Origin of the sequence: Caulobacter segnis ATCC 21756, assembly GCF_000092285.1 — a bacterium.
Taxonomy (GTDB): domain Bacteria; phylum Pseudomonadota; class Alphaproteobacteria; order Caulobacterales; family Caulobacteraceae; genus Caulobacter; species Caulobacter segnis.
Map to the genome: position 1 here is coordinate 500,873 of NC_014100.1, position 57,671 is coordinate 558,543.

Consider the following 57,671-nt stretch of genomic DNA (forward strand, 5'->3'; position numbering starts at 1 on the left):
GAAATTGACGTGCGGCGCGGTCAGGGTCGAAAGCCATTCGCGACGCGGCGCGAACGACTCCGGCTGCTGGTGGAAGTCGTTCACCGTCGTAACGCCGGCCGCGACATAGGCGTCGGCGATCTTCGGAGTGATGGCGGGCGCGCCGGCAGGGGTCCAATGGGTGTGGACGTCGAAGAAGCCTGGCAGCAGGGCCTCGCCCTTCGCGTCGATGACCTGTGCGCCCTTCGGCGGGCGGACGTTGGGGCCGATCTCGGCGATGCGTCCGTCCTGGATGACAAGCGCGCCTTTGTACGGCGCCGCGCTGACGCCGTCGAAGATCTGGGCGTTGACGATCGCCAGGGTCGACGGGGCGGCCTGGGCGCCGAGCGGCAGCAGCGCGCCGGCCGCGAGGCTCGCGACCAGGGCCCGTCGGGACAGAGCCTGGAACGGCCGGAAGTGAGCGGTCATGGGCGGGTTTCCTTCTGGGGTACGCATTACAAGTTCGAGCCCGGGGCGCAGAACCAGCAGTCCTCGCCGCCGATCGGCATGCCGGGCGGCAGGGTCTCGACGGCGCCCGAACGGGGCGCGGCCAAGGCTTGGCGCGCGGCGGGGTCGTCGCTGAGCAGGGCGCGCGACAGCATCGACGCCTGATCGGCCTCCGCGCCACGTCCCTGGTATTCGGCCAGGGTCTTGGCGAAAGCGCGCAGGCTCGCGTCGATCTGGGCGGCCGCCGTGGGCGACAGCGCCTTTTCGCCGAGGACATCCACGAGGTCGCCGACGATGCGCGCGCGGATCCGCCGGCGCAGGTCGCCCAAACGTCCGTCGGCCTGCGCGCCGCCGGGCGCGACGCTGGCCAGCAGGCGAGTGGTCAGCTCGGCGACGTCCAGCTGAGCGGGGTCTCGCCGATTCTGCTCGACCACCCGGTTCAGGCGGGCGGGGTTGAGCAGCAACGACACCGTCTGGTCCGCCGCCATTTCCGCCGCCGTGGGCAGGTCGAACACCGACGATCCGGCGGTCGGGAAGATCTCGATATCGTAGGCCTTGTCGCGCGCGCCGGACTGGCCCGAAGACAGCAGCGCCAGCAGCCCGTCGGGAAGATCGAGCGTCGCCGGGTCGGTGGTCTTGAGCAGCGCCTCCAGCGCCCGTCGCTGCTCCGCCGCCGGCGTGACCGTCGCCACCTCGTGGCCGTCGCCGCGCACGGCGTAGGCGTAATCCACCCCGCCCACCAGCTTGACGGCCGCTTCGACCTGATAGCGGTGGAACAGATAGATCGGGACGAGCACCCGCTTGAGATCCGCCGCCGGGGCGCCCTTGGGCAGGGCGCCGAGACCAAAGCGGCTGAGCGCTATCCTGCGCACGGCCAAGACGTGATCGAGTTCGGCGACGGCGTCTGGGCCATTGTCCCACAGGGCGCCATACGGCTGCCCCGTCGCTCCACCGCGCGCGTCGGCGTCGGTGACGAAACGCATGCCCTTGGCCTGGGCGTCACGCGCCAGCCGGTCTAGCCGCGCGGCCTCGTTGGCGCCCGGCGCGCCTTCGGAATAGAGCCAGTTGATCGCAAAGCGGTCCCAGGCCCCGACGCCCTTGGCGTAAGCGTCGGAGAGGTCCAGACGATCGCCCGCGATCTTCACCGCCGGCGCCGGGTAGTCCATCACCGAGGCGCGGCCATAGGTGCTGGCGGCGAAGTTGTGCGCCAGGCCCAGCGCGTGGCCGATCTCGTGGACCGACAGCTGACGGATGCGGGCGAGCGAGACGTTGATCGGGTCGTCCGGACCGCCCTTGCCGGTCTTGTCGGCCCCGACCAGTCCCTCGAAAATCATGCGGTCCTGGCGGACGCGCAGCGATCCCAGTTGCACCACGCCGCGGACGATCTCGCCCGTGCGGGGATCGACCACGGTCGTGCCGGTCGACCAGCCGCGCGTCTGGCGGTGGATCCAGTTGACGACGTTGTAGCGCGCGTCCATCGGATCGACGCCTTCGGGCAGGACCTCCACGCGGAAGGCGTCGATGAAGCCCGCCTCTTCGAAGGCCTTCGCCCACCAGCGACCGCCCTCGATCAGGGCGCTGCGCATCGGCTCGGGCGCGCCGCGATCGACGTAGAACACGATCGGCGTCTTGACCCGCGAGCGCGCCGCGCCGGGATCGGTTTTTTCCAGCCGGAAACGGCGGACCAGCCGCTGGACGGTCGGCTGGTCAAGCGACGCGGCGTAGTCGGCGAACAGCACCTGGGCCGATGTGCCGGTGCGCGGGTCGTGTTCCCGCGAAACAAACCCGGGGGCGGGCAGGCGAATGAAGCTGTGGTGGACCCCGAAGGTCACCGACCGACCGTCGGGGACGATGCCGTTGACCTCCGGCCCCGGCTCGTCCGCCGTGAACGTCTGGCGGGTCTCGAACTCGAGATTGTCGGGGAAGGTCCCGATGGCGGCCAGGTCGACATAGCTGAGGTTGGCAGCCGCCTTGAACGCCCCCTGCTTGCCGCGCTTGAGCGCGCTGGTGATGTCGAAGGCGTCGCGCAGCAGGAACGAGGCGATGTCGACGGTGAAGCCGCCGTCGGGCGTGTCCGCGACGACGTCGCCCGACCAGACCACCGAGGCGGGGAAACTGTCCTGGACGGTGCGCACCTCCTCGGCCCCGCCGCGCACGGCGCGGAAGCCGTAGTTCTCGAACGCGATGAACACCTTCTTGCCCACGCGCCGGAAGGTCAGCACCTGGGTGTCGCCCGAGGCGGCGCGGTCCAGACCGACCGGCGTCGAGCCGAGGCCGCCGCTGAGGCTGGGCTGATAGAGGAAACGCCCCGACACCCCGTCGGCGGCGGGCGCCGGCAGGGTGAGAAGCACGGCGCCCTTGGCCGCGTCGGTCTTGACCGGCAGCAGGACTGGGGAGGAGGCGGACGACGCCGCGGACGCGCTCGTCGCCGGAGCCGAGAAGGCCGCTGGCGCGGCGGCGAGGCCCAGAGCGACGATCGCGCCCGAAACCCACCAGCGCGCCTTGCCGGCGCTGAGCCTTGTCATCACGTCGTCCGCCCCTCTGACTAGAACTGCTTCTTGATGCTGAAGTACCAGTAGCGCGCGTACGGTGAGTAGACCGTACCGTCGTAGCCCGTCGAGGATAGCGGCGGGTCCTTGTCGGTGATGTTGCGCACGCCCAGACGCAGCTGAGTGGCCGCCTTGGCCAAGTCGTACTCGGCATAAAGGTTGGCGGTCAGCTGCGAGTCGACCGCCCACGGAACGCCCGCGGAGTCGATCAGGTCGGTGTCGTCATAACCGCCGACGTACTGAGTGAAGCCGCCCACGGTCAGCTGCTTGTAACGCCAGGTCAGCGACGCCGAGCCCTTCCATTCGGGCTTGCCGTTCTGGTTCAGCAGGCTGCCGCCACCGGTGATGGTGGTGCCGGCGTTGATCTTGCCGTCGGCGCGCGCCTTCAGAAGCTCGGCGATGCCCGGCGACGGCGACTGATAGTACTTCATCAGGTGCGCGGCGTTCAGGCTGAGGTCGAAATCGCCGAAGCGGTCGGTGTTGAGCCGCCACATCAGGCCAAGGTCCAGCCCTTCGACATCCTGCGGCTGGAGGTTGGTGTACTGGTCGTTGACGTACAGCACCTGGCCGGCGGCGGTGAGGCCGGTGCCGGCGAAGGCGGCGATGTCGTCAGCCGTCGGCGCGGCGCGGATGACGTTCGGGTTGCTCGAGCCCGACTGTCGCAGCAGGTAGTCCAGGATGAGGGCGTTGCCCTCGCCGAACACGCCGATCAGGCCCTTCTGCTTCACCTTCCAGTAGTCGACCGTGAAGGTGAACTTGCCGAAGTTCGACGGAATGAACCGCGGCTCGAACACCAGGCCGTAGGAGAGGGTGGTCGACTCTTCGGGATCAAGGTCCGGATTGCCGGCTCGACGCGCGGTGGTCAGCAGCGAGCGCGAGCACGAGGAGAAGGCCGTGATGCGCTTGGCCCGAAGATCGGCCTCGCAGAAGATGTAGTCGGTGCGGGTGTTGGAGCGCGACACGACCGTCGCGTTGATCTGCTCGAGGTTCGGCGCGCGGAAGCCCTGCGCCCACGAGCCCCGGACCCTAACGCCGTCCACCAGGTCCCAGGCGGCGGCGACCTTCGGTTTGGCGGTGCTGCCAAAGTCGCTGTAATGCTCGTAGCGGCCGGCCAGCTGGACTTCCAGGCGATGGACCAGCGGTATCGACATTTCCGGCGAGACCAATGGCGCGGCGAACTCGAGGTAGGTCGAGGCGACCGTGCGATGGCCCTTGGTGTCGGGGTTGATGCTGGAGTTGATCAGGTCGCTCAGCACCACGCCGCTGATCGGATCGGTGAAGGTGGTCGTGCCGTCGATGCGGCTGTCGCGGTCGTCCAGCTGGGTCTCGCGCCGCAGCTCCACGCCCGAGGCGACGCCGACGTCGCCGGCCGGCAGCGAGAACAGGTCCGGCCTGGAGACCTTGAAGTCCCACGAGGCCAGGGTGCTCTTGGTGCGGCGCTTGACCTTCACCTTGATGGCGTCGATCGCCGCCTGGCTGTTGACGGTGGTGTCCGCGCCGCTGGGGCTGTTGATGTTCGAGCCGTTGAAGACGTTGTAGGCGTCGGGCGTCGACAGGGCGAGCTGGGCGTAGAGCTTGGTGTTGGAAATGTTGTCGCTGATGTCGTCGGCCTTGGCCTCCGAATAGATGAACGCCGACTCCCAGTCGAAGCCGAACTTCTCGCCGCGAACGCCGCCCAGCACGCGGTACTGGTCGTTGGTGACGTCGACTTCCGTCGGGCCCAGGTCGGCGAAGGTGTAGCCGCGCAGGGTCAGCGACAGGCCGGCGGCCGGCGCGTTCAGATTGGGCAGGCGGTTGGGGTTGGCGGTCCCGTTCGCGAAGGTCACGGGGCCAAACGGATTCCAGTAGTTGCTGGCCGGAATGCTGATCACGCCCGACGAGAGGGTCGCGATCGGCGCCTGCTGTGCGTTGGTCTTGGCGTGGTAGAAGCCAAGTTCGCCAAAGACGGTGACGTTGTCGGTCACGTCGTAGTGACCCGTCAGGAAGACGTTCGAACGCTTCACCGATGGGATGACCGTGGTGTTCAGCGCGGCGGAGTCGAAGCGCAGGTCGCGGTCGACGCCCGCGGTCGCCAGCGCCCCGTCGTCGATGCAGAGGCCGCCGCTGATGTTGAGCTGGCAGCCGGGGAAGCTGGATGGCTGGATGTGGAAGTAGCCGGCGCTGCTGGTCAGGGCCGTCGTTCCCTGGCGCACCGTGCCGAAGCTCTGGGTGGTCTGGGCGTAGACCCACGGCGTGGTGGTGCTGCGGCCGTCCAGGCTGGTGGCGCCGTCGAAGCGCGTGCCGGCGAACAGCGGGCGGCGATCCAGCGAGGCCGTGTAGGTCTGGTCCTTGGACCGCAGGTGCGAGCGCGCGTCATACGACACGAAGGCGCTGATGTTGCCACGGCCCTCGGCGAAGTTCTTTCCGCCGAAGACATTGAAATTATAGTCCTGCAGGTTCGTGCCTTCAGCCGTCCCGTACTGGATCGAGGCGGTGACGCCATCGATGTCGTCGCGCAGCACCGTGTTGACGACGCCGGCCACCGCGTCCGCGCCATAGATGGCGGCCGCGCCATCGCGCAGCACTTCCATGCGCTTGAGGCCCGTCACCGGAATGGCGTTGCTGTTGTAGGTCAGGACCGGCACGAGGTTGTCGTTGGCCTGGCTGGTGGGGTGGGTGACGACACGGCGGCCGTTCAGCAGCACCAGCGTGTTGCCGATGCCGAGGTTGCGCAGATTCACCGAGCCGACATCGCCGCGCGCGCTGTTGCTGCTGCCCGGCAGATACTGCGAATTGAAGTTCACGTCGCCCATCTGCGGGATGGTGCGGAAGAGATCGTCGCCCGACACCGCGCCGGACGCGCGGATCTGGTCCTCGCCGACCAGCGTGACCGGCAGGGCGGCGTTGACCTTGGCGCCCTTGATCTGAGAGCCGACGACGACCACCGCCTCGACTTCGGTCGCGGCCGACGCTGGCGGCGTGGGTTCGGTTTGACGCGCCCACGCATGGGCCGCGAAGCTGGCGGCGCAGAGCGCCGTGGTCGCAAGCACAAGCCTGCGGTGATTGATGTTCATGAGAGCCCCTCCAAGAACTCGACGCGCGAGCCGCTCCCCGTTCCCCTTCACCGACGAAGCAGAACTCGGCTCCCGCCATACGCCCGCCTACTGAAGCGGACGAATGTTATTCCCATCAAACTGGTTGGATTTGGTAGGCGAGTTTTTCTAACAATCGCCATAGCAATGATCACAGAAAAAGGACGCGGGGCCCTAAAGCGCCCAAGACGGACGCACATGGATATCAATGTAATTGTGGATTGACAGTCGATAGTTATCCGGAATCCCGAGTTCTTTACCTGTAGACTATGAGTTTAAATTGCAACCTTGCATAGGCATCTGGAATCTATATCGCGGTAAATTCGAGATTATCCAAACCACCTGCATAACGCCTTAGAGCCGGAGGCGGGCCTTCACCCGCCTCCGCCCCTGGCGTCAGAAGCGCTTGCGGACCGAGAAACCGGCCGTACGCGGATTGATGCTGACGACCTGCTGCTTGTTGTTGAGCGCGGAGCTTACGCTCATCAGGCCCACCTCGTCGGTCACATTGTTCACGAAGAGGTACGCGCCCCAGTCGGCGCCTTCCACGCCGGCGCGGAGGTTGGCGTAGCCGTAGTCGCCTTGCTTCTCGTAGTAGACGTAGGTCGGACGGAACTGCGAGGCGGACTCGCCGACATAGGCGTAGTCGGCGCGGACCAAGCCGTTCAGGTCGCCGTTCAGCGGCCAGCTATACTCGGCCGAGGCCGAGCCGCTGAAGTCGGCGACGTTCGGGAACTCGTCGCCCCGCAGGCCCGTGGAGCCGGTGATCAGGATCGTGGAATTGGCCTGGTCCTCGGTCAGCTTGGCGTCGACCCAGGCGGCGGTGGCTTGAAGGGTCAGGCCGCGCATCGGACGGGCGACCGCCTCGACTTCGAAACCCTTGATCTTGGCTTTGCCGGCGTTGGTCAGATAGCTGAAGGCGCCGTTCGCGCTGGTGGCCGAGATCTGCATGTTCGACCAGTCGATCTGATAGGCCGCCGCGTTCAGGGTCAGGCGACGGTCGAACCACTGGCTCTTGATGCCGGTCTCGTAGTTCCACAGGCTGTCGGGCGCATAGGCCAGCAGCGCACTGGCCAAACCCGGCACGTTGTTCGCGCCGCCGGGGCGGAAGCCCTTGGCCGCCAGGCCGTAGACCATGATGTCCGACGTCACTTGATAGGAGACGTTGACCTTGCTGACCCAGCCGTCGGCGCTGGCGTCGACCGAGGCGGGGTCGCCCTTGTAGGACTGCGTGATGAAGTTGCTGATCAGCACCTGGCCGGAGACGGTCTTGTCGTACTTGAAGCGACGAACGCCCGCCGTCAGCGTCAGCTTGTCGATCGGCTTGTAGGCCACTTCGCCGAAGAAGGCGGTCTGCTTGGTGTCGGTGCCGACGTGGCGCCAGGCGGTCAGGTCGTTCGGGTTGATGACGCCCGTCGCGGCGTCGCCCTTGGCGACCTGGCTCTCGATGTAGTCGTCACGGTCTTCCAGATAGACGCCGGCCGTCCAGTCGACCTTGTCCTCGAACAGCGAGCCGTTCATGCGCAGCTCGTGGTTCCACGAGGTCAGGCCCATCGGCTGGTACAGCGCGCCGGGGATGCGGCTGTCGGCGTAGGCGGTGTATTGAGCCATCTGCGCCGTGGTGCAGGCCGGGTTCGTCGCCCCCGTCGGAGCCGGGCCGCCGGCGATGTAGTTGCGGCAGGAGGTGGCGTTGGCGCGGTTGGCCGACAGCGTCGGGCTGTAGTCCGAATTCCGCAGCAGGGTCCACTTGTAGTAGGACGAGGTCGCGGTGACCGTGGCGAAGTTCAGGTCCCACTTGGCGGTCACGTTATAGAGCCGCAAGTTGTCCTCGGTGGGCGCGATGACGCGGGCGTTGGTCGAATAGTCCTTCTTGCCCAGCGCCGGATACCAGCTGTTTTGGCCGTCCAGCGTGGTCTTCTGGAAAAGGCCGCTGGCCGTGATCGTCAGGTTCTCGGTGGGCGTGAAGCCCAGCATCAGCCGGCCGCCGCTGGAGTGCTGGTCGTTGATGTCCTTCTTCTTCAGCAGGACGTCGTCGATGTAGCCGCCCTGTTCGGCCTTGTAGAGCACCAGTCGCGCGGCCAGCTTGTCCTCGATCAGTGGGACATTGACCATGCCCTTGACCGAATAACCCTGGCCTCCGTCCTTCTGCGCCGTTCCGCCGACCTCGACGGCGCCGGCATATTGGCTGGCGTTGGGCTTGTTGAGGATCACCCGCAGCGTGCCGCCCATCGAGCCCGAGCCGTAGAGCGTGCCCTGCGGTCCGCGCAGCACCTCGATGCGCTCGGCGTCGAACAGGTTGACGTCGGCGCTGGTCGAGCTGGCGTCGGCGGTGGTGCCGGCCGGGCCGGTCAACGGCGTCTCGTCGTAGTAGAGGCCGACCGTGGCCTCGCCGGCGCTGCGCACGCCGCGCAGGGTCAGGCGGCGGCTGGTCGGGGAATTGCCTTCGACCTGCAGGTTCGGAACGGTGCGGAAATAGTCCTGGATACCCGAGGCGCCGAGCGCCTGCAGCGACTTCTCGGTGACCGCGCTGATGCTGATGGGGGTGGTCTGGATGGTCGTCGAGCGCTTCAGGGCGGTGACGACGATCTCCTCGATGGCCACGCCGTCACTCGCTTGGCTCGTGCCCTCCTGGGCGAACGCCTGGCCCGCGGCCAGGCTCGTCAGGGCGCTGGCTCCCAGCGCCAGGGCGCGCAGGCCTCGAAACTGCAGTTTCATTTTTTTGATCCCCTCTTTGCGGTCCGCTCGACGGCGGCCTGTAGGATCAGACGCAAGGCGCCGCGCGCCCCTCATCGCGAGGCGCGAAAAAGGCGGCGGAGAGGTTCAGAAGCGCCGCTCGACCTGCAAGCGCACCGTACGCGGACTAACCCCGAAATACTCGATCGGACCGGCCGTGTTGCGCGCGCTCGAGGCCCGACCCGCCCGGTCCAGAATATTGTCGACCGAGAGGTCCGCGCTCCAGGTCTTGGCGGTTACGCCGGCGGTGATCCCGAAGACGGCGTAGCCCCCCATCTTCAGATAGTCGGGATTGTCGGGATTGAAGGCCGAGCGCGCGGTTCCGGCGTAGGAGGCGTCCAGGCGCAGGCTCGTCTCGAGCGTTCCCACCGCCCAGCGCCGCTCGGCCGACCCCGAGGTCGCCAGCCGCGGCACCGTCGGCAGGCGATCGCCGGCGCGTCCCAGCCCGATGGCGGCGTTGGTGACCTGGTCGGCGGTGAGCCGTGCGTCGGTCAGGGTGAGGCTGGCGGCCAGATCCCAGCCCGCCAGGCGTCGCGCCGAGACTTCCGCCTCAAGCCCCCGAATCCGGCTGGCGCCGATGTTCGTCAGATAGGAAAAGGCTCGGTTCTGGGTCTGGGCGGCGTACTGCATGTCGCGCCAGTCGATCTGATAGAGCGCGATGTTGACCGTGAGCCTTCGAGCGGCGGCTTGAGCCTTCAGTCCCAACTCGTAGTTTGTCAGGCGGTCCGAGCGATAGCCGGCCAGAATGTCCGGCAATCCCGGCACCACATTGACGCCGCCCGGTCGGAAGCCCTGCGAGACCTGGGCGTAAGCGAACAGATCGGGCGAGAGTTGATGGCTGGCCAGCGCCTTGAGGCTCCAGCCGCGCTCGGCTGTCCGCTGGTCGATCGCATAGCCGGCCCAGGTCCCGGATACGACGTTGGGAACCTGCACCTGACCGCTGTCGCGTTTCACATAGTCGAACCGGCGACCGCCGAGCGTGAGCTGCGTGGCCGAGCCGACAGCGTATGACGCCTCGCCGAACAGCGCGCTCTGGCGCAGACGATTATCGATATCGCGGCGGCCGATCAGGACCGCCGGTTCGACAAGGGCGCCGGTGGTCGGATCGACATGGCGGACCTGGCTGTCGATGTGGTCTCGGCGCACCTCGCTATAGACGCCCACCGTCCAGCTGAGCGGGCCGTCTCCAGTCGAGGCGGCTCGCGCCTCATGGATACGAGCCGTCAAGGTCGCCGGCTGATTCAGGATCGCAGGATAGACGCTGTCGACATAAGCGGCGTAGCCCTGCGCTTGAGCCTCGCTGCAAGCCTTGGCGATGGAAAAGTAGCGCATGCAGCCGGCCGCGCTGGCGCGCTCGCCCAGCAGAACGCCGCTGTAGTCGGAGCGCCGCGTCAGGCGCCAGCGATACCACGACGACGCCGCGGTGACTTCGGCGCCGTCGCCGCGCCAGCGCAAGGTGGAGGACGCCAGATCGATGTGGCCATTAAACGGCGCCCGACCGGCGTGGATCGTGCGCCAAGGCCCCGCGACATCGTTCCAGGCCGGTATGTCGTCGCGGTGGTTCTTCTGGTGCGTGGCCGAAAGAAGGGCTGAAAACCTGTCGTTCGGCGCCCACAGGACAAGGGCCCGCGCGCCCCGGACCTTCGAGCTGTCGACGTCGGAAAGCCCCAGCCGGACGTTGTCGATCACGCCGGGTTGGCGCTGATCATAGGCCGTCAGCCGCACCCCCAAGACCTTAGGGACGACAACGGCGTTGAGCGTTCCCGTGACCCCGCCGGCCTGTCCGCCATGCGAGGCCGACGTCAAGCTCGCCCCTATGGTCGCGCCGTTCGCATCGAGATCGGGATGTTTGAACAGGATCCGCAACGCCCCGCCCATCGCGCCCGAACCGTAGAGCGTTCCCTGCGGACCGCGCAGCAGTTCGATCCGGTCGACGTCCGCCAGGGCCAGTTCCGGGATCATCACGCCGGGGTCCGCCGTGGTGCCGACCGGACCGGTCATCGAGGTCTCGTCGTAATAGAGGCCCGTCGTCGCTTCCCCCGCGCCGTAGACGCCGCGCAGCACAAGGCGGCGGCCGAACGCCGTCGAGACCAGCTTCAATCCCGGCAGGAGCGGCGAAGCCTTTTCCAGGTCCACCATGCCCAGATGCGACAGCTGCTCGCCGGAGACGACGACCATGCTGATCGGGGTCTGTTGCGCCAGACTGGATCGTCTCGTGGCGGTGACCACCACCGCGTCCAATGCGGTCGGCGACGTGGACATCGGCGCGGGCGCGCGGGCCTCCGCGGCGGGCGCGGGCGCAGGCGCCGGAACGACCAGAAAGCTGCGCCCCTCGATCCGCACCGTCAGCCCCGATCCGGCCAGCAGTCGCTGCAACGCCTCTTCAGGGGTGAAGACGCCGACCAGCGGCGGGCTCACGCGCGCGCGCGTCAAGGCCGGCGAGAACAGAATCTCTCGATCGCTGCGCACCGCCAGCTGGTTCAGCGCTTGGCTCAGGGGTTGGGCGGGAATATCGAAGCGGTACGTCGCCGGCGGCCTGCGCGCGCTGGCGGCGGCGACCGGAGCCGTCATCCCAAGGGCGGCCACGCACAATAACAGCAAGACGGAGCCGCGCCGCACCGGCGCCCCCGTCTCTCCACACCTGGCCACAACGACTCTCGACCTCCCCGACGGCCTCGTCCTCACGCCGCGAGGGCGCGAACCATGCCTCATTTCGCCAGGCGGTCCTTCTTCGGGGCGCGCTCCGACGCCACAAGATCGCCTGTTGCATAGCCACTAGGCAACTGGTCGCGCAGTTTCCGACAGGCTCCTCCGTCGGCGCGCGCGGCTTGACAGAACAGAAACGGCGATCTCAGCATCATGCTCGATGTCGGGGCGTACACAATGATCTGGGGCCGGAAGCCTCTGAAGGCTGCGGACCAGGATCGGCTCCTGGCCGAGAGCAGCGCGCGTTTCACGCCCGCGCTTCGCGCCTTTTTCTCCCGCCGCGCCCCCGCCAGCGATGTCGAGGATCTCGTTCAGGAGGTCCTGCTTCGAATCCACAAGCGCCAGCCCGGCGCCGTGGTCACCAATGTCGAAGGCTATCTCTTCGAGGTCGCCGCCAATGTGCTGATCGATCGCGGCCGTCGCGATCGCACGCGCCGACGCTCCGACCACTGCGAACTGCAAGATATTCATCATCCGGTTGATGAAATGTCGCCGGAGCGCGTCCTACAGGGACGAGAACAGATGGCGCGGGTCCTGGCGGCGCTGAACACGCTGCCAGAACGCACGCGACGGGTTTTCATCCTCGTGCGCTTCGAGGAGATGAGCTACAAGCTCGTCGCCCAGCGCCTGGGTGTCTCCGTCAGCGCTGTCGAGAAACATGTGATGAAGGCGCTGCGTCATTTGCACGAGCGTCTGCGGGACCAGGATGACGTCGACCACGTCGGGCAAAGAGATACACGACGACCCGGCTAGCGCGGCCGCGCGCTGGTTCGCACGCCTGCAAGGTGACGACGCGTCCCCGCAGGACCGCCGGGACTTCCAGCTTTGGCTTGACGCCGAACCTGCGAACGCCTCGGCGTGGCGGGAGATGGGGGCCACCTGGGAAGCGATGGCGCGGATCGAGCGCGATCCGGCGCTGGCGGCCTTGCGGGCCGACGCCCTGGGCGCCGTCGACCATCGGCCACGCAGCGTGAGCCGTCGGAGCCTGGGACTGGCGGCCGCGAGTCTCGTGGTCCTGGCTGGCGGCGCTGTCCTGGGGCGGCGCTGGCTGACGACCAGCAAGACGCCCCCGGCTGAAGCGGACGAGCCGGTGTTCGCGACCGGCGTGGGCGAGCGCTCGACCTTCCGCCTGGCCGACAATTCGGTGGTCACGCTCAGCACCGACTCCGCCGTCCGCGTTAATCGCTGGGAGGGCGAGCGCCGCCTGACCCTGGTTCGGGGCCAGGCCTTCTTCCAGGTGGCCAAGGATCCCCGGCGTCCGTTCGTCGTCGTCGCCGGCGACAAGCGGGTGACGGCGGTCGGCACGGCGTTCGACGTGAGGATGGAGCCTGGAAAGCTGTCGGTGACGCTGGTCGAAGGACGCGTGCGGATCGCCGGAACCTCTCCCACGGGCGAGCGTAGGGTGGAGATGTCGGCCGGCTCACGCTTCATCGCCGCCGATCCCGCCGATTGGGCGATCGGCCCCGTCGACACCGCCAAGGAGTCGGCCTGGCTGCAAGGCCGGTTGGTCTTCGATGGCGAACCGCTTTCGGCTGTAGTCGCCGAGATGAACCGCTTCTCGGAGCGCAAGCTTTCGGTGACCGACCCGGCCCTGGCCGCGACCCCGGTCAGCGGTGTGTTCAAGACCGGCCAGGTCGACGCCTTCGTGGCCGCGCTCAAGACTTATGGCCTGGTCGATATCGGCCACGCGGATGAAGGCCGCGTCGAGCTGATCCGCCCGCGCGCCTGACCCCACGCGCGCCGGCGCGCTCCGCGACGAATTTATTGTTTCGACAGGGTGAGGTTTCGCCTCGCTCTCGCGTCGTACAATCAGCGCCCCCTTACCGGGTCGGCGCCTTCGTCGCTTTCTTGGGGGAACACGTCCATGAAGATCTCCGCCCTGAAGCTTGCGCTTCTGTCCGCCACCATGGCGACGGGACTGCTGGCGCCCCAGGCCTTCGCCAAGCCGATCACCGACGCCGATCGCGCCCAGATTCTGAAGGCCGTCGAGGCCGACGCCCCCCAGATCCGGGACGCGGCGCTGAAGATCTGGAGCTTCGCCGAGGTCGGCTACCAGGAGACCAAGAGCACGGCTCTGCTGCAGGGGCAGCTCAAGGCGGCCGGCTTCGACATCAAGGCTGGCGTCGCGGGCGAGCCGACGGCCTTCATCGCCAGCTTCAAGAACGGCGTGGGCCCCGTGGTGGCCATCCTCGCCGAGTTCGACGCCCTGCCTGGCCTGGCTCAGACCGCCGATCCGGTGAAGACGCCGATCCCGGGACAGATCGCCGGCCATGGCTGCGGCCACAACCTGTTCGGCGCCGCCTCGGTCGGCGCGGCCGTGGCCCTCAAGGAATGGATGGTCAAGAACAACGTGAAGGGCGAGCTGCGGGTCTACGGCACGCCCGCCGAGGAAGGCGGCTCGGGCAAGGTCTATTTCGTCCGCGACGGCCTGTTCAACGACGTTGACGTCACGCTGCACTGGCACCCGGCCAACGCCAACAGCGCCGTCCAAGGCGTCTCCATGGCCAATATCAGCGGCAAGTTCCGCTTCCGGGGCGTCTCGGCCCACGCCGCCGGCGCGCCCGAGAAGGGCCGCTCGGCCCTCGATGGCGTCGAGGTCATGGACGTGGCCGCCAACTTCCTGCGCGAGCACACGCCCGACAAGACCCGGATCCACTATGTGATCACCTCGGGCGGTTCGGCGCCGAACGTCGTCCCGGACTTCGCCGAGGTCTACTACTACGTCCGCCACCCCGACCCCGCGGTCGTCAAGGACGTCTGGGCGCGTGTCGAGAAGGCCGCCGAGGGCGCGGCCCTGGCGACCGGCACCACTGTCGAGAAGGAGATCACCGGCGGCGTCTACGCCTTGCTGCCGAACGACACCCTCGGTCGCGTGATGGACGCCAACCTGCGCAAGGTCGGTGGCATTACCTGGACGCCCGAAGAAATCGCCTTCGCCAAGACGCTGCAGACCTCTCTGGTCAATCCGCCTTCGATCGACACGGTCAAGACGATCGAGCCCTACAAGGTCGAGCTGGAAGGCGGCGGCGGCTCGACCGACGTCTCCGACATCAGCTGGGTGACGCCCACCGTCGGTCTTGGGACCGCGCCACCTTCGTGCCGGGCTCGGCGGGCCATAGCTGGCAGAACGTCGCCGCCGCCGGCGCGTCGATCGGCGTCAAGGGCGCGGTCAACGCCGCCAAGACCCTGGCCCTGACCGGCGCGGACCTCTTCGCCAACCCCGATATCGTCAAGAAGGCCAAGGCCGAGCTCGATCAGCGTCGCGGCCCTAACTTCACCTACAAGGCCATGCTGGGTGATCGCCCGCCGGCCCTGGACTATCGCAAGCCGGCCAACGCCGGCGCCCGCGAATAACGATCGCGTCCCCTTAGCGATCGTCAGCGGCCGGCGCCGTCTCCCCCCACCGGGCGCCGGCCGCGCCTTTCTACATCGTCTCTGGAGTTTGGCGTGGTCGAGACCATCACCATCACCCGCGAGCGCTTCGAAAGCCTGAAAGGCGGCCTGCCGGCCGTCACCCGCGAGCACCTGTTCAGCGTCTACGGCATCAGCGAGACCACCTGGAACAAGCTGCGCAAAGGCGAGCCGATCAAGCTCGGCACCTGGGAGCGCATCCAGGCTCGCATCGCGCGGAGCCGCGCCCAACCGGTTGGTTGCGTCTAACAGACACCCTGGCGTTCCGGCCGCGTTGCTGAACACGAACGGGCGGACCTTGAGCTCGCCCGGAGGGCTGACCGCGCGCGATTGTCACAAAGTCGTGCTAGGCGCCGAGACATGTCGCGTCGGCCCTTGTTTCCCGCCGCCCCGCTTGGGCCAGGAGCGCTTCGATGAGCGACCTGGTCAGCTTGCGCGCGCAGCGGCGCGATCTCTATCAATTCATCGTTCGACGGACGCGCGATCCCGCGACCGCCGAGGACCTGGTGCAGGAGACGTTTGAGCGTCTCCTGGCCTATGAGCAGGCGCGCACCATCGTTGACCGCGCCGCGCTGGGCTATCGCATCGCGCTGAACCTGGTCCGCGACCACTTCCGACGCGCCAGCCGTCGGCCCGCCCAGGCGCTGGACGACGACATTCCCTGCCAAGCCCCCGCGCCGGAGCAGATCCTGATGCATCGCCAGAAGGTCGAGGTCTTCGGCAAGGCGCTGGACGCCATGCCGCCACTGCGTCGTGACGTCTTCATCCGCCGTCGGCTGCACGGCCACACGCCGCGCCAGATCGCCCAGGATCTGAGCCTCAGCGAGGCGGCGGTCGAAAAGCACGTGGCGCGGGCGCTGGAGCAACTGCATCGTGAGATCGCTCGGGCCGAGCGCCGCGCCGGAGGTCGCCCATGAGCCGCGCCCGTCAGCAGGCCGCCCTGTGGGCCGCCCGGCGGCTGGACGCCGAGGCGCGCGACGAAGCGGGTTTCGAGGCCTGGAAGTCAGCCGATCCCGCGCACGCCCAGGCCTTCGACGAGGTCTGGCGCGCCAGCCAGGATCCGGCCCTGGCCGAGGCGATGCGGCTGAGCCAGCAGAAGCGCGCCGTCCCGCGCCGCGCGGGTCCGCTGACCGCGCTGGCTGGCGGCCTCGTGGCGTGCGCGCTCGCGATCGTGGCCATCTGGCCGCAAGCGCAGCTGATGACCGTCGACCCCTTGGTGCTGCAAACCGCGCCGGGCCAGCATCGGGTCGCCACTCTCGCCGATGGCACACAGGTCACGCTGGACGGCGCCACCCGCCTGGAGGTGCGCCTGGGCGCCTGGCGACGGCAGGTCGAGCTGGTGCGCGGCGAGGCCTTCTTCGACGTCGCCCACGACGCCGGACGGCCGTTCACGGTCAAGGCGCCGGAGGGATCGGCCCGCGTGCTGGGCACAGCCTTCGACCTCGAGCGCGGCGACGGGCGTCTGGAGCTTTCGGTGCGTCGAGGACGCGTCCGGCTGGCGCCGGCGGGCCTGATCCATCGCACCGCCGAGCTGACCATGGGCCAGCGCGCCTTCGCCAAGGAGGGGCGGCTGTCGGCGGTCCGCGCCTTCGATCTCCATGCCGACGACTGGCGCTCGGGCTGGCTGGAGACGGACGGCATAACCCTGGCGCGACTGGTCGAGCGCCTGAACCGCGCCTCGGCCACGCCGATCACCATCGCCGATCCGGCGCTGGGGCGCCAACGGGTGGCGGGCCGCTTCCGGCTGGACGAGCCGCAGGCGCTGGTGCTGAACCTTGCGCTGATGCACGGCTTCACCGTTCGTCAGACGCCGGACGGTCTGGCCTTGTCTCGCTGAGCGTGTCGCGGAAACTTCATAAAAATCCCTGTCCGGGTTCCGCGACCCCCAGCGTCTTCCCCGGCGAACCGGCGTTGAGCGCCGCGCGAAATCGGGGATGACGACATGATTGCGAAGACCTGGATCTGGTTGGGCTCCGTCTCGACCGCCACGCTGCTGGCGGCGAGTTCGGCCGTGGCCGCGCCGCCCGAGAAGCCGACCCTGGTCATTCCGGCCGGCGATCTGGCCTCGGCTCTGCCGAGCTTCTCGCGAGCCACGGGGCTGCAGGTCCTGGCCGACCCGGTCCTGCTGAACGGTAAGCACACCGAGGGCGTGCGTGGCCAGTTCGACGCCGAGCGCGGTCTGGCCGAGCTGCTGCGGGGCACTGGGCTGACCTTCGTGCGCAACGGCGGGGCGGCGATCCTGCGCCCGGTCGCCCAGCGCGTCTCCACCGCGCCGTCGCCCGTCGCCGCGCCGCTCGCGCGCGCCGAGGCCGAGCCGGCCCAGGCCGAGGAACCGGCCACGGTGGAGGAACTGGTCGTCACCGGCGGCTTCGCCAACTCGCTGGCCCGCGCCCTTTCGGAGAAGCGCCGGGCCGCGAACGTCGTCGACGCCATCTCCGCCGAGGACATCGGCAAGTTCCCGTCCAACAACATCGCCGAGGCGCTGCAGCGCGTGCCGGGCGTGGCCATCACCCGCGACCGCGGCGAGGGGCTGTTCGTTCGCGTCCGGGGCCTGGGCCCCAACTTCCAGATCGTCACCCTGAACGGCCGTAGCGCCGCGGTGAACGAGAACATGCGCGATAGCGGTCAAAGCGGCCGCCAATTCCGCTTCGACACCTTGCCGTCCGAACTGGTGGCCGGGGTCGAGGTGGGCAAGACGCCGTTGGCCTCGCTGGACGAGGGGGCGATCGGCGGCATCGTCGACATCAAGACGTTCCGCCCATTGGACCTGGGCCGCACCACCCTGGCGCTGTCGGCCACCGCCAGCCGTCCGGAACTGGCGGGCAAGACCGATCCGCGGCTGTCGGGACTGGCCAGTTGGACCAACGCCGCCGGCACGTTCGGCGTCCTGGCGGCCGCGGTGTACGACCAGCGCACGCTGCGCCAGGATCGCATCACCGGCGTGGGCTGGAGCTATCCGAACGCCACCACGGCCCTGGGAAGGAGCCTGATCGCCCAGGGCGTGAACCTTTACGCGACCAACATCCGGCCCACGCTGGAGCGCGAGGACCGCGAACGCAAAGGCGTGGTCCTGTCGGCTCAGTACCGTCCCAGCGACGCCACGGAAATCACGCTGGACGCCAGCTACACCAAGCTGGACGACCACTATGACGAGTTGACCTATTCGGTCGACCCGGACCTCTCGACCCTGGTCGCTGGCTCGGCCGTGATCAAGAACGGCGTCATGACGGGCGGTACGGCGAACACCAACAGCCAGATCGGCCGCGAAGTCAGCGACCTGGCGCACGACAACATGATGATCGCCGGCAAGATCCGACAGACTCTGGAAGACTGGACGATCACGGCCGATCTGGCCTACGCGCGGGCCTATTCGGAGACCTCCAAGCCGATCACCCGCACCCGCCTGCAGGGCGCGATGGGCCGGACGACCTTCAACCTGCCCCAGGCCGGTGACGCGCTGCCCGACGTCACGCTGCTGACCGGCGATCTCAACAACCCGTCCTTGCTGCCGTTCCGCCGTATCGAGTGGCGGGTCAACAACGCCACGGACGACGAGACCGCCCTGCAGTTCGACGCCGAACGGCCGGTGAGCCTGGGTCCTGTCAGCCGCCTCCAGTTTGGCGTGAAGTTCCGCGAGCGCTCGCGGTCCTATAATCGCGCCGACATCAATTACACGACCAATCTGGCCGGCAAGTTCTTCGGCGCGGACTATTTCGACTCCTTCCCGGTGAGCGACTTCCTCGGTGGGACCGATGGCGGCGTGCCCTCGACCTGGGCCATGCCGGATCCGGCCGCCTTCTGGGCTCTGCGCGACCCGAACCAAAAGGGCACGGCGCGCGCCGACCAGCGCAACTCGTATCGCGTGTCCGAGAAGATCGCGGCGGGCTACGCCCTCGGCGATATCGATACGAGCCTGTTTGGCGCGCCGCTGCGCGGCCAGGTCGGCGCGCGGGTGGCCCAGACCAAGCAGGTCTCGTCCGGCCACGCCGACAATGGCTCGGCGGCGCTGCCCGTCCGCTTCGAGAAGACCTACACGGACATCCTGCCGACGGCCAATTTCGCGCTCGAGCTGACGGACACGCTGCAGGCCCGTGTGGCCGCCGCCAAGGTGATCACTCGGCCGTCGCTGGCCGACTTGGCGCCGCGCCTGACCCTGAATTCCGGGACCCTGCTGACGGCCGTGGGCGGCAATCCGCTGCTGAAGCCGTTCGAGGCCTGGCAGTACGACGCGACCCTGGAATGGTACTTCGCCCCGGGCAGCGCGCTCATCGGCGGGGCCTTCTACAAGGACATCACGACCTTCGTTTACAGCCAGAACACCAACATCGTCGTCGACGGTCAGACCTATGTGCTGACCTCGCCGACGAACGGCGGCAAGGCGACGATCAAGGGCGTCGAGCTGGCCTACCAGCACCTGTTCAAGCGCCTGCCGGCCCCGTTCGACGGGCTCGGCTTCCTGGCCAACTACACCTACACCGACACCGAAGCGACCTACTCGCCGACCTTGAAGGACGAGATGGTCAATGTCGCCAAGAACAGCTTCAACCTGACCGGCTTCTACGAAAAGGACCGCTTCGCCGCGCGCGCCAGCTACAGCTGGGTCGACGACGTCCTGCAGGATGTCGGCGGCGCGGGCCTGTCGGCTCTGAACGACAAGGCGTTCGGCTCGCTGGACGCCAGCGTCAGCTACAAGATCACCCCGCAGATCACGGCCGCGATCGAGGGGCAGAACCTGACGAAAGCCTCGCAGTGGCAGTTCATCAAGGGCGGGTGGTTCGGCGGCTACACCAACTACGGCCGCACGGTGAGCTTCGGTCTGCGGGCCAAGTTCTAACGCGGCCCGTCTTTGGAGACGGACGGCCCGCGTCGCGTGACGCGGGCCGTTTTGGCTTTCCGCCACCGCCTGTGGGAAACGTCACACCGCTCGGCTAGGAAGTCCCGATGCGCACGCTCTCGCCTCATCGCCGTCTTATGGGCTCCACCGCCGTCCTGGCGCTCGCCCTGTGTCTCGTCCCGGGAGGCTGGACCGCGGCGTCCGCTCACCCCGGGCACGCCGTTCAGCCGGTCGCGCCGGCCAAACGCGTCGTCCGGCCCGTCAAGCCTTCGGAGCGTCGCTGGCTGGCCGGCGACCACCACGTCCACAGCTGGTTCAGCGTCTCGGTGAAGCCCGCCGCCGACCCGTCGCAGCCGCCGATCCTGATCAAGGCGGGCGACGCCAGCAACCCGATCACCACCAACGCCCGCATGGCCGCCAAGCACGGCCTCTCGTGGATAGTCGCCACCGACCACGGCGGCCCCAACCATTCCAAGCTCAATCGCGACGAGGCCTATCCCGAGCTGCTGCGCGCGCGGCGCGAGACGCCCGGCGTGCTGCAATTCTGGGGCATGGAGCTGGATACGCCGGCGGCCGAGCATTCCAGCCTGATCCTGCCGCGCACGGACTCTGAGCGGGACGCGCTGTTCGCGGTCGAGAGCCGCTATAATCGACGCGAGCCATGGCCCGCGGATCCCGCGCGCGACCAGGAGGGCTTCATGCTGGACGCCCTGCGTCACATGAAGGCGCTGCCCCGGCCGCCGGTCGTGATCGCCAACCATCCGTCCCGGTCCGCCACCGGCGTGGGTCGCTATGGTCTGGTGTCGCCGTCAGAGCTGCGCAACTGGAACGACACCGCCCCCGACGTCGCCGTCGGCATGGAGGGCGCGCCCGGACACCAGGCCTCCAGCTTGAATCCGGACGGGTCGCTGAAGCCCAAGGGCGACCGCGGCGGTTACTCGCGCGCGCCGACCATGGGCGGCTTCGACCAGATGACCGCCAGGCTGGGCGGCTTCTGGGACGCCATGCTGGGCGAGGGGCGTCGCTGGTGGGTCACATCGACCTCGGACTCGCATCGCCACTACACCGACGGCGGCGACGACTTCTGGCCTGGCGAATACTCCAAGACCTATGTGAAGGCCGCTCACACCTATGACGATGTGCTGGACGGTCTGCGCAATGGCCGCATCTTCGTGACGCTGGGCGACTTGGTCTCAGAGGTCGATGTCACCGCGACGATCGCCGGCGCCAAGGCCGAGATCGGCGGCCGCCTGGAGGTTCCGGCGGGGTCTGATGTCACGGTCGTCATCCGCGTGCGCGATCCGGCGGGCAAGAACTTCGGCGGCTTTTCGCCCAGCGTCGCCCGGATCGATCTGATCCAGGGCGACATCGCCGGACCGGCCGCCGACCGCGCGCTCGACGCCAACCCCTCGACCCGGGTCGTGCGCGCCTTCACCCCGACCTCCTGGGCGCGCGAGGGCGAGGTGTTGTCGATGGTCCACGTGATCAAGGACGTCCGCGGCCCGACCTACATCCGCGTGCGCGGCACGAATGGCGCGGAGGGCGAGCCGCTGCCCGATCCGCTGGGCGAGGACCCCTGGTCCGACCTGTGGTTCTACGCCAACCCGATCTTCATCACCGTGAAGTCGTAGCCAGAGCGCGCCTCGCGCAGGCCTCCGACCGCCCGCGATATCGTGATTGTTTGACGGAAAATTCGCGGCCGTGCATCGGTGTGTGTGACGACCAGAAGAACAAGGGCGGGGAACGTTGTCGGAAGGACGCGCGCGCGTCGTGGCTTGGCTGGGGCGGGAGATCCTGCCCCATGAAGCCGCCGTGCGCGCCTGGTTGCGGCGCTCGTTCGCCGGCGCCGGGGACGTCGACGACATCATCCAGGAGACGTATTGCCGCTTGGCCGCCCTGACCAACATCGACCACATCGACCAGCCACGCGGCTATTTCTTTCAGGCCGCGCGTAGCGTCGCGCTGGAGCAGATCCGTCGCGCCCGCGTGGTGCGGATCGAGACGGTCAGCGAGATCGAGGCGCTCGACCTAGCTCTGGAGGATCCCTCGGCTGAACGCATCGTCTCGGGGCGGCGCGAACTTGAGCGGGTGAGGGGGCTGATCGCGGATCTGCCCGAGCGCTGCCGCCGCATCTTCGAGATGCGCAAGATCGAAGGCGTGCCCCAGCGCGAGATCGCCCGACGCCTGGGCGTCACGGAGCACGTCGTCGAGAACGAGGCGGTGAGGGGGCTGCGGGCCATCCTCGCGGCGATGACCGAGCAGGACGCGCCATCGCGCGCCAAGGGGTCGAAAGAGCAGGGAGCGAGAGGAAAGACCGATGGTCGAACGCGAAAGCGCCGCTGACATCGAGGCGGACGCCGCCCGATGGGTGGTTCGCCTCGACCGTGACGGCAAGAACCCTGACCTACGCTCCGACCTGGAGGCCTGGCTCGCGGCCGATCGCCGGCGCGTGGGCGCCTATGCCAGGGCCGAGGCCGCCTGGACGCATATGGACCGCGCCAGCGTGCTGGCGGTCGAGACGCGATCGCCCGAGGTCGGCGCCTCTCCGGTTCGCCGCCGAAGGGTGATCGCGGGCCTTGGCGCCCTGGCCGCCGGTCTGACCGCCGCCTTTGTCGCGCCGCGCCTGCTGGCCCGCCGCTATGACACGGCCTTGGGCGAGATCCGGCGTGTGCCGATGTCCGACGGCTCCGTCGCGGCGATCAACACCGACTCCACGCTAGAGATCGCCATGCGGCCGAACCTGCGGGCGGTGAAGCTTGAGCGGGGCGAGGCTTGGTTCGCCGTGGCCAAGGATCCCGAGCGCCCCTTCGTGGTCGAGAGCGGGCCCGTGCGCGTCCGCGCGGTCGGCACGGCCTTTTCGGTGCGCAAGCGCGAGGGCGGCAGTGACGTGCTGGTCACCGAGGGCGTGGTCGAGGTGTGGACCAAGGACGGCGACATCGCGCCGCGTCGCGTCGCCGCCGGAGAGCGGATGTTCGCCGAGAATGACGCGGACGCCCTGACTTCGCCGAAGGCGGACGCCGACCTTGGGCGCCAGTTGGCCTGGCGCGACGGCCAGATCGTGCTGGACGGCCAGACGCTGGCCGAGGCCGCCGCCGAGTTCAATCGCTACAACGACCGCAAGATCAAGGTGGCCGACCCGCGCCTGGCGGACGAACGCTTCGTCGGCTGGTTCCGCACCAACGATCCGGAAGGCTTCGCCGAGGCCGCCGCCACGACCTTCAACGGCAGGGTCAGCCTGAGCGACGACACCATCGTCCTGCGAGGCGGCTGACATCGCCGCAGAAAATTTTACGGATTTCTGACGGAAACCGGTTTCCGGCTCATTGCTCCAGACAGGCGCTCCAAGAAGCGCCGCTTGAACAACCAAGAGGGAGGGGCCGTATGCGGACGTCGCTGCGTAACCACAACACCAAGTCCTATCTGATGCTCGCCGCCGGTGCGACCACGCTGCTGGCCGCCGCCGGCGCCCAGGCCCAGGTGCGCAAGTTCGACGTGGCCGAGCAGCCCGCCGCCACGGGGATCCCCCAGTTCGGCAAGCAGGCCGAGCTGCAGATCCTGGCGCCGCAGGGCGCCGTGCAGGGCAAGCGCGTGAACGCCGTGCGCGGCGCCTATACGGTCGAGGAAGGCTTGGCGCGTCTCCTGCGCGGAGCTGATCTGACCGTCGTCTCCAACAACGGGCGAACCGCGGTGCTTGGACAAAGCGCATCGCTTCAGCTGGCTTCGACCGCCCCCGTGCCGCTGATCGCCGCCCAGGCCGCCGCCCCCGTCGCGGCCCAGGAGCCCGAAGCCGCCGCCGAGGTCGAGGAGATCGTCGTCACGGGTTTCCGCGCCAGCCTGCAGAGCGCCATGAACATCAAGCGCCGCGCCAGCGGCGTGGTCGACGTCATCAAGGCCGAGGACATCGCCGACTTCCCGGACGCCAACCTCGCCGAGTCCATCCAGCGCGTGCCCGGCGTGTCGATCGCTCGGGACGCCGGCGAGGGGCGCCAGATCACGGTCCGGGGCCTTGGGCCCCAGTTCACCCGCGTTCGCATCAACGGCGTCGAGGGCCAGAGCACGACCAGCGGCACCGACAGCTCGGGCGGCGCCAACCGCAATCGCGCTTTCGACTTTAACGTCTTCGCCTCGGAGCTCTTCAACAGCATCACCGTGCGCAAGACCGCCTCGGCCCAGACCGAAGAGGGCTCGCTGGGCGCCACGGTGGATCTGCAGACCGGCCGCCCCTTTGACTACAAGGGCGCGACCTTCGTGGTCTCGGCCCAGGAGGGCTATAACGATCTCTCCAAGTCGTGGGACCCACGCCTGGCGGTCCTGGCCTCCAACACCTGGTTCGACGGCAAGCTCGGGGCCCTGGTCTCGGTGGCCTACACCAAGCGTGAGTTGCTTGAGGAAGGCCACGGCTCGGGCGGCTGGCTGAACGGGACGGAAGTGGGCGGCTTCAACAAGGCCTCGCCCTTCGTCCAGGCGAGCTCGGCCTCGGTCTTCACCCCGCGCTTCCCGCGCTATGGCCGCCTGACCCACAACCAGGAGCGCCTGGGGATCACCGGCTCGTTCCAGATGCGCCCCGACGATCGCACCCTGATCGGCCTCGACGTCCTCTATTCCGATTTCAAGGCCACCCGCGAGGAGAACTGGCTCGAAGCCCTGTCGTTCGCCCGCAACGCCTCGCAAGGCGGACGGCCCGAGATCATCGTCCGCGACGGCGTCGTCAACGCCAAGGGCGACATGGTCTACGGCCTGTTCGACGATGTCGACGTCGAGAGCGAAACCCGCTTCGACAAGCTCGACACCCAGTACAGCCAGGCCACCTTCACGGCCGAGCACGAGTTTGGCGACCGCTTCAAGCTGAGCGGTCTGGTGGGATTCTCGAAGTCTGATTTCGACAACCCGATCCAGACCACGGTGATCCTCAATCGCGAGAACGCGGACGGCTTCTCGTACGATTATCGAAACAACGCCAAGCTGCCGTCGATGAACTTCGGCTTCGATGTCACCGATCCGCTGGCCTACAACTTCGGCGCCGCGCGTTCGGAGATCCGGCTGCGGCCGCAGGGCGTGACCAACAAGATCGCCACGGCCCAGCTGGATGGCGACTATCGCCTCAACGACGGCCTGTCTTTGAAGGTCGGGGTCAATTTCAAGAAGTACAATTTCGACTCCTGGGCGCAGGCGAGGGTCAATGAGTCGGTGGTGCCGACCCTGCCGGCCGGCGCCACGCTCTCGAGCCTGACCAAGATGGTCTCAGGCTTCGGCGATGGCCTGGGCGCGTCGGGCATCCCCACCCGTTGGGCCGCCCCGGACCTCGACGCTTTCGCCAAGCTGTTCGACATCTATAGCGGCAAGGGCCTGTTCGAGCTTTCCGGCGCCAGCAATTCCAACGCGCGCGGCAACATCCGCAGCGTCGAGGAAAAGGACAGCGCCGCCTACGCCCAACTGGATTTCCAGACCGACCGGCTGGCCTGGCCGATCCGCGGCGACATCGGCGTTCGCTACGTCAAGACCGAGCAGAGCTCGACCGGGTACCAGCTGGTGGCCGGCGCAGCCCAGCAGACGACCGTCAATCGCGACTATGACGACGTCCTGCCGGCCCTGAACCTGACGGCCGAGGTCACGCCCGACTTCCTGCTGCGCTTCGGCGCGGCCAAGGTCATGACACGTCCGAACCTGGGCAGCCTGACCCCCGGCGGCAGCCTATCGACGGTCGGCGTGTTCAGCGTCAGCTCCGGCAATCCCTACCTGAAGCCGATCCGCGCCACGACCTACGACCTGTCGGCCGAGTGGTACTTCGCCAAGGACGCCCTGCTGTCGGTGGGCCTCTTCTACAAGGACATCGAGAGCTACATCCAAACCTCGCGGATTTCTCAGCCGTTCAACGCCTCGGGTCTGCCGCTCAGCCTGCTCGACGGCTTGGGCGTCTCGGCGAGCGACACCTTCCTCTTCAGCCAGCCGGTCAACACCGAGGGCGGACCGCTGAAGGGCGTGGAGTTCAGCTACCAGCAGCCGTTCAGTTTCCTGCCGGGCGTCCTGCGCAACACCGGCGCGATCTTCAACGTGACGCTGGTCGACTCCAAGATCGACTACATCTCGGCCCGCTCGCCGACCGGGTTCGTGCAGAACGATCTGGTGGGGCTGTCGAAGAACGCCTTCAACGCCACCCTCTACTACGAGGATGAGAAGTTCAGCGCCCGCGTCTCGGCCGCCTATCGCGACAAGTACCTGACCGCCGTTCCCAGCGGCACCAGCACCAATGACATCGACGGCGTGCGCTCGACCACCACCGTCGACGCCTCGGCCTCCTACGCGATCAACAAGCGTCTGAAGCTGACCTTCGAGGGGCTGAACCTGACGGACGAGTTTAACGATCAGTACACGGATAGTGTTCGCAACAGCGTCTACGTCTATTCCCACACCGGCCGGCAGTTCAATTTCGGGCTGCGGTACTCCTTCTAGGCCATTCCTCCTCCCGAGGAATTTGGGGCGCCGGTCCTTCCCGTCCGGCGCCCGCTCTTTCTTGATCTCTCGACTCGGAAAGACACATGTCGCCATCGCCTCCTTGCCGCCGAACGGTTCTGGCCGGCGCCGCGTTGCTGGCCCCAAGTCTCGCCCTGGCCGCGCCGCGCTACGACGCTGTCCTGTGGCGCGGGACGGGGCGGAACCCCTACGGCGCCCCCGGCTATCCAAGCCTTTCGGCCGCCATCGCGGCGGCTCCAGCCAGCGGAACCCGCCCGTTCCGGATCCTCGTCACGCGCGGCGTCTGGGACGAGCAGGTGGTCATCGACAAGCCGTTCGTCGAGCTGGTGGGCGAGGACCGCAGGGCCTCGGTCATCAGTCACCTGGCCGCCTCGGGCCTGACGGCGCCGGACGGCAAGCGCTGGGGCACGTTCCGCACGCCGACCCTGTTCGTGCGGGCGCCGGACTTCGCCGCCAGCAACCTCACCATCCAGAACGCCTTCGACGGCCTGGCCGAGATGTCCAAGCCGGGCGGCCTGCACTCGCACGACGGCGCGGGGCCTCAAGCGGTCGCGTTGATGCTGGACAAGGGCTCCGACCGCGCACGCCTGCGCGAGGTGGATATTCTGGGCTACCAGGACACCCTGTTTCCCGACGCTGGAACCAGCCTCTTCGAGCGCTGCCTGATCACCGGAAGCTACGACTTCATCTTCGGCGCGGGGCGGGCCCTCTTCCGCCAGTGCGAGATCCGCTCGCGGCCTCGCCCGGTCGATCCGGTCGAAGGCTATATCGTCGCCCCCAGCACGCCGATCGACCAGCCGGTCGGCTTTGTCTTCCACCAGTGCCGCCTCACCAAGGAGGCGGGAACCAAGCCGGCTTCGGTCTATCTGGGGCGCCCCTGGCGGCCTTCGAGCCAGTTTTCCGACGGCCGTTACGGCGATCCGAAGTATGTCGGCATGTCCGCCTTCATCGACTGCTGGCTGGACGACCACATCGCTCCGGAGGGGTGGACCCAGATGTGGTACACCGGCAAGGACGGCGATCCGCGCACCATGCTGCAGCCCGAGGACGCGCGGTTCTCACAGTTTCGCCTTTCAGGGCCGGGGAGCGCCGGCTCCTTTAAGCGTGGCCGTTGGTTGTCCGCGTCCGAGGCGGCTACTCTGGTCTCCTCCGCCCTTCGGTAGGCGCCGCTAGGGCTCTTTCAGTCCGAGGGGGTCAACACCATCCCGTGCGCGCTGTCGCGCAACGACAGGCCGTGGGTCGCCGCCACCAGCTGCGCCGTCTCGCGCGGGGCCGTCGAGCGGAAGCGTCCGGTCAGGCGAAGCTCGGCCAGCGCCGGCTCGCCGAGCCTTAGGGGGCGCCGGGCGTTGGCGCGATTGAGCTCGATAACAAGGTCGCCAAGACGACCATTGTTCAGCTCGATCCAGCCGCTACGCCAGTCGTCGGCGGCGGTGGGATCAAAGCGGAGCCGCCCTTCGATTCCGCGCGCGGAAACGCGCACGCTCTCGCCGGCGGCGACGACCGCCGACCGGTCGGGGTCCGCGGCCGAGACGACTCGCACCTTGCCCTCGCGCACCGTGACCTCGGTCGCGTCGGCCAGTCGATTGACGTTGAAGGCGGTGCCCAGCGCCGTGACCGAGGCGTCGCGCGCATGCACCGTGAAAGGGCGAGACGGATCGTGGGCGACCTTGAAGAAGGCCTCGCCGCGATCCAGGCGCACATCCCGCGCGCGTCGCGCCAAGGCCACGCGCGCTTCGGTGTCGCCGTTCAGGGTCACGCTGGAGCCGTCAGCCAGAACCTGAATCTGCTGACGGCCCTGAGGGGTCTCGAGCCTAAGGGCGTATCGCGGCCAGACGGCGACAACGGCCACGGCGGTAGCCGCCGCGCCGGCCACCAACCATATCGCCGCGCTTGGTCTGCGTGGCTTCTCCTTGATCTGGACGCCTGCGCGGGCGCTGGTCATGGCCTGACGCAAGGAGGCCGAGGCGATCAGGTCGCGGTGCGCGGTCAGCAAGGCCTCGCGACGTGGCTCGCCAGCCAGCCAGGCGTTCAGCGTGGAGGCGTCGTGCTCGGGTAGTGGGGCGGCCGCCAGGCGGTCGGCCCAAAGCGCCGCCAAGTGATCGTCTGTCATCTCGATAGGGGTTCGGCGCATGCGGGCTATCCTTCGCCCCGCGCTGAAAATCCATCCTGGTGGACCTTGCGCAGGGTCGCCGACGCGCGGCTGTAGTGCTTCTGGACGGCCTCGGGCGTCAGGCGCAAATCCTGGGCGATGCGATCGTAGCCCTGGCCCTCCAGGCGTCGCCGCAGATAGACCTCCCGCCGAAGTCTCGGCATGGCCGCGATGGCGCGAGAGAACGCCTCGGCCAGCTCCCGGCCCTCCAGAAGGGCGCCCGGACCAGGCTGTTCGCAGGGCTCGCCTTCATCCAGCGCCTCGAAGCTGGGCCCCTGGCGTCGGTCGCGCATCAGGTTGTCCAGCACGCGAAACGCATAGGCCAGCGGATTGAGCAGGGGCGCCCGGCGCGCCCGCTGCAGCAGCCGCAGCACCATTTCCTGGAAGAGGTCCTCGGCTTCATGGCCGTCCGCGCCGCGACGGCGGGCATACGCCTTCAGCCGGGTCTCATGCGCGCGCACCGTCTCGAAGACCGGTGCGGGTTCATTTTGCGCCATTCCTGGATTCCAGGCCTCGCCGCGCCCCGAAGGCGGGCTCGATCAGCGGCGGCGTTAGCTCAACTGTGCTGCAGTTTTGTGAAACCGAAGATAGAGATCGCAAATCATGATCCCGTTATGGGGACGAGGCCTAGGTGAAATTGTCAGCATAGAGAAAATATATCGACGCCCTATCGATCGGGTATGTCACAGGCGGAAAAATAAAAGTTTTGCGACGCCTGTCTGATCTCGCCATTGGCGCTGTCTACCCCGTTCGAGACCCGAGAAAAGGGCTCAAGGTTTTGGGGGCGTTCGATGAGCTACAAGTCTCGACTTCTCGCCGCGGTGGCGGCGTTTTCGGTGATGGCGGGGGCTGGCGTGGCCTTGGCGCAGCCCGAGCCCGCCGCGCCGCTCGCGGCGGAAGCTCGTTTTGACATCCCCGCGCAGGATCTCAGCGCCGCGCTGATGGCCTTCTCGCGTATTTCCGGCGTGGCTGTTTCGGCCGATCCGGCTCTGACCCGCGGTCGCCAGTCGGTGGCGGTCGATGGGCGTATGCGCGCTGAAGCGGCGCTGAAGCAGATGCTTTCGGCCACGCCTCTGACAGCTGAAGTGATCAACGGGGCCGTCGTGCTGCGTGAGCGCCCTTTGGCCGTCGCCGATGAGGTCGATGCGCTGATCGTCGTCGGCTATGCGGCTGGCCTGCGCAAGTCGCTCGACGCCAAGCGCGACGCGGACATGATCACCGACGTCGTCAGCGCCAACGACATGGGCAAGCTGCCCTCGTCCAACCTCACCGAGGCGGTTTCGCGCCTGCCCGGCGTGTCGGCGGTGCGCAATCACACGACCGGCGAGGGCGACCGCATCTCGATCCGGGGTCTGGCCACCGAGTACAACACCTATTCGGTCAACGGCGTGCGCCTGGGCGGCATGGGCTCGCCCGGCGACAACTTCTATCGCGGCGTGCGCTTGAGCTTCCTGCCGGCCGCCGGCGTCGACTCGATCACCGTGTTCAAGTCGATCCTACCCAACATGGACGGCGACGCCCTGGGCGGTTCGGTTGAGATCCGCACGCCCACCGCGTTCGACTTCAAGCCCACGTATCTGGCGGTGTCGCTGGAAGGCACGATGCTGGACAAGCGCGACCGCAAGAAATCCGGCGAGGCTCAGCTGGCCTTCGGTCGGCAGTTCACCGAGAACCTCGGCCTGTTCGTCACCGCCAGCTACTCGCGCCGTAACTCCCAGTTCGAGCAAGTCGGCGGATCGGGGGACGACATGCCCCAGCGGTGGTTCGTCACCAACAAGTCGCGCGACTTCGACACCTCGACCTTCCAGACGCTCGGGGTCGAGCTCTCGGCCGGCGAGACCAAGGTCGAGCGCAAGGGCGTCAACGCTTCGCTCGACTGGCGCAACGCCGACCACGAGGTCCATCTGCGCGGCCAGTACAACGTCTATGACGAGACCGAATTCCGTAACCGGCTGAACTTCCGCAACTACGCCGACCGCATCTCCGAGCGCCTGGTCCAGAAGGACAAGTCACGCACCGACCTGATGACGCCCGACAAGGCGGTCATCGGCGTCGAGAACGGCGTGCGGGTCTACAGCTATTCGGTCAACGACATCGTCGACCAGAACAAGGACGGCCGGATCACCGACGCCGACCGCAAGACCAAGAGCTTCTACAGCCTGGACGGGGCGTCGGGGCTCTGGGACCCGCAGGGCTTCCGCCTGCGTCGCTATTGGGAAGGGGGCTCGACCGAGGGCGTGCTGGGCTCGGCCACGCTGGGCGGCAAGAGCCGCTTCGGCGACCTGACCGTCGACTACGACGTCTCGTACTCCAACTCGCGCGACAACATCAAAGACGAGTTCGAGCTGCAGTTTCGCACCGACGCCTATGACTGGCTGGGCAACAAGGGCGTCTTCGTCTCGACCGCCGGCGATCCGCGCTTCCCGAAATGGGTGCTCAACGCCGCCGGCATGGCCGCCGTCCAGGACCCGACCGCGTTCAAGTACTCGGGCATGACCGCGGGCTTTGGCGACAACGAGGAGACGCTCAAGCAGGCCCAGTTCAACCTGGCCTATGTCCCGTCGAGCGACTGGCTGCGCGAGCTGAAGGCGGGGGTGAAGATGTCGGTGTCCGAGCGTCGCAAGACGGGCGGCAGCTTCATCGACCTGACCCGCAGCGGCACGATGGCCGACTTCGCGCCCTATTTCGGACCGTCGATCGATAGTCTGTTCGGCGGCGTCTATTCGGGTCAGTACCGCCTGGGCGTCACCATCGACACCGACAAGATGATGGCCGAATTGCGCAAGGCCCAGGCCGGCCAGTCCACCTTCTTCAGCGGCCTGGATAGCTCGCCGAGCGCGGCGGAAGTCTCCAACGAGGACACCTGGAACTACAAGGAGACGATCCTCGCGGGCTATGCGATGGCCAAGGCCCAATTCGGCAAGGCCGAGGTGATCACGGGCGCCCGCGTCGAGCGTACGGAAAACGACATCCAGGCCTGGCTAGAGGACCCGCTGAAGGGCGACACCTTCACGCGCGACAAGTCCGACTTCGTCAATGTGCTGCCGTCGATCCACACCAACTACAAGTTCCGCGACGACCTGATCCTGCGCGGCGCGATCTGGACCAGCTTCTCGCGTCCGGACATCAACCGCATGAGTTCGGCCAAGTCCTACGGCTACAACACCGACCCGAACGGCGACGGCAAGACCGATCCCAAGGACCAGTGGATCCTTGAGAGCGTCAGCACCGGCAACCCCGATCTGAAGCCGATGAAGGCGGTGAACTACGACGCCTCGCTGGAATGGTACAATGGCAAGACCGGCGCCTATTCGGTCGGCCTGTTCCACAAGGACATCCGCAACTTCCTGTTCCGCTCCTCGTCCAGCGTCATCCAGGACGGCACGACGGAGAACTACACCGACGGGACGGGCGTGGACATCTCGACGCCGATGAACGGCAAGTCCGCCAAAGTGACCGGCGTGGAGGTCAACGCCCGCCAAGTTCTGCACTGGCTGCCGGCGCCGTTCGATGGTCTGGGCGTCGCGGCCAACATGACCTTCCAGCGCGCCCCGCGCCGTCACCGGCGTCAGCTGGCATCCGGAGGGCCTGGAGCTGCCGCTGATGGAGACGCCCTCGCGCCTGGCCAACCTCGAAGTCTTCTGGGAGCGCAACGGCTGGGAGGCCTACGTTTCCTACAGCTACCAATCGAAGTCTCTCGAGGACATCGAGGACTACGGCAACGATCCCTATGAGCAGGATTACAAGTTCGTCGACCTGATGGTTCGCCGTCACTTCAACGACCGGATGGCCGCGACGTTCAAGGTGCAGAACGCGCTGGACAGCCACACCTACTGGTACACGTTCGGCAAGGCCAAGGGCGGCATCCGCGACTACATCGAGAACGGCCGCTACATCAGCCTCAGCTTCGACTGGAAGCTCTGACCGTTACGTCGGCGGATCGCCTCCGTGCGGTCCTTCGGCGCCGGCGCGTCTGGTCCGCCCCAGACGCGCCACGTCGGCGCGGCTCCCCTTGGCCGCGCCGACTCCAATTTCCCTGAACGCTTGATCTGAGTGGACCATGACCCAGACCCTGTCCCGCGTCCTCGACGCATCTCTCAAGCTGGCGGTGACGCTGAGCTGCGGCGCCGCCCTGGCGGCCTTGTCGCTGGGGAGCGCGGTGGCGGCCGCCGAGGGGCCGGCCAAGGCGCGAGCGCCGGCTGAACCGGTCATCGCCGGGGGCAAGCCCCAGCGGCTGATCGTCAATCCGACCGAGGATCCCTCGCGCGGCTTCGCGGTGACCTGGCGCATGGAGGCGGGCGCTGGCAAGGGTCTCGTGGAATACGCCGAAGCCACGCCTGGCCCGGCGTTCGAGGACGCTGTCCAGACCGTGATGGCCGACAGCGAGGTGATCCAGTATGTCCCCCGCAACGGCCCGCCGGTCTCGGCGATCGCCCATAGCGCCGTGATCGACGGGCTGAAGCCGGAAACCCTCTATGTCTACCGCGTGGGCGATGGCCGGGCCTTCAGCGCCTGGCGCCAGGTCCGCACCGCCGCGGCGAGCGCCAAGCCGTTCACCTTCCTCTATTTCGGCGACGTTCAGAACGAGGTCGAGAGTCACGGCTCGCGGGTCATGCGCATGGCGCGTCGCCTGGCGCCGGAGGCGGCTCTGGCGCTGTACGCCGGCGACCTGATCAACCGTTCGGACGCCGACCGGGAGTGGGCGGAGTGGTTCGACATGGCCCCGGATCTCCACGCCGAGCTTCTCACCCTGCCCAGCCCCGGCAACCACGAATACGGCCCGCCCGTCGACGGTCGTCAGCCCCTGGCGCCGCAGTGGCGTCAGCAGTTCACCCTGCCACGTAACGGCCCGGCTGGAGTTTCGGCTCTGTCGGAGACCGTCTACCAGGTCGACTATCAGGGCGTTCGGTTCCTGTCCCTCGACGCCGATGCGATCAGCGACTCTCCGGAGCTCGCCGATGCGACGCTGAAGTGGCTGGAGGCCAGGCTGACCGACAATCCGAACGTCTGGACCGTCGTCTTCCTGCACTATCCGATCTTCTCGACCGCCAAGGGGCGCGACAACGCCGAGCTCCGGGCGGCGCTGGAGCCGGTGCTGCAGAAGCATGGCGTGGATCTGGTGCTTCAGGGGCACGACCATACCTACGCGCGGGGACGCAAGGGCGGGCCGGTCTATGTGGTCTCGGTGGCGGGGCCAAAGCAGTATGTGGGCGGCGACCGCGAGTGGGCCAGCCGCAAGGCGACCGGGGTGCAGCTGTTCCAGGCGATCAGCGTCGACGGCGGCGAGCTGACCTACAAGGCCTATACCGCCACCGGCGCGCTCTACGACGCCTTCCGCCTGAGCAAGCTTGCCCGCGGCAAGCCCGCGCGGCTGATCGACCTGGCGCCCAAGAGCGCCGAACTCGACCTGAAGCGCGCGCCATGATGCATCGTCTGGCCCTGGGGGTTTTGCTCTGCCTTATGGCCGCCGCCGCCGCGTGGGGGGCACCGCCGCCCGAGCGCTGCGCCGAGACGCCCGCCATGACCGCGGCGCTCGCGCGCCTGGCGAGACCAGAGGCGGGTCTGATGATCGCCGCCCATCGCGGCGTCCATAGCCAGGCGCCGGAGAACAGCCTGGCGGCCATCGAGGCCGCGATCGCCGCGGGCGCCGACATCGTCGAGATCGACGTCGCCGTGACGACCGACGGAACGCCGGTGCTGATGCATGACCGGACCGTCGAGCGCACCACCACGGGGCAAGGCCCTGTCGAGGGCAAGACCGCTTCGGAGATCGCCGACCTGCGACTGAAAGGGCGGGATGGCCGAGCCAGTAACGAGCCGCCGCCGACCCTGGCGCGAGCGCTGGCCCTGGCCTGCGGCCGCATCCTGGTCGATCTTGACCTGAAGAGCGATCGCCTCGGGCCGATCGTCGAGACGGTCAACGCATCGGGCATGCGCGCCACCAGCCTCTATTTCGACAGCGATCCGGCCGTCCTGGCGAACGTGCGGGCTTTGGATCCAGCGGCGCGCCTGATGGTTCGTTTGACGACGGACGTGTCGCTGGCCGATTTGCTGGCGATCACCGGACCCGCCGCCGTGGCGCACGCCGACATCGAAAGCCTGACGCCGACAGCGCGCGGCGCGATCGCCAGGCTTGGTCTGCGGGTCTGGCTCAACAGCCTGGGGGAGGCCGACCAGCGCATAACCAGGGGTGACAACAAAGGCGTGGAGGACCTCCTGTCCATGGGAGGCTCGGTGCTCCAGACCGACGAGGTCGCCGCGCTCGTCGCCTTGCGCAGGGCGCGTCTTGGAGGAAACCCTGGCGCTGAAGCTCCGTCACATCAAGCGCAGCCCGGAAGCCTAAGATAAATCTGCCTGACGAAAGTGAGACGGCGCGATGCCCAAGCCGCCCGGTTCGCGCGCCTTGTCCACCGGAGCGGTCTTCTGGCTCGACGCCCAGGCGCTAAGGGCTTGAAAAGCGGTGGAGGCCCGGCCGGGATCCACTCGAGCCGACGAAGTCTGAACGCTGGCGGAGAGGGTGTCCGCTAAGAAGGGTGGTAAGTATTGTATTTTTTGCATTTTTTCGTTTCCGCCCCATTTCTACCCACATTTCTCGCGGACGCTGATGGGCGATGATTTGGCCCATACCGATGAAATGCCTCGCGACCGCCAATCTTGCTTTCACTCGTGTTGAAGCCGTAGCGACACTATCCGGAACGAGGGTCTTCTCGACGGCGCTAACGCAACGAGGCGAACGAATATGTCGAGAGACTGACGCTGGTGGTGTTATCGAGGTCTTCAAGCGGCTCTCTCTGCGCACATCATCGCGCCTAGTTATGGAGTGGACCGCGACGGCCCGCCGCCGCGGCTCGGAGAGATTTTATGCAGACGGTTTTGGTGACCGGCGGAGCAGGCTATGTCGGGGCGCACTGTTGCTTGGCCCTGGCCGAGGCGGGATTTCAACCTGTCGTGTTCGATAACCTGTCCAACGGTCATCGCGAGCACGTCCAATGGGGCGCGCTTGAAGTCGGCGATATCCGCGATGCCGCCCGGTTGGATGCCGTGTTCGCGGCCCACGCGCCTATCGCCGTCTTACATTTTGCGGCCCGCATCGAGGTTGGTGAGTCGGTGAAGAACCCCGGCGCCTTCTTCGACAACAATGTCGGGGGCGCCATCACCCTGATCGAGGCCGCCCGTCGGGCCGGCGTCAACGCCATGGTCTTTTCTTCGACCTGTGCGACGTTCGGCGATCCCGTGACGCTCCCGATGAATGAGAGTCATCCACAGTCGCCATTGAATCCTTATGGCCGCAGCAAGCTGATGGTCGAGCAGGCTCTGGCCGACTATGACCGCTATGTCGGGTTCAAAAGCGTGGTAATGCGCTACTTCAACGCCGCCGGCGCCGATCCTAAAGGACGCATTGGCGAGTTGCACGAACCCGAGACGCACGCCATTCCGGTGGCGATACAGGTGGCTCTGGGCCAGCGACCCCATTTCACGATCTTTGGCGACGATTACGACACTCGTGACGGCACTGCGATACGCGACTACGTTCACGTGCTGGACCTCGCAGACGCCCATGTCACGGCTCTGAAGCGGTTGCTAGCGGGCGGATCGTCGGAAACGTTCAACCTGGGAGCCGGAACGGGCACCACCGTGCGCGAGCTGGTCGACGGCGTTGTTCACGCCACCGGAAGGCCGCTGCCGCTGCAGATGGCGCCGCGCCGTGCTGGCGATGCGCCCGTGCTGGTCGCCGACAACACCAAGGCGCGACAGATGCTCGGCTGGGCGCCCTCGCGCGATCTCAACGTGATACTGTCCAGCGCATGGCGCTGGCACGGAAGTCGAGTTTCCAGCGATAGATGAGGCGCGTGAGGAAGGCGTGACCGCTAACCAGCGAGGCGCTTGTCGGCTCCCGCTTGAATTCGAGGGCGCGCGTCGCCTAAAGCGAGGCTGTGGCTGGCGGGGCCAAGAACTCCACTGAGTTCGTGCTGAGGTAGAGTCTTCCCGTGTGCATTTCGTCACAATTCGATCGAACGCGCACGATATTCTTTTTAACTGAACTCTACCGGAATGCTGTGGCGGCGCCTGCGATTAGGGCGAAAATGTCCGTCGAAAGCGCACAAAACGGCTTGCCGCGAAAAAAGGTTGGTTAACAACCCCTGCGAGCGGTTGTTCGATGAGCGCCGATTTAGTAAAGGCTTCTTAAATTTCGGGCAAAAGACCCGGTACAGAGACTGGTGGGGACCACGTGCTGATCGTATCTAATCCGACAGCGGAACAGCTACCATGCGCCGTTCAGGCGTCGCCGGTGGCGAAGGATCCGCTTAAGCGAGCGATGGACATTCTGGTGGCGGGGGGCGCCTTGCTCTTTTTCGCGCCTCTGCTTGCGCTCGTCGCCGTGCTGATCAAGCTGGAGTCGTCGGGACCGGTGCTCTTCCGTCAGGCCCGCGGCGGCTTGAACGGCCAAGCCTTCACGATCTTCAAGTTCCGCTCGATGCGTTGCCAGGAGAACGGCTCCAAGGTCGTTCAAGCTAAGCGCGACGATGACCGCATCACCACGGTCGGCCGGATTATCCGCAAGACCAGCATCGACGAGTTGCCGCAACTGCTGAACGTCTTGCGCGGCGACATGTCGATCGTGGGGCCGCGTCCTCACGCTCTCGCGCACGACGAGCATTACGGCGCCCAGATCGCCAACTATCACTTGCGGTTCCGGGCGCGTCCTGGCCTGACGGGTCTGGCGCAGATCAAGGGGTTGCGTGGCGGCACCAACGAGGTTGAGGCCATGGCGGCCCGGATCGACGCCGATAACGAATATATCGAACGCTGGACGCTGAGCGGCGACATCAAGATCCTCTTGATGACGGTCCCGCACCTCCTGATGGCTGAGAACGCATATTAGGGCGTGAAAGACGCGCTCCCTACTCGGCGTGCGTCTCTGTGACTTTCCAAACGTCGAAGTGTCACCCGAAACTGCTAGGTCGCCCGAAAAGTTTCGTGCGAGCGGGCTGGTGTCCAATGTCTATGAACTTTTTGTCCCGCATCCATTGGGCGGGTGAGTGTGTGGGGGATATATGCGCGTAGCGATGATTGGCACGGGTTATGTTGGCCTGGTGTCTGGGGCGTGTTTCGCCGACTTCGGTCACGTGGTGACGTGCATCGACAAGGATCCGAGCAAGATCGAGCGGCTGGAGCGGGGCGAGATCCCGATCTTCGAGCCTGGGCTTGATGACCTGGTGGCGCGCAACGTGCGCGAAGGTCGCCTGTTCTTCACCCTGGACGGCGCCCAGGCGATCAAGGAGGCCGACGCGGTGTTCATCGCCGTCGGCACGCCGACCCGTCGCGGCGATGGCCACGCCGACCTGTCTTACGTCTACGCCGCCGCTGAAGAGATCGCCGGCCTGATCGACGGCTACACCGTGGTAGTCACCAAGTCGACCGTGCCGGTGGGCACCGGCGACGAAGTCGAGGCAATCATCAAGAAGGTCCGCCCCGACGCCCAGTTCGCCGTGGTCTCCAACCCCGAGTTCCTGCGTGAAGGCGCGGCGATCGAGGACTTCAAGCGCCCCGACCGCGTGGTGGTCGGCACGGACGACGAGCGGGCCCAGGCGGTGATGCGCGACCTCTACCGGCCGCTGAGCCTCAACGAGACGCCGATCGTCTTCACCGGCCGCCGCACCAGCGAGCTGATCAAGTACGCGGCCAACGCCTTCCTGGCGATGAAGATCACCTTCATCAACGAGATGGCCGACCTCTGCGAGAAAGTCGGGGCCGACGTCCAGTCGGTGGCCAAAGGCATTGGCCTGGACAAGCGGATCGGCGGCAAGTTCCTGAACGCCGGCCCGGGCTATGGCGGCAGCTGCTTCCCCAAGGACACCATCGCACTGGTCAAGACCGCCCAGCAGTACGGCGCGCCGACCCGGCTGATCGAGACCACCGTCGAGGTCAACACCGCCCGCAAGAAGGCCATGGCCGACAAGGTCGCCGCCGCCATCGGCACGACCAACCTGGCCGGCAAGACGATCGGCGTCCTGGGCGTGACCTTCAAGCCCAACACCGACGACATGCGCGATGCGCCCAGCCTCGACATCCTGCCGGCCCTGCAGGCCATGGGCGCCAAGGTCCAGGCCTTCGATCCGGAGGGCGCCAAGGAAGCCGCCCACATGCTGGAGGGCGTGGAGTTCAAGGCCGGCGCCTACGAGGCCGCCGAGGGCGCCGACGCCCTGGTCATCCTCACCGAATGGGACCAGTTCCGGGCCCTCGACCTCGACCGCGTCAAGCTGCTTCTGAAGGCGCCGGTCGTGGTCGACCTGCGCAACGTCTACAAGGCGGCCGAGATGGAGCGTCACGGCTTCACCTACGCCTCCATCGGACGCGGCTGATGTTCGGCAAGGGCGGGAGCAGCCCAGGCTCTAGGAAAGTCGCCTACCCGCTCGGCATGAACGCCGAGCGGGATCCGAACCCAGCGCAACGCGTCCTGATCGTCGCCCTGAACTACGCGCCGGAACAGGTGGGCTGCGCTAAATACACCACAGAATTGGCAGAAGATCTCGTCCGGCGAGGGCATGAAGTCGAGGTGGTTTGTGCGCCGCCCTATTATCCTCAGTGGGCAATCCAGGAGGAGTATTCGGGCGCGAGATGGACCACCGAGACTCTGAACGGCGTAAAACTGCATCGCACGCCGCTTTACGTGCCGCCAAAACCCACGGGGTTGAAGCGGGTGTTGCACCTCTTGTCTTTTGGCGCGGCTTCTCTTCCGGTGTCTGTCGCGGCGGCTCGTCGCTTCCGGCCCAACATAGTTTTCGCGGTCGCGCCCACGCTCACGTCGGCAACCGCGGCGCTTGCCGCCGCGAGGGCGATCAAGGCAAGAAGCTGGCTTCACATCCAGGATTTCGAGGTGGACGCCGCGTTTGATCTTGGCCTGCTCCACAATCGCGGTGCGCGAAGCTTGGCGCTTGGCGTTGAGCGAGCCCTTCTGCGGCAGTTTGATCAGGTCTCGAGCATCTCGCCCGCGATGACGGCGTTGCTAACGCGGAAGGGCGTTGAACCCGATAGGATATTCGAGCTCCGCAACTGGGTTGATGTGGATGCTATCCAAGCTATGCCGGCGGGATATGGAACCTATCGCAAAGAGGTCGGTATTCCGAGCGACCATCTCGTGGCGCTCTATTCTGGCAACATGGCGGCAAAGCAGGGCATAGAGATGTTGGCCGAGGTCGCCCGCCGCATGGAGGCGAGCAACGCGCCTATCACATTCCTCCTCTGTGGCGACGGGCCTGCCCGCGCGCCACTGGAGGTATCCTGTGAGGGTCTCGGCAATGTTCGGTTCCTGCCCCTGCAGCCGGTCGAGCGACTAAATGAGCTGCTGAACACCGCCGACATTCATTTGTTGCCCCAGAGACCCGAGGCCGCAGACCTAGTGTTGCCGTCCAAGCTTACAGGCATGCTCGCTTCTGGGCGCCCCGTGGTGGCCATGGCTCAACAGGGCTCGGGCTTGGCCAGCGAGATTGAAGGTTGCGGTGTCGCTGTCGAGGCGACAGTCGGAGCCATGGCCGAAGGGCTTCTGACCCTAAGCCGGGACGCTGCACTTAGGGCCCGTCTCGGCTCCACCGCCCGCCGATGCGCTGAGGAGCGATGGCGCAAGAGCGCCATCATCAGTGGATTTGAAGATCGGCTCTCGGCCCTATTTGCGAGTTAGGATCGATGTGATGACATGGACCGAAGTCAATGAGGCTCATTGACGTCGGAGAGCCGACGAGTTGGCTACCTCATAGAGCCTTATGATTTAAGCGCGCGCTCAACACTAAAAATCCGAGCTTGGCGTTCCGTATCTGATCCCCACAGTTCCATCTAGTTCGAGTCGCCAAGAGATCGCCGCCTTCTCGTGAGACAAGCCATGTTCTCTTGCTCCTCCGATGCGCCAGACCGCAGATCCTTCCTGAAGACGAGCGCGTTCGGCGCCGCGGCGCTGGGAACGGGTTGGGCCGTGGCCAGTCCCGCATCACCTCACGCTGTCGGTCTGTTTACCGACCTGCGGGACACGAGCGTACCGCCGGGAAAGCAACTGATCGAAACAAGCGGCTTCCAGGTGGCGGGTGTCGGAGCGGCGGTATACCGGCGCTCCAGCAATGTCGGGGAGACGCATTTTCGGTCCCGTTCCGCAGATGGAGCCTGGTGGGAGTTGAACGAAAAAAGAGTGACGCTCGCCATGCTCGGTGCGCAGGACTCTGAACCGGGGAGCGGTGCTGCGACCGCAGTGTCTTCTAAGCCTACTGTCGTCGGCAAGCGTCAGATGGTTCGCGCCGGACAGCTCATCAACATGCCAAACGGCAGCGTACCGCTTGTCATCGCGGGCGACGGAGCCCGCGTGGACGATGTACGCATCGCGGGAGATACACTGGCGCCGCAGCTTATCGGGGCAGCTTCCACCGTCGGCGGGCTATCGAACGTCCATGTGCGCTCTGTGGTACTGGGTGGCGTAGGCGTAAGGACGCTGCACGGCGTGAACCTGGCGGTCGGCGGTCTTCGGAATTGGAGTTTCCGGGACCTCGCCATCGACAGCGCTGGCTACGGCTTCTTGACGAATGTGCCCTCCGGCGTGAGCGGGGCGAGCAACATGCGCCTCATGGACTTCTCGATCTCCGCAGGCTCTGACGCGATCGAACTGAACGCGCCTTACGCCGCCCAGATCAATACCGTCATTTGGGGCGGGCACCTTCAAGCAAGGCCAGCCGACCGTAAGACATCGGGGTTCTCCCTAGGGCTGGCTCACTGCTCATCCTTCGTAGCTGGCGGTTTTGTGTCTATTGGCTCGTCCAACGAGGGTGTCCATGTAGAGGATGGGTCCTCGTTGGGTGTCCTCGGCGCCTTCGTCCTGAACGAGACGGGGACAGAGGGTATCCGTCACTATCGGTCGGGGAAAAACTGGGGCGAAGGGACACCAATTGTCTTTTCTGCTTTCGCTGCCGCGCGAGCAGAAAGGGTCGGCTTCGCGGGAAGCAGCGGCTTTTATAATGCTTATGACGCACAGGGCGCTCAGGGGCGTTCACCCATCGTCGCCGCGTACTTCAAGGGCTATGAAACAGGGCTGTATCTAAATGGCCCTGAGTTATTCTCTGTCGGCTATGTCTCGGTGGACGGCGCAACCAACGTTCTTCACTTGTCTTCCATGGGCAAAGCGCTCTCTTCAGTCGTTTACTCTGAGGGGGCCAAGGTCTTCTTGCGGGAGGAGGGTGGCAGGGGAGGTGGGGCGGAGGCTGGCGCCTTCCACCAACTAGACAGCGCACCGCTTAAGATCATCCAGCCTTCTATTGAACCCCGCCGCAGCGTCGCCTGCGTATCAGAGTTCAGTTGCCCGGCTCTTGGCCCTATTCCTAGGGAGGCCAGCGGCCCCAGCGGTATGTGGATTGATCTCTTTGCCGCGCCAGCTTTGATGAACGCCCGTGTGAAAGTCCGCGCGCTCGGCCAGGGGAGTATGTACTGGTCGGCGGACGTTTTTTATGACGGTAGGACTGTGACCGTCGAGCGGGTGTTGAAGAAGACGAGCGGGGACCTAGAGGTCTTGGAGCCGAGTCTGAGGGTGGCCGGCGGAAAGATGCAGTTCTTGGTCAAGGCCAAAAACGTGGGCGCCTTGAAATCCATCTGGCTCCACGTAGCTGGCGAATATTGTCTTTAGGAACTTTGGAGGCTGCTGTGTCGCGCGTTCAAGATTTATCTCGGTTCGAGTTGCCTGCGGGTTTCAGGGGGCGATCGGCGATCACGGTGCAGCTATGGTGGCTAGTACAAGCCACGGCTTTCGCGGCGTCGCCCCAATTCTTATACGGATGGCGACGATGGCTTCTGCGCTGTTTTGGCGCTCGGATCGGCAAGAACGTGCTGATCCGACCCAGCGCCAGGATCACCTATCCCTGGAAGGTTACGATCGGCGACCGCAGTTGGGTGGGTGATCGGGCGGAACTCTATAGCCTGGGGGAAATTGTGATTGGCCAGGACGCGGTCGTTTCCCAAAACAGCTATCTGTGCACCGGCAGTCACGATATCCGTGCGGTAGGTTTTGACATCTTCGCTCAGTCCATCACGGTTGAAGATGAGGCGTGGGTCGCCGCCGATGTTTTCGTGCATCCAGGCGTGACGATTGCACGGGGCTCTGTCGTGGGCGCGCGTTCGGTGGTTACCAAATCCACGCGCCCCTACTACGTCCACACTGGATCCCCCGCCACTCCAGTGTCTCCAAGACGGTCCGATCTTGGGATTTTGGAACAGTAGCTAAATACTTGGCACGGATCCACCAGGCTACACGAGATAATCCGGACGAATCTTGGATCTTTCTGGGCGAAACCCGGCAACTCTCGCCATCAAATGGCGTTCAGGTCGGTCGATATTGAAAGCGTGAGGGCCTCACCTTTCTGTGCGGCTTATTCGCTGACCTAGACTACTTGCAGCGCGACAACTTGCTCGCGGATTAGTTCGATCAGCGCGGGACCTGTTCGGCTTACGTCGAACTTCTCGAAAAAAAGCCTACTTGAGGAGGATGCCATGACGTTCTTCTCTTCAGGCGTCAGCTCAGCCCATCGCTGAAGCAGCCTTGTCGTCCCAGCTTGATCATCTGTCTCGACGAGGCCTGCATTGGCGTTGCTAACCTCACGCCAGATATTCACCTTGTCTGTAATTAGCACAGGGCGGCCGCAGGCTAACGCCTCAGCGACGGCAATGCCAAAGTTCTCCTGGTGCGAAGGCAGAACGAACGCTTCGCAATGATGGAAGGCTCCCCACTTGGCGTCGCCCTTCAGCAGGCCTGGCCAGTGGATTCGATCAGCGATGCCGGCCGCCGCGGCCTGAGCCTTCAAGTCGTTGACGATGCCGATCTCGTCAGGGCCGGCGATGACCAGATGAAGGGTTGGGTCCAGATGCGCCGTCTCGGCGAAGGCGCGAATGAGGAGGTCACATCCCTTCTTGGGGTGGATGCGGCTAAGGAACAGCAAGTACCGTTGTCCGGCCAGCCCGGGGGTCAGCGCTTCAAAAGCCTGCTTCTGTAGAGGCGTCGCTATGGGCGTGCGAGCGGTGCCATAGCCCACGACCTTGGGTCTATAGCGATGGCCAAAGAATTGGTTGTGCGCGAGCAGCTTTTCTTCTTCGGTGGTGAAGAACACAGCCTGGGCGCCAGAGAGCAGAGGGCCGTCCGCCACTGTCCAGAAGGCCTGCTTGGCGAGATGCTTGAGCGGGTAGCGAGCCTTGAACCAAGGATCCAGCATGCCGTGCGAGAACACGAAGTAGGGAAGCGACGAGTGGGGAAGGACACGGGAGGCGGCAAAGCTCGCATAATTCCAGAGTCCATGGACAACCGCGGCGTCGTAGCGCGTGAGATTCTCGCGAAGCCAAGGAATAAGGTCGGGCGTATAGCCGTAGTGCGCCGGCCAACCTTTGGTCGGGCGTCGCTTGCCCATAGGGTGAACTGTCATCGGGCAGCCCCCAACCCATGGATCTTCAGGACGATCAAGGGTTACGAGCTCGCGCTCTACCATGCCCAAAGTGGTCTCATTCTGCCGGATGAGGCCCTCGATCGGCCCGCCGTAGGCGGGGCTGGACGACGGAATGACGTGAAGAAGCCTCACGACACACCTTTCCAATGCGTGTTCGAATTGTCGGTCGGACCTATCTGTGAAGCCGCCTTGATCATGGACTGGCTGTAGTCTTGTTCCCAAGCTCCAGCGAGCTTCGCGGTTGAGGCGCGATTAGGCATGGAGCGGGGCCTTTCTAGAGGAGGGGTGAGCACGGGTTAGGCGATAACCGTTCGCGGAAATCAGCTTTCTTCTCGCGGCAGCCAGCGCGCCAATAGCCAGTGGCAGATAGGGATTTGCGATAAAGTAATTTGATGCTGACGCGCTAAAAACTATCGCTGTGAATATGTATATATATAGATATAGCGCGCTGTCATCAATTCTTCCGCTTAGTGCATCCTTGATGAAGGATTTGGCCGGGTAAAGGATCATGAATATGATGACAAATATACCTGCAAGCCCGTACTTGTGAAATACGGCGACGGGTAGAAAGTGAATATTGTTGACGGACCTCATGCCTTGCAGTGCGTTGTTGCCAACGGAGGCGTCTAGAGAGCCTGACATGTCAATCGTCCGGCCCAGGCCTTTCCCGAATACGACTTCTGCAACAGTCGCGCCTTCGAAGTCGCGCTTCACCATTTCGACTTCATAGAAGCGCTGAAAAGTAGCGATATTGTCTTCAAGTCTAGCGCCGCGTAGGAGCATCGCGCCTTCGCGCAGGTTTCTTGGGAGTGGCTTTAAGGCGGATGCATCCACAGTTACAGCTGCGACATAGGCCAGAAAGATGCAGGTAATAAGCCCGAGCAAGATTCCATAACGACGCCGATATAGAAGCACAACGCCTATAGCTGCGACAAGAGAAAGTAGTGACGCTCTAGACATTGCCAGTTTCGGCGTGAAACTCGTCAAGTCGAGGTGCAGGAACACCAACCCCAATAGGCTGGCCAAACGATTCGTGTTGCTACCGTTCTGCGATGCGCCAAAAATGAAAATGGCCGCCATTAGGGGATAGGGTAGTAAGGGCTCGGGCGATATGCTTGAAACGATGGATAGGGTGCAGGCAAATATGTAAAGCCATGGTGACGTGAGAATAGAGCGCGAATCTTCGTCAGAACTGCGATCCGTGTAAGATGTAAAGAAAAGCAGGGCTCCGACGTATGTGTATATTGTCCAGGAAATTATATATATAATTGAGTTTTGATTGAATATGCCGATAATGGTGGAGCAAAGCACGGGGAGTGCTGCAAGGGCCGTTATTAGAGCGCCGCGCGGGGCATTAATTACGCGTTTCCTGGTGAAAAGGTAAAATAGGGCTCCTAAGCCCAGAGATGCGTATATCATTCCGTTGATATATGGAATGCGGGCGAAGCCTTGAATCCTCGCCACATACACTACGAGAACGGTGGATATTATCACCACTGCCATATAATACAGTGTGTATAACGAGAGGCTGTCGAGCCTTTTCCTTGGGGGCATTATTACGCTCGGAATGAACGGTTTCTGGGCGAAAGTGCTGGATAGGCGGCTTCGAGCGCGCTGAATTGGCTGTCATTGCCTGCGGCTACCACGTTTTCATGGACTAGGCCGCACTCCTGAGATCGAGGCCAGTTTACAAAGTCAAACCGGGCGGGCGTGCGAATGCGCTGTATTCCGGCGAGTTCGGACATGGCGAACAGCCAAATATCGTCAGCCATCGGGCAAAGTCGCTGAAATGCCGCTTCATTTAAGGTCTCTTTCGGTAGGGCGGCGGGAGGGTAAATTATTCCTCCTATCCCTGTCAGAAACAGCCGGTTGTGGCTATCCACGTCTGACCGGCGCCGGGTGTCGAACGTCCATTCAGCATAAGGCTTCGCGTGACCGTCCGGTGCAAATTTGGCGATATGGCCCCGTGTGCCCACAATTGCCCTTGGGGTCAGGCGTGCTTGATCGACGATCGTTTTGAGCCAGTTCGGCGGATAGTAAGCGTCATCATCAGCTGTGACGATGTATGAATCTGAGTACTCGCTTAAAGACGGGATAATTTTCTTGTAGGATCGCAGGTTCTTGCAGATCCGTATCTGTAGGCCAAAATTCACCAGTTCCAGGACATCGTCAGGCAGAGAGTGCTGGTCATTCTCCGCAAGCCAAAGCACGACTTTGTCGGCTTTTACGTTTTGCAGCAGAAGGCTTTTGATGGTGCATGCGAGAACGGGGTAGCGCGGTGGATATGAAGTCAGCGATACAACTAGTGGGGCCGACAGTCCATGATCGGATTGCGAAGATGGTGGCATAAAGGCGTTTAAAGCGTTGAGGGCGCGATTTGCGCGCCACGACGCAATGCCTTGATTAACAGATCTCTTTGCCGAAACGGACCATGGAGCGATTCTTTTAATCCACTTCTTCGCCGTCATCTCTACTCGCTCTCGCGATAATGATATAAGTCTCGATTAACTGTACACGCTAGGCCTCCTTTTCGCAAAGGGCGTCGGAGCTTTTGAATGAGAAGGTCCTTCTTTCGAATGGTTGTCAGAGGCGATGAGGCTCAGCCTGCTGAGGGACAGTTGGGCGCAAGAGCCACCAAAAGTGTGTTTTGGATTGGCGGGGCTCAAATTTTCAAAGCATTCTCGATGTTGGTGTCGAGTCTTATAATCGCGCGCGTCTTATCTCCCGGAGATTTTGGGGTCGTTGCCATGGCCGCCCCTGTTACTGCATTTATCATACTTTTTCAGGACCTCGGTTTATCGCAAGCTGTTATTCAGGCTAATAGCGTAAGGATGGTCGTCTTAAATAGTCTCTTCTGGATAAATATCCTGACGTCCACCGCTATTATGGTAATCCTAATAATTGCATCTCCCTTTGTGGGTCTTTTCTATTCAGATGTTCGGGTGGGCTGGATTGTTGCTGCGTCCGCGCTAAATGTGCTGATTTCTGGCACGGCGTTGCAGCATTCGGCGCTCCTGGCGAGAGAACTGCGTTTCCGGCAACTGGCCTTTGTGGATCTATCCAGTGCGGCGGCCAACTTTCTAGTTTCGGTATCGGTGGCGCTCACGCTGAAGACCTACTGGGCGATATGGGGCGGCACCTTGGCGGGCGTGTTGGTGCAGGCGGCCCTACTCTGGAGGTTTGAGAAGTGGCGGCCTGCTGGCGTGGCGTTCAGTGGCGCGCGTGATTTCGTGAAATTTGGAGGGGGGGTTACAGGTTTCAACCTGCTCAATTTCTTGGTGCGGAATCTGGATAACGTCCTTGTGGCTCGCTTCTCAGGTGCGACGGCCGTCGGCCTTTATGATCAATCATACAAGCTGATGATGGCGCCGATGCAGACAATCAACGCGCCCTTGGCCCGCGTAGTGATGCCAGTTCTAAGTCGCCTGCAGGGGGATCAAGCCAGATATCGGCGGGCATTTCTAACGGCCACCCGGGCCATGCTCCTAATATTGACGCCAGGCCTAGCGGTGGCGGTCGCCCTAAGTGACCGCCTCATCCCTTTCCTGCTAGGCGATCGGTGGGCAGCCGCTAGCCCCATATTCTTTTGGCTAAGTCTCACGGGTCTTATACAACCTCTGGCCAATGCGACCGGTTGGCTCTTTCTCAGCAGCGGGCGCACGAATGCAATGTTCCATTGGGGTGTATTCTCCGCCGTGGTCACACTTGCTGGCTTCGCCGTGGGAATCCAGTGGGGGGCTGTGGGTGTCGCTGCTGCCCTGTTCTGGACGGCGCTTGTTCGTATGCCTTTGCTATTTGCCTGGTGTGTGAAGGGGACCGGTGTTAGGGCCCTAGATCTCTATGCGGTGCAAGTAGAGCCGATGGCGTGTGCGCTGGTGACGATCCTATTGTCAAGGATCGTTTCGTCTTGGGGGCCAATGTACATCACTCTATTAATATGCGTGCCCCTATCCTATGCATTGGGTCTCTCTGCTTATTGCGTTTCCAGGGGGGGGAGACACTTCCTGAAGTCTATGATATCGACTGGTCGCCAGATGGTGTCTGGGCGAAAGAAGATCTCCGTCGTGTGAAATTGATTATATATTCAGCGAAGGTGTCGCCATGTTGAGGCGTTTGATATATTTGTTTGGATTTAAGCGTGCCATCCGCGGCGTCTATGTTGAGGAAAATGTTCAATTGGATCGATGTGAATTCATCGGTCCGGTTCGGATTGGTTATCGTAGCTACGCGAACTTCAGTTTATTCCGCAACGTGTCGGTCGGTCGATATTGCTCGATTGGCCGTCGGTGCACCTTAGGGGCCGCCAAGCATCACATTGTGGGTCTGACAACCAGTCCATTCGGGGCCCCGTCCGGATTTGAGTCCGACGTCCAGACGAAGATTGGCAATGATGTATGGATTGGCGACAACGTCGTCGTCGTAGCGGGCGTCGAAGTGGGCGACGGAGCCATCATTGGCGCGGGCTCGATCGTGACCCACGACGTGCCGCCTTACACAATTGTTGCTGGTGTACCCGCCCGGCCACTGCGCCCCAGATTTGATGAGGATGTCGTAAGCGAGCTAACCAGGATCGCCTGGTGGAGGTTTGGTGATGCGCCGGTGGAGATGTTCCGCGACGCATCAATCATTGAATTTATCAGCCGCTTTCAGGTGAATGGCCATTCACCTCTCGAGGAGCACCATGGGATCTATCGCCGCCCAATATTTTAGGGCGTTCTAAGATCCTGGATTGGCAGAGAGGAAAGCTTGATAGGCGCTTTTCACGCCGTCCTCTAGGGCGATGGACGGCTGCCATCCCATGCCACGAAGCTTGTCTGCGCTCATCAGCTTGCGAGGGGTGCCGTCTGGCTTTGACGTGTCCTTGGCGATTTGGCCTGTGAAGCCCACAACTTCGCAAACCAGTTCGGCCAGTTCCAAGATTGTGATATCTTCGCCAGATCCCACATTGACGTGTTCGAAGTCCGAATAGGTCTTCATCAGAAAGACGCAGGCGTCGGCGCAGTCATCGGCATTCAGGAATTCGCGTCGCGGTGTCCCCGTCCCCCAGATCGTGATGCTGTCGGCGCCTGCCAGCTTCGCTTCATGTGCCTTGCGGATAAGCGCGGGCATCACGTGACTGCTGTTCAGGTCATAGTTGTCACCTAAGCCATAGAGGTTCGTCGGCATGGCGCTGATAAAGTCGCAGCCGTGCTGCTTGCGATAGGCCTGGGCCAGCTTGATGCCGGCGATCTTGGCGATCGCGTACCATTCGTTGGTCGGCTCCAGCGGGCCGGTGAGCAGGGCGTCTTCCGTGATCGGCTGCGGCGCGAACTTAGGATAGATGCACGACGAACCCAGGAACAGCACCTTGCCGACGCCGTTGCGCCAGGCCGCGTCGACGATGTTCGTCTCGATGACCAGGTTGTTGTAGAGGAAGTCGGCCGGATAGGTGTCGTTGGCCAGAATGCCGCCGACCTTGGCCGCGGCCATGAAAATGGCGTCCGGCTTTTCCTTGGCGATCCAGGCCTCGACGGCGCTCTGGCGCTCGAGATCGAGGACATCGCGGCCGGCGGTCAGGATCTCGCAGCCTTCGGATGCGAGCCGGCGCACGATGGCCGAACCGACCATCCCGCGATGGCCAGCCACCCAGACGCGCTTGCCCTCAAGGGGGAAAATCACGTCATTCGGCATTGCGACGCTTCTCCCGCGCGACATTGATCATGTCGGCCGCGACCATTTCGGCGCAGAGCTGCTCCCACTTGGTTTCGTGGACCCAGCCAAGCTTGGTCTTGGCCTTGGTCGGATCGCCGATCAGCAGCTCGACCTCGGTCGGGCGGAAGTAGCGCGGGTCGACCTCGACCAGCACCTTGCCGGTCTCGGCGCACGTGCCCTTTTCATCGACGCCCGTACCCGACCAGTTGATCGTGATGCCGACTTCCGAGAAGGCCTTGGTCACGAAGTCGCGGACCAGGGTGGTTTCGCCGGTGGCCAGGACGTAGTCGTCGGCCGTCTCCTGCTGCAGCATCAGCCACATGCCGCGGACGTATTCGCGGGCGTGACCCCAGTCGCGCTTGGCGTCGAGGTTGCCGAGATAGAGCTTGTCCTGGAAGCCCTGCTTGATGGCCGCGACGGCGCGGGTGATCTTGCGGGTGACGAAGGTCTCGCCCCGCAGCGGGCTTTCGTGGTTGAACAGGATGCCGTTGCTGGCGTGGATGCCATACGCCTCGCGGTAGTTCACCACGATCCAATAGCTGTAGAGCTTGGCGGCGGCGTAGGGGCTGCGCGGATAGAACGGGGTCTTTTCGCTCTGCGGCACTTCCTGGACCAGGCCGTACAGCTCCGAGGTCGAGGCCTGGTAGAACTTGGTCTTCTTTTCCAGGCCCAGGATGCGGATGGCTTCCAGCAGGCGCAGGGTGCCAGTGCCGTCGGCGTTGCTAGTGTATTCCGGAGTCTCGAAGCTGACCTGGACGTGGCTTTGGGCCGCCAGGTTGTAGATCTCGTCCGGCTGGGTCTGCTGCACGATCCGGATCAGGTTCGTGCTGTCGGTCATGTCGCCGTAATGCAGGATGAAGCGCTGATCGGCTTCATGCGGGTCCTGATAGAGGTGCTCGATCCGGCCGGTGTTGAACGACGACGAGCGTCGCTTCAGGCCGTGTACCGTATAGCCCTTCGAGAGCAGCAGCTCCGACAGGTACGCGCCATCTTGCCCGGTCACGCCCGTGATGAGCGCAACCTTACCATTGCTTTTAACCGTCATTAGATCCCCACCTTCGAGAACGCAGCTATTCCGCTTGCGTAGCCGCGTCATAGCGTAAGCTGCTGATCGACGCGACCCTCGTAATAGCCTTGGCGCGTCAAAAAATTCAGTTTGGGCGTCAGATAGGCGCCGCTAACCATAAGCCGTCTGTGATCTTATTCACGCTACATTACAGGATTATATTTTCGGGGGATGCTGCGGTGGAATCTGATAGCGCGCGAAGCGCGGTGTACTCTGACCTCTATTGTGGATGCTAGGCACCCGTCGTTATTAATATTAATGCTTCGATATGGCGTGCCGCTAAATCAAACGAAGGTCAGAGAGGGGCGTCCAGGGAATATCGCGTTCGGGGATGGCGTGCCACGGCGTAGAGGCACACAACGAGCTTGGTGATTAAAGACCTCTAGTCAGTAAGAACCTTCCGATCCATTCCGCCGTTGAGCGGCTCAGGCCGGATGGCGGCCTGCACTCCAGCAAGGCACCCCCTTCACAGCCTCGCCGAGCGCCCAGTAGACGCTCTCGTGTCATGGTCGGTGCCCTCCGCCTTTCTGCTTGAAGGTGCGGCCAAGCTCCGAGAGCACGACCACGGTCGTATTCGGCCAAATCACTGGGCGAAGGTCTTCTGCCAGGCTCGCGGACGTTTAGGATATTGATGCGAGAGCAGCTTCTTATTCTTCGTGAGCGGGCGCGCTTGTGGTGGGGATGGTCGAGCGGATCCGTCAGATGCTAGGGGAGGGCTGCAAGAAGAATCCTTACTCTAGTCAATAGATATGTCTGGCAGGAGGCTGTGGGGAAATTGGTCGCCGCCGTTGCAGATAAGAGGCGAGGTGTGTCGCAAGCAAAACTAGAATGAATTTCGCAAACTGATCTGCCGGCATGCCGGGTAGGTGTGGTTGCTAAGTGCTTGAAAAGTGGTGGAGGCCCGGGCCGGAATCGAACCGGCGTGCACGGATTTGCAGTCCGCTGCGTCACCACTCCGCCACCGGGCCATCCGGGTCAACGCAGAGCGTTGGCGAAGAGGGGCGTTGGCTATCAGACTGGGTTCGGGCGGGCAATGGAAAATCATCTGAACCATAGGCGCCGCGCGCCGGTCGAGAGTTCGGCGCCGTACTCCAAGTGACGCACGCGCGGCCCTAGTGCGCGCGGGTTGGCGGCTGTCGCCAGGACGTGGTCGTCTTGGCTGAGCCCGCATAGCCCTGCGCGCCGACCACGGGCGCTACGACTGGTCAGGGCTGTCCGCGTTACAGGACGCCGGTCATCCGGCCAGGTCGCCGCGTTCGGCGGCTTGGAGCCACGCCTCGCGTGCTCGGCCGGCTAGGGAAGGGCAACCCGGCGCTCTCCGGGCTTATCGGCGGCGTCTGGCTTTAGTTTATTGAGATTTTCGCGCTTCGGCGGGCGTCTGCGGAAGCTGGCGAAGGAGGGGGTGGCGGAGAGGGTGGGATTCGAACCCACGGTGCCCTTCCAGGCACGCCGCATTTCGAGTGCGGTACATTCGACCACTCTGCCACCTCTCCACAGGTGTAATTCCGGGGGCTTTAGGGGCCGCCCGAGGTCGAGGGCGCGATAACTAGCGGCGTCGCCGCCGGGACGCAACCCCCTCTTCCCGGCTTTTTTCGCCTTACACTTTCGGCCGCAAAATCATCTGGGTGCAGCGGAAAAGGGCGATGGTCTTGCCCGTGGTTTCGTGGGTCACGACCGCATCCCAGACCTGAGTGTTGCGGCCGCCGTGGACGAGCTTGGCCTCGACCGCCACGCCGCCTTCGCGGGCCGTGCCCAGGAAGTTCGACTTGAGCTCGATCGTCGTGAAGCTTGTCCCGCCCTCGGGCAGGGATGTCATGCAGCCGTAGCCGCAGGCCGAGTCGGCCAGGGCGATGACGCTGGCGGCGTGAAGGAATCCATTGGGGGCCATATGGCGCTTGTCGACGTCGAAGCGTCCCTTCACATGGCCGTGCGTCGCTTCGAGCCATTGCAGGCCCAAAAGATCCGGCAGGCTGCCCGCCTGGGCGGCGGTCAGGGCGGCGCTGAAATCCTCGGCCATGAACAAGCTCCGCAAAAGGTCTTGAAACCCTATGCGGCCGCGCCGGGGCGCAAGTCAATTGCGAAAGAAAACTAACGTCTAGAGCTTGGCGAGGTCGACCGGGGCGAAGCGTCCGCCCGCGCCGAGATCTGGCGGCAGGCGTCCGGCCCGGACCGCGACCCGCAAGGCCGCGCCCGCGACGGTCGATTCCGGCAACAGGGCGTCGGCGGTCGTGCGCATCGCGATGAAGTTCAGCCGGTCGACCGTGTCGTTCAGCTGAATGTTGGAGGCCTTGTGCTCGGCGATCGTCGCCTCGCAGGGCGGGGCCGCGCAGACGCCCGGCATCACGCGGGTCTGGGGCGGCAGGCTGAGGATCTTGCGAACGTCGTCGAAGGTCTTGCCGGCGTCGGCGCCTGGCACGTCGCAACGGCCCGAGCCCTCGGCCGGGGAAAGCAGCACGTCGCCGGTGAAGATGGCGTTGGCGACGCGGTAGGCCACCGCGCCTGGCAGGCGGCTTTCGAGCGCCAGGGCCGTGATCTTCAGGCCGCCCATCGGCAGCGACTCGCCGTGTTTGGCCAGCTTGTCGAAATCCCAGCCCTCGAGATCGACGCCGTCTTCGCCAAGCGCCGGGACCAGCCGCTTCAGGCTTTCGACCACGCGCGCGCCGATGCAGATCGAGGCGCCGGTTTCGTACTTCACATGGCCGGCCGCCGACAGGTGGCCGGTATGCACGCCCGTTTCGAGAACCCAGGTCGGGCCGAGGTCACGCGCCCGGATGTCGGCGATGATCTTGTCGACGAAGCCCGTCTCGACGGCTTCGGTTTCGGGATCGAAATCCAGGACGGGATCGACGATGGCGCAGAGGAATGTCGCGGGGTCGATGATGAGGTAGGTCACCGTCCCGGTCGCGGGATGGTGATAAGCGATGATTTCCGGCTGCATTCCGTAAGCCCTAGCCCCGAGGCGGCCACCTTGACCGCCAAGCCGTTAAACATCAGCGAACGGCAACCCTTGAAAAAACGTATCCGAGACGACGGAGACGCTTTCAAAGACGGCTAAATACTGTTTGTGAAGCCTCGAAGACCCGAAATGGGTCTTAGCGCGACGACGCGTCGCAGGGGTGGGCGCCGTCCCGCATGCCTTCGACCCAGAGCGGCTCGACATAGCGGCCGCCGGCGCGGAAGCCGGGCGCGCAGCCTTCGGGCGTGTTGTCGCCCCTGCCCGAATTCCCCGTCATGATCGACAGGGCGACCGACTGTTGCGAGCCGCCGCGCGCACGCCCATAGCCATACCCGCCGTAACCATAGCCGCCGCCATAATAAGGATCGGCGTAGAATCCGCCGTGTTTGCCGAAATCGGTCTTGGAGACCGCGACGCCGACCGTCGTGTTCTCGCCGACCGGGAACAGCCCGGAGGCATAGACGCTGCGGTAGCCGCCGGTGCCGACCGAAACGCCCATCGAACCATGGACCTTGCGCTTGCCGTCCTCGTCCCGATCGGCGGGCAAGAGGCCGCGTGGGCCATCGTCATAACGGGGCGTGGGGGTCTCGGCGAGGAACGCGGCGATCTGCTCCTGCGTCGTCAGTGGCTTGGACGCGGCGGGCGCGGCGACCGGCGTCGCCTGCGCGGCGGCTTTCAGGGCCTCGGGGGTGGGCTTGGCCTGGGCGGTGGCGATCACCTCGTCGTCGCCGTTCGGCGTCGCGAAGGCGGGCGCGGCGGCGGAAAGGCTGATGGCGAGGACCACGACAAAACGCCGCATGGCGAAGCTCCAGAATGACGCGCTACCACACTGGTTCGCCAAGCCAGCGCAATTAGGGCGTTTTTGTTGCGTCGACGCAAGCTTGCCTCGCGCGACCGCCGAAAGGGCGTCAGAGCGCTTCGAGACTTTTCTGGAGCGCCGCCATGTCCTCGGGAAGCGGAGTTTCGAAGCGCAGGGCCTCGCCGGTGATCGGATGGACGAATCCCAGGACCGCCGCATGCAGCGCCTGACGCTTCAGGCCCGCGGCCTGGATCGCCTCGCGCACCGCCGCGGCCGGTTGCCCCGTCCCGTAGACGGGATCGCCCAGGCAAGGGCTGCCCTTGCTGGCCATGTGGACGCGGATCTGATGGGTGCGGCCGGTCTCGAGCCGGCAGGCGACGCGCGCCGCCAGAGGCTTTTCCTGCGGGCCGAAGGCGGCTTCGACGCGATAGTGGGTGACCGCCTCGCGCCCGCCCGAGCGCAGCACCGCCATCTTCTTGCGATCGCCGGGCGAGCGGCCCAGCTGGGTCGTGATCGTGCCGGCGGGCGGCGAGGGTGCGCCGCGGGTCAGGGCGATATAGAGACGGTCAATGTCGTGGGTGGCGAACAGGGCCGAGAGGCCTTTGTGCGCCGCGTCGCTCTTGGCCGCCACCATGACGCCCGAGGTGTCCTTGTCCAGGCGGTGGACGATGCCGGGGCGCGCGACGCCGCCGACGCCCGAGAGGCTGTCGCCGCAATGATGCAGCAGGGCGTTGACCAGCGTGCCGGTCAGGCTGCCGGGCGCGGGGTGCGCGGCCATGCCGGCCGGCTTGTCGACCACGATCAGGTGCGCGTCCTCATAGAGAACAGTCAACGGAATGGCTTCCGGCTCCGGATCAGCGGGGATCGGCGGCGGCACGAGCAGGACGTAGGTCCCGGCCTTGGCCTTGCGCGAGGCGTCGGTGACCGGCTGGCCCTCGGCCGAGAGCCGGCCTTCGGCGATCAGCGCCTGCAGGCGCGCGCGCGACAGGTCCGGGAACAGCGGCGCCAGCGCCTTGTCCAGCCGCTGGCCGGCGAGCTCCGCGGGCAGGACGGCCGTCAGAGCCTCGCCGGCCTCGTCGGACCCCGCATCGTCGAGGACCTCGTCGTCCAGCCTCTCTTCCGCATGCGTCACCGGGGTTTCATCGCTCCTTCATAACTCCATCGCACCTACGGCGAGGGCTACGCCCGCCGGCAAGATCGAATTTCGCATCTGGGGGATAGTCGATGCGCGCATTCCGCACCACCACGCTGTTGACCGCCAGCGTCCTGGCTCTGGTCGTCGCCGCACCCTCCGCCGCCGCCGAGGCGCCGCTGACCGCGGTCGCCGCCGACGAGGACACGCGCTTGGGCGAGGTGGTGATCACGGCCCAGAAGCGCGCCCAGGATCCGGTCGAGGTGCCGATGGCGGTGACGGCCTATTCGGGCAAGTTCCTGGAGGCCATCGGCGTCAAGGCGTTCGACGAGCTGTCGGCGTTCACGCCCGGCTTCCTGGTCCAGAACCAGTCGAACAACAATTCCGGCTTCGTGATGCGTGGCGTCACCTCCGACTCCGGTTCGGCCACCGACGAGACGCGGGTGTCGATCTATCAGGACGGCGTGCCGATCTCGCGCTCGCGCGGATCCTATGTCGAGCTGTTCGACATGGAGCGGATCGAGATCGCCAAGGGACCGCAGTCGACGCTGTTCGGGCGCGGCGCCCTGATCGGCGCGGTGAACCTGGTGCAGAACAAGGCCAATCCCGGCAGGAACGACTGGCTGCTGAGGACCGAGGGCGGCACGCGCGGCTATTTCGTCGGCGAGGGCATGGTCAATGTCGCGTTCGGCGACGGGAGCGCGCTGCGCATCGCCGCCCGCGCGCGGAAGAACGACGGCTACGTCAAGGACGCGGCCGGGGGCGACGCCTACAACTCGACCAACACCAAGGCCGTCCGAATGGCCTATCACCTGGAGCCGGGCGCGCTGAAGCTGGACCTGATCGGCAACTATCAGGAAGACTCGACCACAGGCACTTCGTTCAAGAGCCACGCCTTCAACCCGACCAATCCGGTCACCGGCCAAGTGCTGGGCGACACCGGCGTCGCCTCCGCGGCGACCTTGTCGCCGGGCGCGGGCTTCGAGGGCGGCGCGCCCCTGGGCCTGGACCGCAAGGTCTATGGCCTGACGGTCCTGGCCGAATACAAGATCAGCGACACCCTGACCCTGTCGTCGATCACCGCCAGTCGCGCTTTCCATTCGGTCGAGGTCTTCGACGCGGACGGGACCTCGCTGCCGATGCTCTCCTTCGCCGAGGATGCGCAGGGCCGTCAGCAGAGCCAGGAGCTGCGCCTGCGCTATGACGACGGCGGGCGCTTCACCGGTTTTGTCGGCGCCAACTACTTCCACGAGACCGGCTCATGGCGCATCCCGGGTCAGTTCGACGAACGCCTGGCGTTGGTCCTGCTAACGGGCGCCATGAGCCGGCCGAACCCGCAGCCGCTGGCCTATCTGACCAGTCCGGCCTTCCTGGCTCAGGTGCTGCAGCTGGGCTTCGGCGCGCCGGCCTCGATCGCGCAGGGCGTCGCCGCGAACCTGAAGGCGGTCCACCGCGAGGAGTTCGCCAACTACGGCGAGAACACCGCCTATGACCTGTACGCCGACGGCACGGTCCAGCTGACCGACCGGTTCGAGATCACGGGCGGCGTCCGTTACACCCGCGAGGATCGCTGGGCGGCCTATCGCTCGACGGTGCTGAACGGTCGCTCGATTGTCGGGATCCTGCTGACCGCGCCGACGCCGACCAACCTGTTCCTAGCCGCCCAACCGAATGCGGTGAACAACCCGCTGCTGCCGATGACGGGCCTGGTCACCCAGCCAACGACGAACAACGGCGACACCTTCGCCAAGTCGATCGACAACAGCGGCTTGACCTGGCGCCTCGTGGGACGTTACGCGCCGTCCGACAACGCCAGCCTCTATGTCTCCCACGCCCGGGGGCGCCGCCCGGACGTCATCTCGGCCAACGCGCCGACGACGCCGATGGCCGCCGCGAAGTTCGACGTCGTGGCCGCCGAGACCGTCGACAGCTACGAGGCCGGCGCCAAGGGCAAGCTGATCGACGGCCGGCTGTATCTGTCCGGCGCGGTGTTCCGCTACGACTACGACAACTTCGCCACCAGCTTCCGCCAGGGCGCCCAGATCGTGACCCTGAACGCCGGCAAGGCCAAGGCGTACGGGTTCGAGGGCGAGGCCCGTCTGCAGGCCGGCGACTACTGGACCCTGTTCACCACCTACGCCTACAACCATGCCAGGCTGGAAAGCGGAGCGCGCAAG

The 57,671-nt window shown here is 65.1% G+C and carries 41 protein-coding genes and 2 tRNA genes (2 of these 43 running past the window's edge); 25 read left to right on the top strand and 18 right to left on the bottom strand.

Features of this window, described 5'->3' with window-relative positions; all coding sequences use genetic code 11:
• The 5 genes from CSEG_RS02400 to CSEG_RS02420 form a co-directional block, all read right to left on the bottom strand.
• A protein-coding gene (locus CSEG_RS02400; RefSeq protein ID WP_013077665.1) for a CIA30 family protein crosses the window boundary here: on the bottom strand, positions 1 to 447 show its 5' portion. Its footprint begins 1,356 nt before the window's first position; 447 of the gene's 1,803 nt are visible here — the first part of the coding sequence; it begins with the start codon at positions 445 to 447; its stop codon lies beyond the left edge, outside the window.
• A gap of 26 nt (positions 448 to 473) precedes the next feature.
• Entirely contained in the window at positions 474 to 2,990 is a 2,517-nt protein-coding gene (locus CSEG_RS02405; protein ID WP_013077666.1) for a zinc-dependent metalloprotease, read from the bottom strand.
• Positions 2,991 to 3,010: 20 nt separating this feature from the next.
• Positions 3,011 to 6,067, bottom strand: coding sequence for a TonB-dependent receptor domain-containing protein (locus tag CSEG_RS02410; RefSeq protein ID WP_013077667.1), 3,057 nt, complete (start codon positions 6,065 to 6,067; stop codon positions 3,011 to 3,013).
• A gap of 414 nt (positions 6,068 to 6,481) precedes the next feature.
• Positions 6,482 to 8,800 (bottom strand): TonB-dependent receptor, encoded by a 2,319-nt coding sequence (locus CSEG_RS02415; RefSeq protein WP_013077668.1) that lies wholly within the window; start codon positions 8,798 to 8,800, stop codon positions 6,482 to 6,484.
• 105 nt (positions 8,801 to 8,905) lie between these two features.
• On the bottom strand, positions 8,906 to 11,389 hold the full coding sequence (locus CSEG_RS02420) for a TonB-dependent receptor domain-containing protein (RefSeq protein WP_227878876.1): 2,484 nt from the start codon (positions 11,387 to 11,389) through the stop codon (positions 8,906 to 8,908).
• 288 nt (positions 11,390 to 11,677) lie between these two features.
• On the opposite strand from CSEG_RS02420, the gene CSEG_RS02425 reads away from it, so the two are divergent.
• The 13 genes from CSEG_RS02425 (at position 11,678) to CSEG_RS02480 (ending at position 27,403) form a co-directional block, all read left to right on the top strand.
• The gene (locus CSEG_RS02425; protein ID WP_013077670.1) at positions 11,678 to 12,277 is read left to right on the top strand and encodes an RNA polymerase sigma factor; all 600 of its coding nucleotides are present in this window, start codon (positions 11,678 to 11,680) and stop codon (positions 12,275 to 12,277) included.
• The gene (locus CSEG_RS02430) at positions 12,231 to 13,253 is read left to right on the top strand and encodes a FecR family protein (protein ID WP_013077671.1); all 1,023 of its coding nucleotides are present in this window, start codon (positions 12,231 to 12,233) and stop codon (positions 13,251 to 13,253) included. Before CSEG_RS02425 ends, CSEG_RS02430 begins: the two co-directional genes overlap by 47 nt.
• A gap of 135 nt (positions 13,254 to 13,388) precedes the next feature.
• The gene (locus CSEG_RS02435) at positions 13,389 to 14,720 is read left to right on the top strand and encodes an amidohydrolase (protein ID WP_244264919.1); all 1,332 of its coding nucleotides are present in this window, start codon (positions 13,389 to 13,391) and stop codon (positions 14,718 to 14,720) included.
• Positions 14,621 to 14,878, top strand: coding sequence for a hypothetical protein (locus CSEG_RS23070; protein WP_244264920.1), 258 nt, complete (start codon positions 14,621 to 14,623; stop codon positions 14,876 to 14,878). The genes CSEG_RS02435 and CSEG_RS23070 overlap by 100 nt, the downstream gene beginning before the upstream one ends.
• Positions 14,879 to 14,971: 93 nt before the next feature.
• On the top strand, positions 14,972 to 15,184 hold the full coding sequence (locus tag CSEG_RS02440) for a hypothetical protein (RefSeq protein WP_013077672.1): 213 nt from the start codon (positions 14,972 to 14,974) through the stop codon (positions 15,182 to 15,184).
• A gap of 164 nt (positions 15,185 to 15,348) precedes the next feature.
• On the top strand, positions 15,349 to 15,852 hold the full coding sequence (locus tag CSEG_RS02445; protein ID WP_013077673.1) for an RNA polymerase sigma factor: 504 nt from the start codon (positions 15,349 to 15,351) through the stop codon (positions 15,850 to 15,852).
• Positions 15,849 to 16,772, top strand: a complete 924-nt coding sequence (locus CSEG_RS02450) for a FecR family protein (protein ID WP_013077674.1) — start codon at positions 15,849 to 15,851, stop codon at positions 16,770 to 16,772. The genes CSEG_RS02445 and CSEG_RS02450 overlap by 4 nt, the downstream gene beginning before the upstream one ends.
• Positions 16,773 to 16,877: 105 nt before the next feature.
• Positions 16,878 to 19,769: a TonB-dependent receptor gene (locus tag CSEG_RS02455; protein ID WP_013077675.1), complete on the top strand. Its 2,892-nt coding sequence runs from the start codon at positions 16,878 to 16,880 to the stop codon at positions 19,767 to 19,769.
• 107 nt (positions 19,770 to 19,876) lie between these two features.
• Positions 19,877 to 21,400 carry a CehA/McbA family metallohydrolase domain-containing protein gene (locus tag CSEG_RS02460; protein WP_013077676.1) on the top strand — a complete coding sequence of 508 codons (1,524 nt, stop codon included), beginning with the start codon at positions 19,877 to 19,879 and terminating at the stop codon, positions 21,398 to 21,400.
• Positions 21,401 to 21,515: 115 nt separating this feature from the next.
• Positions 21,516 to 22,112, top strand: a complete 597-nt coding sequence (locus CSEG_RS02465; protein ID WP_013077677.1) for an RNA polymerase sigma factor — start codon at positions 21,516 to 21,518, stop codon at positions 22,110 to 22,112.
• Entirely contained in the window at positions 22,087 to 23,040 is a 954-nt protein-coding gene (locus CSEG_RS02470; protein WP_013077678.1) for a FecR family protein, read from the top strand. The genes CSEG_RS02465 and CSEG_RS02470 overlap by 26 nt, the downstream gene beginning before the upstream one ends.
• Before the next feature lie 110 nt (positions 23,041 to 23,150).
• Entirely contained in the window at positions 23,151 to 26,219 is a 3,069-nt protein-coding gene (locus tag CSEG_RS02475; protein WP_013077679.1) for a TonB-dependent receptor, read from the top strand.
• Positions 26,220 to 26,305: 86 nt separating this feature from the next.
• On the top strand, positions 26,306 to 27,403 hold the full coding sequence (locus CSEG_RS02480) for a pectinesterase family protein (RefSeq protein ID WP_013077680.1): 1,098 nt from the start codon (positions 26,306 to 26,308) through the stop codon (positions 27,401 to 27,403).
• Positions 27,404 to 27,420: 17 nt separating this feature from the next.
• On the opposite strand, the gene CSEG_RS02485 is transcribed toward CSEG_RS02480, so the two are convergent.
• Entirely contained in the window at positions 27,421 to 28,371 is a 951-nt protein-coding gene (locus CSEG_RS02485) for a FecR family protein (RefSeq protein ID WP_013077681.1), read from the bottom strand.
• Between the two features lie 5 nt (positions 28,372 to 28,376).
• The gene (locus CSEG_RS02490; RefSeq protein WP_013077682.1) at positions 28,377 to 28,886 is read right to left on the bottom strand and encodes an RNA polymerase sigma factor; all 510 of its coding nucleotides are present in this window, start codon (positions 28,884 to 28,886) and stop codon (positions 28,377 to 28,379) included.
• A 294-nt stretch (positions 28,887 to 29,180) separates the two neighbouring features.
• On the opposite strand from CSEG_RS02490, the gene CSEG_RS02495 reads away from it, so the two are divergent.
• The 9 genes from CSEG_RS02495 (at position 29,181) to CSEG_RS21820 (ending at position 42,636) form a co-directional block, all read left to right on the top strand.
• Positions 29,181 to 32,123 (top strand): TonB-dependent receptor, encoded by a 2,943-nt coding sequence (locus tag CSEG_RS02495; protein WP_053463716.1) that lies wholly within the window; start codon positions 29,181 to 29,183, stop codon positions 32,121 to 32,123.
• 326 nt (positions 32,124 to 32,449) lie between these two features.
• On the top strand, positions 32,450 to 33,814 hold the full coding sequence (locus CSEG_RS02500) for a purple acid phosphatase family protein (RefSeq protein WP_013077683.1): 1,365 nt from the start codon (positions 32,450 to 32,452) through the stop codon (positions 33,812 to 33,814).
• A complete protein-coding gene (locus CSEG_RS02505; RefSeq protein ID WP_013077684.1) occupies positions 33,811 to 34,737 on the top strand; it encodes a glycerophosphodiester phosphodiesterase family protein in 927 nt (308 codons plus the stop codon). The genes CSEG_RS02500 and CSEG_RS02505 overlap by 4 nt, the downstream gene beginning before the upstream one ends.
• 513 nt (positions 34,738 to 35,250) lie before the next feature.
• On the top strand, positions 35,251 to 36,234 hold the full coding sequence (gene galE / locus CSEG_RS02510) for a UDP-glucose 4-epimerase GalE (protein ID WP_013077685.1): 984 nt from the start codon (positions 35,251 to 35,253) through the stop codon (positions 36,232 to 36,234).
• Positions 36,235 to 36,619: 385 nt separating this feature from the next.
• On the top strand, positions 36,620 to 37,273 hold the full coding sequence (locus CSEG_RS02515) for an exopolysaccharide biosynthesis polyprenyl glycosylphosphotransferase (RefSeq protein WP_013077686.1): 654 nt from the start codon (positions 36,620 to 36,622) through the stop codon (positions 37,271 to 37,273).
• Positions 37,274 to 37,445: 172 nt separating this feature from the next.
• Complete coding sequence (locus CSEG_RS02520; protein WP_013077687.1) at positions 37,446 to 38,753, top strand: UDP-glucose dehydrogenase family protein; 1,308 nt, start codon at positions 37,446 to 37,448, stop codon at positions 38,751 to 38,753.
• On the top strand, positions 38,753 to 40,069 hold the full coding sequence (locus CSEG_RS02525; RefSeq protein ID WP_013077688.1) for a WcaI family glycosyltransferase: 1,317 nt from the start codon (positions 38,753 to 38,755) through the stop codon (positions 40,067 to 40,069). Before CSEG_RS02520 ends, CSEG_RS02525 begins: the two co-directional genes overlap by 1 nt.
• A 198-nt stretch (positions 40,070 to 40,267) precedes the next feature.
• Positions 40,268 to 42,046, top strand: a complete 1,779-nt coding sequence (locus CSEG_RS02530) for a twin-arginine translocation signal domain-containing protein (RefSeq protein WP_013077689.1) — start codon at positions 40,268 to 40,270, stop codon at positions 42,044 to 42,046.
• Between the two features lie 17 nt (positions 42,047 to 42,063).
• Positions 42,064 to 42,636 carry a putative colanic acid biosynthesis acetyltransferase gene (locus CSEG_RS21820; protein ID WP_085953979.1) on the top strand — a complete coding sequence of 191 codons (573 nt, stop codon included), beginning with the start codon at positions 42,064 to 42,066 and terminating at the stop codon, positions 42,634 to 42,636.
• A gap of 161 nt (positions 42,637 to 42,797) precedes the next feature.
• Here the strand turns inward: CSEG_RS21820 and CSEG_RS02535 are convergent, their stop codons facing one another.
• The 3 genes from CSEG_RS02535 to CSEG_RS22425 all read right to left on the bottom strand — a co-directional run bounded on the left by CSEG_RS02535 (position 42,798) and on the right by CSEG_RS22425 (position 46,318).
• Positions 42,798 to 43,982 (bottom strand): glycosyltransferase, encoded by a 1,185-nt coding sequence (locus CSEG_RS02535; protein ID WP_013077691.1) that lies wholly within the window; start codon positions 43,980 to 43,982, stop codon positions 42,798 to 42,800.
• Between the two features lie 120 nt (positions 43,983 to 44,102).
• Entirely contained in the window at positions 44,103 to 45,404 is a 1,302-nt protein-coding gene (locus CSEG_RS22420) for a hypothetical protein (RefSeq protein WP_013077692.1), read from the bottom strand.
• Positions 45,405 to 45,406: 2 nt separating this feature from the next.
• Positions 45,407 to 46,318, bottom strand: a complete 912-nt coding sequence (locus CSEG_RS22425) for a glycosyltransferase family 2 protein (protein ID WP_013077693.1) — start codon at positions 46,316 to 46,318, stop codon at positions 45,407 to 45,409.
• A 108-nt stretch (positions 46,319 to 46,426) separates the two neighbouring features.
• Between CSEG_RS22425 and CSEG_RS02540 the strand changes: the two genes are divergently transcribed.
• Together CSEG_RS02540 and CSEG_RS23515 are read left to right on the top strand one after the other, a co-directional pair.
• Positions 46,427 to 47,920, top strand: a complete 1,494-nt coding sequence (locus tag CSEG_RS02540; protein WP_227878914.1) for a lipopolysaccharide biosynthesis protein — start codon at positions 46,427 to 46,429, stop codon at positions 47,918 to 47,920.
• Positions 47,921 to 47,951: 31 nt separating this feature from the next.
• Positions 47,952 to 48,560, top strand: coding sequence for a DapH/DapD/GlmU-related protein (locus tag CSEG_RS23515; protein ID WP_013077695.1), 609 nt, complete (start codon positions 47,952 to 47,954; stop codon positions 48,558 to 48,560).
• Between the two features lie 6 nt (positions 48,561 to 48,566).
• Here CSEG_RS23515 and fcl read toward each other — a convergent pair whose 3' ends face one another.
• The 8 genes from fcl to CSEG_RS02580 form a co-directional block, all read right to left on the bottom strand.
• Positions 48,567 to 49,544: a GDP-L-fucose synthase gene (gene fcl, locus CSEG_RS02545; RefSeq protein ID WP_083778344.1), complete on the bottom strand. Its 978-nt coding sequence runs from the start codon at positions 49,542 to 49,544 to the stop codon at positions 48,567 to 48,569.
• A complete protein-coding gene (gene gmd / locus CSEG_RS02550; protein ID WP_013077697.1) occupies positions 49,510 to 50,586 on the bottom strand; it encodes a GDP-mannose 4,6-dehydratase in 1,077 nt (358 codons plus the stop codon). Before gmd ends, fcl begins: the two co-directional genes overlap by 35 nt.
• A 915-nt stretch (positions 50,587 to 51,501) precedes the next feature.
• Positions 51,502 to 51,575: transfer RNA gene (locus CSEG_RS02555), tRNA-Cys, on the bottom strand.
• Positions 51,576 to 52,010: 435 nt separating this feature from the next.
• Positions 52,011 to 52,100: transfer RNA gene (locus tag CSEG_RS02560), tRNA-Ser, on the bottom strand.
• 104 nt (positions 52,101 to 52,204) lie between these two features.
• Entirely contained in the window at positions 52,205 to 52,624 is a 420-nt protein-coding gene (locus CSEG_RS02565) for a PaaI family thioesterase (RefSeq protein ID WP_013077698.1), read from the bottom strand.
• Positions 52,625 to 52,702: 78 nt separating this feature from the next.
• Positions 52,703 to 53,545: an MBL fold metallo-hydrolase gene (locus CSEG_RS02570; protein ID WP_013077699.1), complete on the bottom strand. Its 843-nt coding sequence runs from the start codon at positions 53,543 to 53,545 to the stop codon at positions 52,703 to 52,705.
• A gap of 154 nt (positions 53,546 to 53,699) precedes the next feature.
• Positions 53,700 to 54,362, bottom strand: coding sequence for a hypothetical protein (locus tag CSEG_RS02575; RefSeq protein WP_013077700.1), 663 nt, complete (start codon positions 54,360 to 54,362; stop codon positions 53,700 to 53,702).
• Between the two features lie 109 nt (positions 54,363 to 54,471).
• A complete protein-coding gene (locus tag CSEG_RS02580; protein ID WP_013077701.1) occupies positions 54,472 to 55,494 on the bottom strand; it encodes an RluA family pseudouridine synthase in 1,023 nt (340 codons plus the stop codon).
• A 92-nt stretch (positions 55,495 to 55,586) separates the two neighbouring features.
• Here CSEG_RS02580 and CSEG_RS02585 point away from each other — a divergent pair, with 92 nt between their 5' ends.
• On the top strand, positions 55,587 to 57,671 hold the 5' portion of the coding sequence (locus CSEG_RS02585; RefSeq protein WP_013077702.1) for a TonB-dependent receptor. The gene runs 393 nt beyond the window's last position; only the first 2,085 of its 2,478 coding nucleotides appear in the window; the start codon lies at positions 55,587 to 55,589; the stop codon falls past the right edge of the window.

Excerpts from the sequence above, each read along its gene's own strand:
- CSEG_RS02445 (WP_013077673.1), top strand. The coding sequence starts at position 15,349 with ATGAGCGACCTGGTCAGCTTGCGCGCGCAGCGGCGCGATCTCTATCAA.
- CSEG_RS02490 (WP_013077682.1), bottom strand. The coding sequence starts at position 28,886 with ATGGCGCAAAATGAACCCGCACCGGTCTTCGAGACGGTGCGCGCGCAT.
- CSEG_RS02540 (WP_227878914.1), top strand. The coding sequence starts at position 46,427 with ATGGTTGTCAGAGGCGATGAGGCTCAGCCTGCTGAGGGACAGTTGGGC.
- CSEG_RS02475 (WP_013077679.1), top strand. The coding sequence starts at position 23,151 with ATGCGGACGTCGCTGCGTAACCACAACACCAAGTCCTATCTGATGCTC.
- CSEG_RS02430 (WP_013077671.1), top strand. The coding sequence starts at position 12,231 with ATGACGTCGACCACGTCGGGCAAAGAGATACACGACGACCCGGCTAGC.
- CSEG_RS02505 (WP_013077684.1), top strand. The coding sequence starts at position 33,811 with ATGATGCATCGTCTGGCCCTGGGGGTTTTGCTCTGCCTTATGGCCGCC.
- CSEG_RS02425 (WP_013077670.1), top strand. The coding sequence starts at position 11,678 with ATGCTCGATGTCGGGGCGTACACAATGATCTGGGGCCGGAAGCCTCTG.
- CSEG_RS02570 (WP_013077699.1), bottom strand. The coding sequence starts at position 53,545 with ATGCAGCCGGAAATCATCGCTTATCACCATCCCGCGACCGGGACGGTG.
- CSEG_RS02485 (WP_013077681.1), bottom strand. The coding sequence starts at position 28,371 with ATGCGCCGAACCCCTATCGAGATGACAGACGATCACTTGGCGGCGCTT.
- CSEG_RS02435 (WP_244264919.1), top strand. The coding sequence starts at position 13,389 with ATGAAGATCTCCGCCCTGAAGCTTGCGCTTCTGTCCGCCACCATGGCG.
- CSEG_RS02420 (WP_227878876.1), bottom strand. The coding sequence starts at position 11,389 with ATGACGGCTCCGGTCGCCGCCGCCAGCGCGCGCAGGCCGCCGGCGACG.
- CSEG_RS02500 (WP_013077683.1), top strand. The coding sequence starts at position 32,450 with ATGACCCAGACCCTGTCCCGCGTCCTCGACGCATCTCTCAAGCTGGCG.
- gmd (WP_013077697.1), bottom strand. The coding sequence starts at position 50,586 with ATGACGGTTAAAAGCAATGGTAAGGTTGCGCTCATCACGGGCGTGACC.
- CSEG_RS02565 (WP_013077698.1), bottom strand. The coding sequence starts at position 52,624 with ATGGCCGAGGATTTCAGCGCCGCCCTGACCGCCGCCCAGGCGGGCAGC.
- CSEG_RS23515 (WP_013077695.1), top strand. The coding sequence starts at position 47,952 with ATGTTGAGGCGTTTGATATATTTGTTTGGATTTAAGCGTGCCATCCGC.
- CSEG_RS02470 (WP_013077678.1), top strand. The coding sequence starts at position 22,087 with ATGGTCGAACGCGAAAGCGCCGCTGACATCGAGGCGGACGCCGCCCGA.
- CSEG_RS02530 (WP_013077689.1), top strand. The coding sequence starts at position 40,268 with ATGTTCTCTTGCTCCTCCGATGCGCCAGACCGCAGATCCTTCCTGAAG.
- CSEG_RS02525 (WP_013077688.1), top strand. The coding sequence starts at position 38,753 with ATGTTCGGCAAGGGCGGGAGCAGCCCAGGCTCTAGGAAAGTCGCCTAC.
- CSEG_RS02480 (WP_013077680.1), top strand. The coding sequence starts at position 26,306 with ATGTCGCCATCGCCTCCTTGCCGCCGAACGGTTCTGGCCGGCGCCGCG.
- CSEG_RS02575 (WP_013077700.1), bottom strand. The coding sequence starts at position 54,362 with ATGCGGCGTTTTGTCGTGGTCCTCGCCATCAGCCTTTCCGCCGCCGCG.
- CSEG_RS02455 (WP_013077675.1), top strand. The coding sequence starts at position 16,878 with ATGATTGCGAAGACCTGGATCTGGTTGGGCTCCGTCTCGACCGCCACG.
- CSEG_RS22420 (WP_013077692.1), bottom strand. The coding sequence starts at position 45,404 with ATGCCCCCAAGGAAAAGGCTCGACAGCCTCTCGTTATACACACTGTAT.
- CSEG_RS02450 (WP_013077674.1), top strand. The coding sequence starts at position 15,849 with ATGAGCCGCGCCCGTCAGCAGGCCGCCCTGTGGGCCGCCCGGCGGCTG.
- CSEG_RS02495 (WP_053463716.1), top strand. The coding sequence starts at position 29,181 with ATGAGCTACAAGTCTCGACTTCTCGCCGCGGTGGCGGCGTTTTCGGTG.
- CSEG_RS02460 (WP_013077676.1), top strand. The coding sequence starts at position 19,877 with ATGCGCACGCTCTCGCCTCATCGCCGTCTTATGGGCTCCACCGCCGTC.
- CSEG_RS02415 (WP_013077668.1), bottom strand. The coding sequence starts at position 8,800 with ATGAAACTGCAGTTTCGAGGCCTGCGCGCCCTGGCGCTGGGAGCCAGC.
- galE (WP_013077685.1), top strand. The coding sequence starts at position 35,251 with ATGCAGACGGTTTTGGTGACCGGCGGAGCAGGCTATGTCGGGGCGCAC.
- fcl (WP_083778344.1), bottom strand. The coding sequence starts at position 49,544 with ATGTCGCGCGGGAGAAGCGTCGCAATGCCGAATGACGTGATTTTCCCC.
- CSEG_RS22425 (WP_013077693.1), bottom strand. The coding sequence starts at position 46,318 with ATGACGGCGAAGAAGTGGATTAAAAGAATCGCTCCATGGTCCGTTTCG.
- CSEG_RS02405 (WP_013077666.1), bottom strand. The coding sequence starts at position 2,990 with ATGACAAGGCTCAGCGCCGGCAAGGCGCGCTGGTGGGTTTCGGGCGCG.
- CSEG_RS02410 (WP_013077667.1), bottom strand. The coding sequence starts at position 6,067 with ATGAACATCAATCACCGCAGGCTTGTGCTTGCGACCACGGCGCTCTGC.
- CSEG_RS02520 (WP_013077687.1), top strand. The coding sequence starts at position 37,446 with ATGCGCGTAGCGATGATTGGCACGGGTTATGTTGGCCTGGTGTCTGGG.